This is a genomic window from Streptomyces sp. NPDC002851 (assembly GCF_053591935.1).
In genome coordinates this window covers 1-56,083 of the sequence record NZ_JBSFUT010000032.1, presented here as the reverse complement: position 1 = coordinate 56,083, position 56,083 = coordinate 1, and the positions used below count along the sequence as shown (strand labels likewise).

Sequence of the window (56,083 nt, the reverse complement as noted above, 5' to 3'; positions counted from 1 at the left end):
GGCCCCGGGGCCGAGGCCGCTGCCCCGGCCGCGGGCGCGGGCGCCTCGCCGGAGGCACTCAGCGCGCTGCCCCTGGAGCAGCCCGGCCCACTGCCGGAGCCGCAGGCACAGGCACAGGCACAGGCACAGCAGCAAGCGCAGCAACCGGCACAGCTCGCGCAGGCACAACAGCCGCAAGAAGCCCAACAGGCACAACAGGCTCAACACGCCCAGCGGGCCCCGCAGTCGGCGCAGCCTGAGCAGGCGGCACAGTCGGCACAGCCTGAGCAGCTGCCGCAGGAAGCACAGGCGGTACACGCGGCACCGGGCGAGCTGCCCCAGCAGGAACAACAAGCACACCAGGCCCAACAAGCACAGCCGACCCAGCAGACACAGCCGACGACCCAGCAAACGCAGCAAGCCCCACAAACGCAGCAGCAGGCGCAGCCGACACAACAGGCCCAACAGGCCGAACAGCACCAACAGGCCGAACAGGCCGAACAGGCCGCGCACGCCCAGCAGTCCCAGCCCGAGCAAGCGACGCCGCCGCAGCAGAACCGGCTCGCTCAGCCCTTGCCCGACGAGGCCGGTGAGCCGCCCGCCGCCTCGGGGACCTCGACGCAGGGCAGGGCGATCAGTGTGCGCACGCTCGGGCAGGGCGTGCCGTTCGCGCAGCACATCGCGGAGCAGCAGCGGCAGCCCGGCGCCGTGGCGCCCCGGCCTGCCGGGCAGCCGCAGGGTCAGCCGCAGAACCCGACGCAGACCCAGACGGGCAGCCACGCCCCCGCGCCCGGCTCGGGTCGGCGCCGCAAGCTCGGTACCCCGGAGGCCGGACGCGGAGCCCAGGCGTCCACCCCCGCCACCGGCACTCCCGCCACCGGAACACCGGCCGCCGGAACACCGGCCACGGGCACCCCTGCGGGCGGAACCCCCGCTACCGGAACCCCGGCGGGCGGAACCCCGGCCCCCGGCACCCCCACCACCGGCACGAACGGCGCCGGGCTGCCCGCCGCAGCCTCCACACCCCCCGCAGGTCCCCTGCCCGGAGCCCTGCCGCAGCCCACGCCGCAGCAGCAGCGGGCCGAGGGGCGTTCCTATGCGATCGGCGCTCCCGACGAGGGGGCCGAGGGTCCCGAGCCGCTGGACGGGCCGAACGGTGCGGTCGAGGTGACCAACCGGCCCCAGCCGCAGCCAATGGACGACGAGCTTCCGCCGGAGCCGCTGGACAATCCGCGACGGCTCCTGGTCTGGCCCGCGCCCGATGTCTCCACGCAGCAGGCGCTCAGCGACCGTGGCTACCGGCCGGTGACCGTGAACTCCCGGGACGAGGTGGACGCCCAGATCGCGGCGTTCCCCGCGGCGCTCTTCGTGGACCCGCTGACCGGGCCGATCACCCGGACCGCGCTGCAGTCACTGCGGCAGGCGGCCGTGGCCGCCGAGGTTCCGGTGCTTGTCACGGCCGGTCTCGGCCAGGCCTCGCGCGAGGCGGCGTACGGTGCCGACCCCGCCGTACTTCTGAAGGCCCTGGCGCCACGGGACAGTGAGCAGCATCCGCCGCGGGTGCTCCTGATCGAGGAGCACGAGGAGATCGCGCTCGCGCTCACCGCCACCCTGGAGCGCCGGGGCATGCAGGTGGCGCGGGCCGGGGCGGACACGGACGCCGTGACGCTCGCGACGCAGATGCGGCCGAATCTGGTGGTGATGGACCTGATGCAGGTACGCCGCCGGAGGGCCGGAATCGTCGACTGGCTGCGTGCCAACGGGCAGCTGAACCGCACTCCGCTGGTCGTCTACACGGCGGCCGTCGACCAGTCCGACCTGCCCAAGCTGGCCTCGGGCGAGACCGTGCTGTTCCTGGCTGAGCGCTCCACCAGCTCCGAGGTACAGGCCCGGATCGTCGATCTGCTCGCGAAGATCGGCACGAATTAGCCGGAGATCGGCACCAACTGGCCGCCGGATGCGGGGCGTTGTTCCACGTGAAACATCGCCCCGCACCAGCCCCCCGTACGACCGGGAACCGGGTGGTCAGAGCTGTTCGACCTCCAGCTCCCCGTCCGCGTACTGCCTGCGCAGCACCTTCTTGTCGAACTTGCCCACGCTGGTCTTCGGCACGGCCGGGATCAAGGACCAGCGCTCCGGGAGCTGCCACTTGGCGACCGTCTCGCCGAGGAAGGCGCGGAGCGTCGCGAAGTCGACGGTGACGCCCTCCTTCAACACCACGGCGGCGAGCGGGCGTTCGCCCCACTTCTCGTCCGGGACCGCGACGACCGCGGCCTCGGCCACCTCGGGGTGGGCCATCAGGGCGTTCTCCAGCTCGACCGAGGAGATCCACTCGCCGCCGGACTTGATCACGTCCTTGGCGCGGTCGGTGAGGGTGAGGAAGCCGTCGGGGCTGATGACGCCGACGTCGCCGGTCTTCAGCCAGCCGTCCTCGCTGAACTTGTCGGCGGGCTTGAGGGGTTCGCCATCCGCGCCACCGTAGTAGGCACCCGCGATCCAGGGGCCGCGGACCTCCAGCTCACCCGCCGACTCGCCGTCCCACGGGAGGTGACCGCCGCCGGGGCCGACCAGACGGGCCTCGACGCTCGCCGGGAAGCGGCCCTGCGTCACGCGGTAGCCGAACTCCTCCTGCCCGCTCACCCCGGCCGGCGGACGGGCCACGGTGCCGAGCGGGGAGGTCTCCGTCATGCCCCAGGCGTGGCAGACGCGGATGCCCAGCTTGTCGTACGCCTCCATCAGGGACGGCGGGCAGGCGGAGCCGCCGATGGTGACCTGCTCCAGGCTGCTGATGTCCCGTGCGCTGGTGGTGACCTCGGCGAGCAGGCCCTGCCAGATGGTGGGGACCGCGGCGGCGTACGTGGGGCGCTCGGCCTCGATCATCTCGGCGAGCGGGGCGGGCTGCAGGAAGCGGTCCGGCATCAGGAGATTGACGCCGGTCATGAAGACGGCGTGCGGCAAGCCCCAGGCGTTCACATGAAATTGCGGGACGACCACGAGTCCGGTGTCGCAGTCGGTGAGGCCCATCGACTGGGCCATGTTGACCTGCATGGAGTGCAGATAGACGGAGCGGTGGGAGTAGACCACACCCTTGGGGTCGCCGGTGGTGCCGGAGGTGTAGCACATGGCGGCGGCCTGGCGTTCGTCGAGCTCCGGCCAGTCGTACGCGGTCGGCTTTCCGGCGAGGAGCTCCTCGTACTCGTGTACGTGGACACCGGCGGCAACGGCGTCGTCGAGCAGCGAGCGGTCGCCCGGGCCACTGACCACGACGTGTTCGAGCGGCTTGAGGTGCGGGAGCAGCGGGGCGAGCAGCGGCAGCAGGGAGCCGTTGACGATGACCACGCGGTCGGCGGCGTGGTTGACGATCCACACCAACTGCTCCGCGGGCAGGCGCAGGTTGAGGGTGTGCAGAACGGCACCCATGGCGGGGATCGCGAAGTACGCCTCGACGTGTTCCGCGTTGTTCCACATGAGGGTCGCTACGCGCTCGTCGCCGGTGACGCCCAGGTCCTCACGCAGTGCGTGGGCGAGCTGTGCGGTGCGCTCGCCGATCTCGGCGAAGGTGCGGCGGTGCGGCTCCTCCCCGGTCCAGGTGGTGATCCGCGAGCTGCCGTGCACGGTCGAGCCGTGGGACAGGATGCGGGTCACGGTCAGTGGTACGTCCTGCATGGTGCTCAGCACGGCGTCCTCCCGGTGGGCGCTACGGAGCAGTATGGGCTGGAGGGATTGTCGCCGCATACCACGCGGTATGTCACTAGCCGCGTCCTACGGATCCCGCATTCGTGCCGTTGACTCGGTTGCCGCGCCTGGGGGCTCTGCCCCCGGACCCCCGGGGTTCTTTCCCCTATCCCGCCCCTTCCCGTAACTGGGGCTCCGCCCCAGACCCCGTTTATCGCGCTGAACGCGCTCGTCCTCAAGCGCCGGACGGGCTGGAGGGTGGGCCCACTCGCCTCCCAAGCGCCGGACCGGCTGGAGGTGGACGCGCTCGTCCTCAAGCGCCGGACGGGCTGAGTTGTCAGCGCACCGGGCTCAGCTCCGGATCGTCCCGGAGCTTGCCCAGGGCCCTCGAGACAGCGCTCTTTACCGTGCCGATGGAGACGCCGAGGAGGTCGGCGGTTTGGGCCTCGCTCAGGTCCTCGTAGTACCTGAGGACGACCATTGCTCGCTGTCGGGGCGGCAGGCGCATGATCGCGCGCCACATCGCGTCCCTCAGGACCTGCTGCTCGGCGGGGTCGGCGACCGGGGTCGGGCCGGGTTCGGGGAGTTCGTCGCAGGCGAGTTCGTCGACCTTGCGCTTGCGCCACTGTGACGTACGCGTGTTGAGCAGGGCGCGGCGTACGTAGCCGTCGAGCGCCCGGTGGTCCTCGATCCGCTCCCAGGCGACGTACGTCTTGGCGAGTGCGGTCTGCAGCAGGTCCTCGGCGTCGCAGGGGTTGGCGGTCAGCGAGCGCGCGGTGCGCAGCAGCACGGGCTGACGGGCCCGGACGTATGAGGAGAACGACGGATAGCCGTCGGCCGAGGTCGGCCTGGCTGCGCCGGGGCGTAGGCGCCCCTGAGTAGCGGTCATGGCTCCACGCTAGAAGCGGCCACCCTCGTGGGAATCGACCCGAAGTCCTGAAGCGGGATCCCCCTCAGGGTGGAGTGCTCGGGCCTGCCCCACCTCCTGAGGGTGGAGGAATCGGGGCAGGCCCCTGAAGGGGTACCCGTCCGGCTGGACCAGGGCCTGTCCGGAGAGGCCTAGGAGATGCGGGCCACCGGGGCGTGCATCAGGTTGCGGTCGAGGGCCAGGGTGTGTCCGCCGTGCTGTTCGCGGACGTTGCCCTCGTACTGGTGGATGCGGCGGCGCGGGTGCCAGGCCGTCGGGGCCAGGGTGGGCTCGTTGTAGAGGGACGGTTCGGTGCGCCAGCGCGCGAACCACATCACCGAGGGCAGGTCCTTCACTCCCTTCTTGCGGGCCTCCTCCATGTGCCGCACCCCGGCCTCGGCGCTGCTGTAGAAGCCCGGCAGATAGCCGTGCCGGCGCACCTCGCGGTTCCAGGCGCGGATGAAGGCGAGGGTCGTGGGCCCGCAGCCCTTCTGACGCCGGTCGTACGACTCCATGTCCAGGTAGAGCGGGCTGCCCGGCCCGATGCCGTACGCCTTCGCCCGGTCGACCGCGTCCCGGCCCTCGCGGCGGCCCTCCCTCGAGGGGTGGTCGCCCATGCGGACGTCCTGCTTGTCCTCCGCCGTCACGCAGGGGGACTGCGAGCCGACGTACGTGGGCAGAACGCCCCAGCCCATCTTCTCGACCTCGCGCAGCCAGGTCCGGCTGAGGTGCGGCTGCTTCCGGCAGTGCCTGCCGCGGCCCCCGTAGTAGACGGCCACCGCGCCGTACTCGGATGCGCGCCATCTGCGCATGGTGTCGAGGGACGGGGCTTTGCAGGTGTCGAAGGCCCAGCCGTGGAAGGTCCGGACCTCGGCCTCCGGTGGCGGCCCGGCCGGGGACGGTCCGGATGGTGAGGTTCCGGCCGGTGGTGCGGCGGTCGCAGGTGCCGCCATGAGCAGCGCGAGCGTGAGCACCACGAAGGGGATGAATTCGATGAAGGGACGTTTATGAGTCAGGCCGTTCATACGGCGATCAAGGCGCATAGGCCGAGTGAACGTGTCCGCCTTCCCTGTGCCACCGGGACACGCGCACGTCCCCCCGCCATTCAGCCGTCCGATCCCAGGATCAGCCCCGAAGTGGGCACCCCGGTACCCGCCGTAACCAGCACCCGGGCGGCGTCGGCGATCTGGTTCACGGCGCTGCCGCGCAGCTGCCGCACCCCCTCCGCGATGCCGTTCATGCCGTGCAGATACGCCTCGCCGAGCTGACCGCCATGAGTGTTGAGCGGCAGGCTCCGCTCCGCCACGAAGTCCGCGCCCTCGCCCGGCTTGCAGAAGCCGAACTCCTCCAGCTGCATCAGGACGAAGGGCGTGAAGTGGTCGTAGAGGATGCCGACATCGATCTCCCCGGGGGTGAGCCCGGAGTTCCGCCACAACTGCCGTGCCACCACGCTCATCTCCGGCAGGCCGGTCAGATCGTCCCGATGGATGCCTTTCTCGTACGTACCGGTCTCGTACACGCCGCCGGTCTCGTACACGCCGCTGCTCTCGTACACGCCCCCGGTCTCGTACACGCCGTTCCGGTAGAAGTCGTTCCGGTAGTAGCTGGTCATCTGTTCCTGGGCGCGGCCCGCGCCCTGCGCGGCGGCGGTGATCACGGCCGGTGGGTGCGGCAGCTCGCGGGCGCGCTCGACGCTGGTCACGACGAACGCCTGGCCGCCGTCCGTCTCCTGGCAGCAGTCGAGCAGCCGCAGGGGTTCGGCGATCCAGCGCGAGGCGGCGTGGTCCTCGAGGGTGATCGGCCGACCGTGGAAGTACGCCGCCGGGTTGGTCGCCGCGTACCTCCGGGCCACGACCGCGACCTGCCCGAACGCCTCCGTCCCCAGGCCGTACGCGTACAGATAGCGCTGGGCCGCCATCGCCACCCAGGACGCCGGGGTGAGCAGCCCGAACGGCAGGGCCCAGCCGAGCGCGGCGCCCTCGGCGGAGGGTTCGCGGTGCTGTACGCCGGAGCCGAAGCGGCGGCCGGAGCGCTCGTTGAACGCCCGGTAGCAGACGACGACTTCGGCCGCGCCCGTGGCCACCGCGAGGGCCGCCTGGTGCACGGTCGCGCAGGCCCCGCCGCCGCCGTAATGGATCCGCGAGAAGAAGGAGAGCTCACCGATGCCGGTCGCCTGCGCGACGGTGATCTCCGGGCTGGTGTCCATCGTGAAGGTCACCATGCCGTCGACGTCGGCGGGGGAGAGGCCCGCGTCGGCGAGCGCCGCCCGCACCGCCTCGGCGGCCAGGGTGAGCTCGCTGCGCCCGGAGTCCTTGGAGAACTCGGTGGCGCCGATGCCGACGATCGCCGCCCGGCCGCCGAGCCGGTCCGCGTTCCGTACGCTCACGTGCGCTTTCCTTCCGGGAGGACTTACGGGAGTACTTACGGCATGGCTTCCAGGAGAATTACGGGATGACTTCCGGGGTGACGACGGTGACCGTGCCGGTGACGTGGGTGCCGATGCCGTTGGAACCGGTGATCCTCACCTGCGCCGTGCCGCCCTCGACGGACGTGACGGTTCCGGTCAACACCATCGTGTCCCCCGGGTAGTTGGGGGCGCCGAGCCTGATCGCCACCTTGCGGAGCACCGCGTCCGGACCGAAGTGGTCGGTGACGTACCGGCCGACGAGCCCATTGGTCGTCAGGATGTTCATGAAGATGTCGGGGGAGCCTTTCGCCTTGGCGAGCTCCGCGTCGTGGTGCACATCCTGGAAGTCGCGGGACGCGACGGCACCGGCGACGATCAGCGTGCGGGTGATCGGGATGTCGAGCGGGGGAAGCTCGTCTCCGACCTTAGGTTCTCCCGCCTTCGCCCCTCCCGCCTTCGCCTCTCCGGACCTCATGCGGCACCCTCCTTCGCCAGGAACTCGCCCAGTTCCTCCAGGACTTCGGCCCCGCAGCCCAGATACGCGTCCAGCTGCCGCCCCCACAGAAAGTGCCGGTGCACGGGATGCTCGACGTCCGCGCCCAGGCCGCCGTGCAGATGCTGTCCGGTGTGCACCACGCGCTTGCCCGCCTCGGAGGCCCACCAGGCGGCGGTGAGCGCGGCCGCCGCACGGGCGAGCCCTTCGTCCCGGCGCCAGGCGGCCTCGTACGCCGTGACCCGGATCGCCTCGGTGTCCATGTACGCGTCGGCGCAGCGCAGCAGGACCGCCTGCTTGGCGGCGAGCGGCTTGCCGAACTGCTCGCGGGTTGCGGTGTGCTCGACGGCGCGGGCCAGGGATCCGGCACAGACCCCGGCCTGGAGTCCGGCGAAGGCGGTGCGCGCGTCGGCGAGGACGGCCGCGTACGCCTCGGGCCCGCCGAGCCGCTCGCCGGGAGCGCCGTCGAGGGTGAGCCTGCCGGCCGACCAGGGCGCCGTCAGCTCCACCGGCTCGACCTCGGCGTCCGCGGTACGGACCAGCCACAGGCTCCGGTCGGCCGCGGCCACCAGGACGTGGGTGGCGTCGCGGAGCCAGGGCACCCAGGGGACGGTGCCGGTGAGGCGGCCCGCCTCCTCGGTCGGCGAGGCCCCCGCACCGGTCACCCCGTGCGTGCTCCGCGACCGTGCCGACAGTGCCCCGGTCGCCACCGCCGAGCCGTCCAGGAACCCCGGAAGCAGCCGTTCCCGCTGCTCGGCCGAGCCGTGCGCGTCGACCGCGAGCACGCCGTACACACAGCTCGCCGCGAACGGCACCTGCGCCGTGGTCCGCCCCTGCTCCTCCAGGAGCAGTACGAGGCCGAGCAGGCCGATGTCCGGTACGGCGGCCGGGAGCCCGGCGGCGCAGAGGGCCTTCCACAGCTCGGCGTCGGTACCCGTACCAGCCGCCGCGTCGGTACCCGTACCGGCCGCCGCCAGCCGGTCGGGGGTCGACAGGTCACCGAAGATCCGGGCGGCGAGCTGCTGCGCGGTGGCCTGCTCCTCGGTGGGCGTGAAGTCCATCTCAGGCCACCGCCCCGTGCGTGGCGTCCGCGCGGAACACCGGAAGCTCCAACTCCGCGTCCGCCCGCAGGAATTCAAGCCGTACCGGCATCCCGATCCGCACCTCGTCGTGCGGCACCCCGACCACATTGCTGATCATCCGTACGCCCTCCGCGAGCTCGATCAGGCCGACCGCATACGGCGGGTCGAAAGCCGAAAACGGCGGATGGTGCATGACGACGTACGAATAGACCGTGCCCTCGCCGCTCGCCTCGACGGTCTCCCACTCCGGCGAGCCGCAGCCGTTGCACCCCGGCAGCCAGGGGAAGCGCGGCCGTCCGCACGCCGTGCAGCGCTGGATGAGCAGCCGGTGCTGCGCCACTCCGTCCCAGAACCCGGCGTTGTCCCGGTTGATCACGGGGCGGGGCCGCTTCGCCTCCTTCGGCCGTTTCGGTTTGGGGGCCGCGGCGGGCGTGTACTTGAGGATCCGGAAGCGATGCGTCCCGGCGAACTCACCGCCCGCCCACACGCTCATCCGAGTCGTCACGAAGTACCCGGTGCCGAGCTTCGTGGCCTTCCGCTCCGAGACCGACTCGATCACCGCATCGAAGGTGATCTCGTCCCCCGGCCGCAGCGACCGCAGATACTCCTGCTCGCAGTCGGTGGCGACCACCGAGGTGTACCCGGCGCCGTCGAGCAGCCCGAGCAGTTCGTCGTACGCCGCCGAACGCCCCCCGTGCCCGGAGAGCCCGCCCATCGTCCACGCCTGGAGCATGGTGGGCGGAGCGATGGCGTCCGGTCCCTGGTAGGCGGGGCTTGTGTCCCCCATCGCCTCGCACCAGTGCCGGATCATCGGCTCGTTGACCGGGTCCTTGCCGCGCCCCGCCTCGGCGGCGGCCCGCCCCTCGTACGCCTTGAGACGGACGTACAACTCATCGGCCTCGCTCCTGCGCTCCACGGTCACCTCATCGGGCTCGCTCCTGCGCTCGCTCCTGCCCTCCGCGGTCACCGTCGCACCCTCCTCATGCCGAGCCGCATCGTCGCGACGATCTCCCGCTGCACCTCGCTCACCCCGCCCCCGAAGGTGTTGATCTGCGCCGCCCGGTTCATCCGCTCCAGCTCGCCGTCCGCCCCGAACGCCCCCGGTGAGCCGCCCCGCACCAACCCCGCGTCCCCGACGACCTCCTGGCAGAGGCGGTACACCTCCACGGCCGACTCGGTGCCCAGGAACTTCACGCCGCTCGCGTCGCCGGGTGCCAGCGTCCCGGCCCCCACATCGCCGACGAGGCGCCAGTTGAGCAGCCGGGTCGCCGCGAGCCGGGCGTGGATCTCGGCGAGCCGGGCCCGCACCCAGGGCGCGTCGGCGGGCCGTTCGCCGGTCACCGGGTCGGGCGTACGGGCATGGGCGAGGGCGCTCGCGTAGCACTCCTCGGCCTGCATGCCGATGGCGGCGAGGGCCACCCGCTCGTGGTTGAGCTGGTTGGTGATCAGGCCCCAGCCGCCGTTCTCGTCGCCGACGAGGTTGCCCGCGGGTACCCGTATTCCGTCGTAGTACGTGGCGGTGGTGGTGAGGCCGCCCACGGTCTCGATCGGCGTCCAGGAGAACCCCGGGGCGTCCGTGGGCACCAGGATGATGGAGATGCCCTCGTGCTTGGGCACGTCGGGGTCGGTGCGGCAGGCGAGCCAGATCCAGTCGGCGTTCTGGGCGCCCGAGGTGAAGACCTTCTGCCCGTCGATCACCCAGCTGTCGCCGTCCCGCACCGCCCGGGTGCGCAGCGCCGCGAGGTCCGTACCGGCCTCCGGCTCGCTGTAGCCGATCGCGAAGACGAGCTCGCCGCTCAGGATGCGCGGCAGGAAGTACGCCTTCTGCTCCTCGGTGCCGAACTTCATCAGGGTCGGCCCCACGGTGTTCAGGGTCACCATGGAGACCGGCGCGCCCGCCCGGTACGCCTCGTCGAAGAACACGAACTGCTCGTCGGGCCCGCGCCCTTGACCGCCGTACTCGACCGGCCAGCCGAGCCCGAGCCGCCCGTCGGCACCGATCCGGCGCAGCAGGCGGCGCTGTTCGGCCGGGTCGCGGGACCCGCCATCGCCGACCGGGGACGTGTCATCACCGTCGGGGGACGTGACATCACCGTCGGGGGACGTGGCCATCAAGTCCCGGAAATACGCGCGGAGTTCGGCGCGCAGCCGCTGCTGGCGCCCGGTCGGTGCGAGGTGCACGGCGGCGGCCTCCCAGGACCTCGTACGAATCAGGGTTTCTGACTGTCCGTCAGATAAGCCTGTCGTGTCAAGGTCCCCGCCATCGGCATGCGGAGCGAGGACGGGGCGGCTTGCCCGGGCTCCCCGGCGAGCCCGCACAAAAGCCTGCGCGGCGGCACTCGACGTGCCGCCGCGCAGGCTGTCACCCACCCCTCGGACCCGGCCCCCGTACTCTCCCGGAGGCCGCCGGGCTCACCAGAGCTCGGTGAAGTTGACCTCGTAGGACTCGTCCGACTGGTCGACGTGGGTGAAGGCCGAGCCGTTGACCTGGGCATTGTTGTTCTCGTTCGAGGCACCGGCCCCGGTGGCCACCTGCTGGTTCGTGGCCGAGTTGCCCGCGTTGTCGTCGCCCACACCACTGCCGGTGATGGTGGCCACGCTCGCGTTCGAGCCGTCGTTCGCGAAGCCGCCGTTGTCAGCCTGAGCGACGCCGCTGAAGAGCGCGGCGGCGAGCGGAAGGGCGGCGGCCGCGGCGAGGACGCGGGCGGTACGGGTGCTTGCCATGTCAGTTTCCTCCAGAACCGGCTGCTGCCGGTAAGTACGGCTGGTGCGTCTAACTACGGCTTGTACCAAGGCAGTTGGCCGACCACCTCGGCGGCTGTTCGCGACGTCGCGAGATCAGATTTGCCCACCGAATCCCCGGCGAACCAGCCCGGACGACGCGTTTCCCTCGCAAGCGTGAGGAAAATTCAATAAACCCCCAGACCTGCCTCGAATCCCCGGCGAGCACCCACAACCCGGACCCCGACCACCGGTCCCCATGCGCCGCAAGAGGCGAAGCGTTCCGGCACGTTTTCGGCCAACCCCCGGCGCACCACCGCACAGCCGCGCCACCGCACCCCATGCCCCGAATACCCCCTTCCCTTCCTCGAACGTACGTACGAAAATAGAGGCATGCCCACCTCCGACCGGCACGCCAGCACGCTGGCCCTGGCACACGCTCTGTCCGCCGCGGAGCGCGGCCTCGCCGTCATCCCGCTGTCCCGCACGAAGCTCCCGGCCCTCCGCTCACCCCACCGACCGGAAACGGAAACGGAGCCGGGGCCCGCGCCGGGTCCCGCGGCGCCCTGCCGAGGCGAGTGCGGCCGCCCCGGGCACGGCGTGTACGACGCCACGACCGACCCGGCCCGCATCCGGGAACTCTTCGCCGCCGCCCCCTGGGCCACCGGCTACGGCATCGCCTGCGGGCTGCCCCCGTACCACCTGATCGGCATCGACCTGGACACCAAGACAGGCCCCGACTCCTCGGCGACCCTGCGCGAACTCGCGCTGCGCCACCTGTTCACGATCCCGGACACGGTGGTCGTGCTCACGCCCAGCGGCGGCCGCCACCTCTGGCTCTCCGGCCCGCCGGACGTCGTCGTCCCCAACTCCGCGAGCCGCCTCGCCCCCGGCATCGACATCCGCGGCGCGGGCGGCTACTTGGTCGGCCCGGGCTCCCGCACGGAACACGGCGTCTACAGCACGGCCCCGGGCACGGCCCACCTGCCCCCGGCCCGCTGCCCGAGCGCCCTCCTCCGCATCCTCGCGCCGACGCACCCGCGAACACCCCATGGCCCCCGAACAACCGAAGCGACCCAAGCAACCCAGGCACACCAAACACCCCAAACACCCCAGGAAACTCAAGGCGAGGGCCTCATCCACTTCGTCCTGGGCTCGCAGGTGGGCCAGCGCAACACCCGCCTCTTCTGGGCCGCTTGCCGCGCGTACGAGAACGGCATCGGCGACACCCTCGCCACTCCCCTCACGGACGCCGCCATCCGTACCGGCCTCACCGAACGCGAGGCCCGCACCACGATCGCCTCAGCGGCCCGCCTGACAGGAAGCCACGGCACACCCCGGCCCCGAACCCCCGAAGCCCCCTGAGAAACGACGCCCGCCGAGACAACGACGCCCGCTGAGACAACGACGAAGCCCCCGCCCGCGATTCTCCGCGGTGGGGGGCTTGGTTCACACGGTCATTGGTTCACACGGTCAGGGGGACAGGGTGGATCTCGTCGGCCTTGTGACCAGCGCGTTCGTGGACACGTTGGACCGCTTCGGCCGAGGGAGCCTCGGAGAGGCAGTACACCTCGCCGGACTGCGGGTCCGCCCAGGCCTTCTTGAAGTGAACGCCTTCTTCGTTCTCAACGGCGAGGTCGGCCTGGTGCGACTGCTTCAGCTGGTCGGCCGTGATGCCCTTCATCCCGTGGTGGACGTCCATGAACTCCGGCATGACGTCCCGCCTCCTTCCACATGAGCGTCCGGGGCGTTCAGAACTGCCAAGACCACTTGCCAGCTCCGTCCTCTCCATCGTGCGCCCGTACGACGACGACGGCGACATGAGTCCGGCCCCTGACCAAGTCACCAGGTCAGGGGCCGTTTCACGGGGCGGTGGGTGTGGGATTTGAACCCACGGTGACTCTCGCCACGACGGTTTTCAAGAGCGTCAAGCTGACAGTACATACGCCCTGGTCAGGAGCTACTTCGCCCCCAGTGGGGAAGCTGCTGGCCCACACATGGCCCATGGGCCCCGGAAATGCCCCCCCCTGCCGTCACCCCTTGCGAGGGGTCATCTGGTCGGGTGCGGCCGCGCAGCGGAACCCGGTGTCGTCGTCGTGCATCGTGTCGTTGGCGTCGTTGGGAACGGCAGGCGCTCCCCGGAACAAGGGGCTCGTGAAGGCGCTGCCCCGAAGTTCGTACCGCCCTGGCGTGGTCGGCGTTGCGAGCCATTCCCAGACGTTGCCCACCATGTCGTAGACACCGTAGGGGCTGACACCGCTGTGATACCGAGAGACGGACGTCGTGCGCTCTACGCCGGTCTCTCGGACATTGCACTTTGCGGCGGTCTTCTGGTCTCCCCACGGGAAGGTGCAGCCGGAGGTACCGCGCGCCGCCTTCTCCCACTGTTCGGCAGTCGGCAACGACTTCCCTGCCCACGTCGCGTACGCGTTCGCGTCTCGCCATGTCACGTGCACAACGGGGTGGTCGTACAGCTCACGCGGACATCGGCCGTTCTCCCAGTGCCCGGGTACGGGGTGCCGAGTGGCCGCGCAGAACCGCGCGTAGTCGGCGTTGGTCGTCGGGAAGGTGTCGATGTGGAACTCATCCACCCACACCGGTTCGTCGTCCTCCCCTGCCAGGAAGATCCCTTCCGGGACGTGCGCCATGAGTTTGCCGTCACCGGGATGCTTCACGTACTCGCCGCTGCTCGTCTGGTCTTCGTCGGGCTCGATGACCGCTTGAGTCGGGACGTCGTCCGCCGCGAGGATGCCGACGAATCGGCCCTGAGCGTCCTGGTCGGCCTTGGCGAGCAGAGTGTCCAAGGCGGCTTGGTTCACCATGCGCAGGCTGGCTTCCTCGCCGTCTGCCTCCCACCGGGAGACGATTCGATCGGACACCCCGAGCTTCTCCGCAAACTCCATGAGGCTCATGCGTACGGCTTCACGCAGGGCCTTTACTTCACGTCCGGTCCATTTCGTAACGAGTGGCATGGGCTACCTCTGTCGTGAGTCGCCGCCCTGGTGAGAGGCGGCGGCACGCGTCTACAGGCGCTCGCCGGGAATGCCGACGTAGGCCTCACGCAGCGCTGCGAGCACGGGGTGGTCCTGCGGGAACTGCACGTCGTCAAGCGCGCTGACGGAGCGCACGCCGACTGTCGTGTTCGTGGCGAATGCGGCGGCCATGGTCGGGACGTCGGAGCGTCGCACCGGGGCAGTTACCTGCTTGGGAGCATCAAGGCCCTGAAGCAGGAGCATCGTCGTGCCGGGGAGCACGGGCGCGTCGGGCCAGATGACCGTCCCGTCCTGGTCGACGAAGCCGAGGTTCCACGTACCGCCCTCAGAGATACGACCGTCCGGCTCGACGAACACAGCGTCGTCGAATCCGGCGAGTTGGGCGTCACGGCGAAGCCGGAGCTGCGGGTGCAGCCCGATGTGCTTCACCTTCGCGTTGTCGCGGGTGAAGGTGAAGGTCTTGGCCGTGAGGGGCGGCGCCGGCATGGCGCCCGCGGGCCGAAGGGTCACCAGGATGTGAGGGTCTTTGGCTTCGCTGGGGCGCCCCATGTCGAGCGCAGGGTCGAAAACGGTGACGCGGAGGCCTGTGACTCCGGTGACGCCGTCGACCGCCTTGCGGATGTAGTTCAGTGTCCGCTCTCGGTCCAACTCGACACCGAAGACGATGCGGCAGTCCCGCACCAAGCGGTCCAGGTGGAGCGATAGGCCACGGACGGTGCCGTTCTCCACCCGCATTGATGTGAAGTGCCCGTAGTTCGTGAGGGCGAGTGCCTGGAGGTCGTCGAGGGTGACGGGTTTCCCGTTGAGTTCGGCCATGCAGCCAGTCTTACAGCCCTTCAGGCTGCGCCAACACCCTTTCCAGAGCTGAAAGTTCGGATTAGTTCGGTGCAAGGGCGGCGGGAGTACGTACTCACGGCGCGCTCGCCGGGACACGCTAAGGGCATGACGACGAACGCACCGCGAGAGACGCTAAGCGCCAGGCTCCCCCTTGATGGAGCGCACGGTCGCCTCAAGCTCCTTGACGCGCTCGGAGAGACCGGCCAGTTCGGTCGAGACGCGCGCCACCTCGGCTTGCAGGTCGATCAGGCGTTGAGCCGACTCGCGGGGCTTCGGCTCACCATCGGCAGGGTCGCGGACATAGGTACCGCTCCCTGGGAAGCCCTCCACCAGTCCTTCGTCCCCGAGCTGGGTGTAGGCCTTCTGCACGGTCATCAGGCCTACGCCGAGCTTCCCGGCATAGCCCCTGGCACCGGGGAGGCGATCCCCAGGGCCGTACGTTCCGGCGGCGATCTCCGCTCGGAAGTGTGCGGCGATTTCGCGGGCGTTGGGCTTCCTCTTCGGCTGTGAGTCCACCCCGAAAGCGTACTTGACCTAGGTCGCTCGGAACTCGGGCTCGCGAGCCCTTGACGACCCACAAGCGACCTAGGTAGCTTTCACATCAACGGCAAGCGACCTAGGTCGCTTCGCCTAGAAAGTTGCTTGACCTGCGCAAACGCCCGGAGGGCCCCGTGAAACGGGCGCTCGATGGAAGCGGTCGTTTCTTGACAACTGCATCGCGTGATCCACCACCGCAGTACTGGCTGTGACCACACCGGCCGGGGTGAGTGGAGATCCGTCGCGAGGTGCCATTACCGCTGGTGGTGGCAGTCGACACGTGCGAGGACCCCGCAGGGCTTATTGCTGCGGGAGAGCGCGGAGGGTCGACAGCCTCGCGACGTTAAAGAACGACGTGGCACACCTTCGACGCTGCGAAGACCGCCCGGGATGAAGGTCTCCCCGGGATGGAGCAGCGCCACGTCAACGAGGCCACCGCAACCTGCGTTGCTCAGACGCCCCTGACGGCCACGGCCGGGCGGGGGCGGTGAGGGGTGGCAGGAAGCCCCACCACGAAGTGCACCGCCCGAAGTTGCAGCTTCGGGCGGTGCGTACAGGCACCTGATTGGGAGGCACCTGTGATCACCAGTCTGACAGATGCAGAGCGGGCTGAGCTGGAGCGGAGGGTGGCTGAGGCGAACAAGCAGAGCGAGGACAACGCCCATGCGCGGGGCGGCCGTTGATGGCCGACACCGAGCACGAGAAGGCCAAGCCGCCGCTGCCTGTCCGCCCGCCGCGCCCGCATCCGCATGCGGCGTAGCCGGACGTCGAACTACCACCCCCGAGTGTCCCGTCACCCCGCCGCTCGACGGGTGACGGGACACGCACCATTCACCGCCATTTCACCGCGTCAGGAGGACGCTCATGTTCGGTCGTAAGGCTGCCGAGAAGCTCGACGACGCTGCCAAGGCTCTTCACAGGGTCGGCGGCAAGGCAGGCGATTCAGTCGCCAACACGGTGATCGCGCCGCTTCGCCGCCAGATCGACACGGGCTGCACCCGTTGCGCCCGTGGCAAGTGCAAGCGCCACTGACGGTCCTCGAACCCCCAGGGCCCTTCTTGCCGTAGCGGTGAGCGCTGCGGCCGGTTGCCTCCTCCGCCCGTCCGACCCCTCCGGTCGCACGGGCGGGGTTGAGGGGAGCCGGGATAGTCCTGGTCCACGTTGCAGAGGAGGCCCTGATGGGCTGGAGCAAGCCTGCGGACCGTGTGGAAGCCGCCGTCAAGTCCGTTCTGGACCGCGGCGGCAGCAAGGAAGAGGCGCTGGCGGCGGGGAAGGCAGAGGCCTCCCTGTACACCACGGCCGAACTGAAGTCGGGCACGGCGTCGCTGCGTCACGACCTGGAGTGGGGATCCCGCCGCAAGCGGTAACCCGGGCGGGACCTCAACGCCCTGCACTCATCTCGCTTTCAACGGCGTGCGCCCCCGGAGCGGCTACTCCGGGGGCGCTGTAGGGCCGTTGCCACCTGCTAGGGAGAACACGACCCATGAAGGACATCGCTGCACGTCAGACGGTCGTTACCGTCGACCTGATCGACCGCGACCCGACGGACGCGGAGCTGGACGCGATCGAGCGGGAGATGCCGGTCATCCTGGCCGGTGTCGACTTGCTGGACGCGCAGATCGTCACCCTGGACCGCGCGCCCGCGGAGCTGGATGAGCGGCGCATCCGCCGTGCCCGGCGCCGGGTGCTCGCCGCCCGCCGCAAGCTGATCAACCAGGCGATCGCGGGTGTTCGGATGGGTGGTGCGGCATGAGCGCCACCGAATCGCCTTTGAAGGCCGCGCACGCCGAAGTGAAGGCGGAGATCGCGCGGACGGACACGAAGACGGCTCTGTTGCTGGCGTTCGTCGGTGCGGTGCTCGTCGGCGCCTGGACGGTCGCCCGTGACCTGCCGATGAACCTGCCCGCCTATGTGGTGGGCGGGCTCGGTATGGCGGTGCTGGCCGCGGCGGCTGGTCTGCTGCTGCGGTCGGTGCGGCCGAACCTGCGTGGTCGGCACGGGTTCCCGCTCTGGGCCACCCTCACGGCGGAGGAGATCACCGACGCCGTATACGGCCAGGATCGGGCCGCCGACATCGCCGGACTGTCCCGGCTCGCGGTGGCCAAGTTCACCTGCCTGCGCCGCGCGGTCGACCTGACCTGTGTCGGTGGGGCGCTGCTCGTCCTTGCCGCCCTGCTCGCAGTGGGGGGCACGGCATGAACACCAAGACCGTTCTGCCCGCCGTCGCGATGACGGCGGTGTCCATGGTGCTCACCCTGGCCGTGGTCGTGATGTGGCTGGGCACGGCCGTGCCGTGGCTGGTCGCTGTGGTGGTCGGTCTCGGGATCGACGGCGGGTGGCTGGCCACCCTCGCCTACGAGCGCCGCCTGGCCGCCCAGGGCGACCACAGCCGTGTGGTAACCGGCGTGGGCTGGTGCTTCGGCCTGGTCGCGACCGGTGTCCTGGTCGCCCACGCGCTCGTCGCTGAAGAGTCTGCGGGGGCGTGGCTGGCCGTGGCCTGGCTGCCGCTTGCGGCCAAGGCGCTGTGGCTGGTGCACGCGCTGTGGGAGCGCACCGCGCTCACCCCCGTGGCGCTGGATGCGATCCAGGGCATCCAGCAGGAAGCCCGCGACCAGGCGGCCGTGGCCCGTGCCCGGCTCCGGGCTGAGGCCGCCACCGAGGCGACCCGGCTGACGGCCGTGACGGGGGCCGGGGCCCACGTCGCACGCGTTAAGGCGAAGACCGCCCGAACCCTCGCGGGGGCGTGGTCGACGCTGGAGACGGCGCGGCAGGGCGAGGGCACCGGCAGGGCGCTGACCAGCGTGACGACCCCCGTCACGCCCGGCGTCGCACCCCGTTGGGAGCTCCCGGTCTGGGGCCCCTCGGAGCCGATCCCCGCGCCGAAGACGGCGGCCGAGCCTCCATCGATCGACCCCACGCCCGCTGAGACGAATGCGCAGGAATCGACCGAGACCAAGAGGAAACGGTCTACCTCTGACCTGCCGGAATCGACTCCGGCGCAGGTGGTGCTGGAGCGGGTACAGGTACCCGATCCGGTGCCGGTCGACTTCCTGAAGCCGACCCTGCTGTTCAAGCCTGCCCCGGCGATCGAGTCGACCCCCGTCGAGCCGATCGAGCACCCCGTTGTGGCGGCGGAATCGACCCGGCCGCGCCGGGCCACCGGCCGAGTCCCGGACGTGGCCAAGCCGCCCCGGCCCAAGCGCACCTGGGAGCAACTGCTCGATGAGGCGCGGCAGGTGACGGCCGATTGGCCGGACAACAAGCTGACCGGCGAGGGCATCCGCCGCGAGGTGCACACCTCCCCGGCCAACGCCCGCGTGCTGCGCGACACCCTCAAGTCCGAGCGCGCCCAGCGGGCCGCCGATGATGCTGAGGCGGTGGCCTGATGCCCGCCGCATACAGCAAGTGCTACGACCCGATCGGCGCCCGCTACGGCATCCCCACTTACCCATGGCGCCTTGCCCCGGACGGCTACGCCACACGTCGCCAGTTACGGGCCCGTGGGCTGCGGCCGGGCGGTCAGCCCGTCGCAGCCCAGCTCATGCGGCGCTCGCGCCGCCGCAAGGCCGGATGCTCGGTGGCCTACCTCTACCGGATCGACCGCGCGAAGCCGGTACGGCCGATGACTTCGCGCAAGTGGGGTGCGCTCGCGCTGGCGATGCTCGCCCGCCAAACGTGCCCGAAGTGCCGGATCACCTACGGCTACTGCCTGCCGACCTCGCTCGGCATGTGCCTGCTGTGCCACGACAGCGCCCAGAACGCCACTTCCACCCGCACCAACGACGCGTCCCTGAGGAGGGGCTGACTATGAGCGAGACCATGACGACTCAGGCGGTCGCATACCACTGGATCATGAGCCTGCAGACCGAGGACGGCCGTCAGGCGACCACAGATGGGACGCTCCCGATCAGCGAGGGTGTGCACACCCGCGAGCAGGCGTACGCCGCCGTGTATGCCCAGGTGAAGCAGCACTTCGGACTGACGGACGTGGGCGCCACGGTTCTGTTCTTCTCGATCGACCGCGACGTGCTGGGCACCGGGGGTGGTCGGTGATGGGCAAGCCCAACACCCGTCGGCCGCCAAGAAGTCCTGGGGATGGTGCTGACCATGCCGTTCAAGGCCCCGCACTCACGCCCGGCCGCCCGCTTTCAGCACGCGGCCGGGCCCAATCTTCCCGACCCGCGAGGAGCCACCCCATGTCACGCGAACAGTCCGCCGTCGAAGCTGCCGCCGAGGCCGTGCTCGGGCACGGCGGCCCGGAATGCCGCACCGACCCGCACACCGTCCTGGACGCCATCGGCGCGGCCCTCAAAGCAGGTTCCACCCACGACGACATCGCAGCCGAGCTGCGCCGCCAGCGCGGCGAGAACTGAAGGAGACCGGCATGACCGCCACGACCAGCACCACGTTCGAACAGCTCATCCACCGCCACACGGACCTGCTCGCCACCATGCTCGACAAGGGCGACCTCGGTGAAATGACCGCCGCAGAGTTCATCGACCACGTCGACTCAGCCGTCCACCTCCTTGCCCAGAGCGGGATCTGGGCCAGCGACCGCGAGGAGATGGAGGCCGCTCACCTCTACCTGTCCAACGCCTACCAGCTCGCCGACGACGACCCGGCCAAGACCGTCCTCCTCGGCAAGGCCGACGGCTACCTGAACGGCTTCGACGAGACCGACTGGATCTGCTGACCCACACGGGCCCGGCCGCCACCTTCCACAGCACGCGGCCGGGCCCCTTCCCTCCCGAGAGAAGGACACCCCAGTGAAGCATCCTGACGACGACGAACTGTTCAACCGACTCGAAGCAGAGATGGCCGCCGACTCCCAGCCCGACTCGGGCGGCGAGGTAGTCGACCTCGACAAGGCCCGATCCGCCCGCACCGGGTCGGCCGACTCGACACCACGCGAGTCGGCCGACCTGGACGATGACGAGTCGGCCGACTCCGCCAGGCCGACTCCGGTCGACCCGCCGACCCTCACGGGCACCGGAGTGACGGTGGAGAAGCGCCGCCCGATCCTGCCGTCCTGGCTCACCAACCAGCGCGACTTCGTCGCGACGACCTCGCTGGCGGTGAACCGGGGCTGGTACGCGACTCGGTTCCACGGTCTGCGGATCATCACGGGCGTCTATGCGCTGCGGCTCGCCTCGCACGCGCCGCGAGGCACGGCCCGGTTCCTGAAGTCCACGAACGCGTGGGTGTGGGACAAGGAGGCTGCTCCGCTGCGGGCCGCGGCGGTCCGCGATGAGGACGCCGGGGAGTACATGGTGCTCTCCCGCCAGCGGGACCGTCGGGTGAGGCTGCGCGCTCTGGTCGCCACGATCGCGACCGTGTTCGGCCTGTCCCTGGCCCTTGCCCTGTATGTGCTGGCCCCGATGTGGCTGACGCTGCTCGGCTCGCTGACCGTCCTCGTGCTCGGGTATGCGGGTCAGCACGAGGATCACCCGGTCATCGGCCCGGCCGTCCGCCTCAGCGAGGTACCGAAGCTGACGGGCCTGGTCGTGCTGCGGGCGCTGGACAACATCGGCAACGCGAAGCTGACCGCCGCCATCAAGAAGGGCGGCGACATGAACGGCATGCGCTTCACCTCCGAGATCACCCGCGACGGGCCCGGATACCGCGCTGACCTGGACCTTCCCTGGGGTGTCACTCCGGAGGACATCATGGAGGCCCGTAAGCCGCTCGCCTCCGGTCTGCGGCGCAAGGTCGGCTGTGTGTGGCCGTCGGCCGATGCCTCGGAGCACGAGGGCCGCCTGATCCTGTGGGTGGGCGACAAGCCCATGAACGAGACCACCAAGCCCGCCTGGCCGCTACTGAAGTCCGGGCAGGTGGACCTGTTCAAGCCGGTCGTGTTCGGCAACGACCAGCGCATGCGGGACGTGTCCGTCACGCTCATGTTCGCCTCGGTCGTGGTCGGCTCCATCCCACGCATGGGCAAGACGTTCCTGATGCGGCTGCTCCTGCTCATCGCCGCACTCGACCCGCGCGCCGAGATCCACGCCTTCGACTTCAAGGGCACCGGCGACTTCGGCGCCCTGGAGCCGGTCTGCCACCGCTACCGGGCCGGTGAAGAGGACGAGGACATCCTCTACGTCCTCGAATCGCTGCGGGAACTAAAGACGGAGCTACGCAGGCGGGCGAAGGTCATCAAGACCTTGCCGCGCTCGCGCTGCCCGGAGTCGAAGGTGACCCCGGAGCTGGCGAACGACAAGAGCCTCCGCCTGCACCCGATCGTCGTCGGGCTGGACGAGTGCCAGAAGGGCTTCGAGCACGACAAGTACGGGGCGGAGATCGAGGAGATCTGCACCGACATCGCCAAGCGCGGTCCGGCCCTGGGCATCATCGGCATGTTCGCCACCCAGCGCCCGGACGCCAAGTCGCTGCCCCCGGGCATCTCCGCCAACGCCGTGCTGCGGTTCTGCCTGAAGGTCATGGGCCACACCGCCAACGACATGGTCCTCAGCACCGGCGCCTACAAGGCCGGATACCGGGCCACCATGTTCTCCCGCTCCGACCTCGGCATCTGCTGGATGGCCGGTGAGGGAGACGACCCGCGCATCGTCGCCAGCGCGTTCGTGGACGCCGTCGGCGCCGAGCAGGTCGTGGCCCGCGCCCGCACCATGCGCGAGGCCTACGGCAACGTCACCGGCCACGCCCTGGGCGAAGCACCCGCCGCGTCGGCCGGTCTCGACCTGCTCGCCGATGTCCGCTCGGTCGTCACGGTCGACGAGGACAAGGTCTGGTGCGAGCGGATCGCTCAGCGCCTGGCCGACCTGCGGCCCGAGGTCTACGGCGAGTGGAAGGGCGAGAACGTCACCAGCGCCCTCAAGCCCCACGGCGTCAAGACCACCCAGGTGTGGGGCACCACCGACGACGGCGAGGGCGCCAACCGGCGCGGAATCCACCGCGCCCACCTCCTCAAAGCGATTGCGGAGCGTGACGAAAAGCGGGCCGCTGGCTGACGAACACGGCTGCTAGACCTAGCACCCCCCGCTGCTAGGTCTAGCAGCCCCGCTAGCGCCTCATCTTGCCGTTGATCAGCGAACTAGCGTCTAGCGGCCCACCTGCGAAAACCCCAGATCCCGCCCCGAGAGGCACTCTCATGACCCTCCCCGTCCTTGCTAGCACCTGCCTACTCGCCGTCACAGTCTGTTACATCGTGGTGTGTGCGGTCAGCCCGTTCGGGAACTGCCGCAAGTGTCACGGCGTCGGCCGTAAAGCCCGCATCACCCGCCGCGGCAGGCTCAAGGTCGGCAAGGTGTGCCGCCGCTGCCGCGGCGAGGGACGCCGCATACGCGTCGGCTGGTGGCTGTTCAACCGCACCCGCCGCCTCCACCACGAGGGCACCCGCTGATGCCCCGCCTGCGGCCCCTGCTCTTCCTCATCGCGCTCGGAGTCGCCATCGGCTCCTGCCACCGCGACCCCGCCCCCGCGCCGCACGACCGCCTCCACCACCCCAACTCACGTCAGGAGACGCCGTCATGGCGCTGACCAACAAGGACCCGCACAACGCCCGCGAGATGGCCCGCGTGCTCTACCTCTCCGCCAAGGCGCTGCGCCGCCAGTCCCGCGGCAAGCCCATCGAGGCCGTTGAGAACGAGATCGACCGCATACGCGAGAAGGCCCAGGCCCGCGAGGACGCCCGCGCCCGCAACCGCCGCCGCTGACACGGCCACCGGCCCCGAAAGGAGAACCACTGATGAGTCTCACGCTCTCGCTCGTGCTGATCCTCGGCATCGCCGCCGTGGTCCTGATCAGGTTCCGGGCCGTCGGCATCGGCGCCGCCGTGCTCCTCGTGCTGTTCGGCTTCTACCTCGCCGACACCGACGCCCGCACCACCATCAACGACCTCGTTGCGGGCGCCCTCAGCGTCATCCGCAGCATCGACAGCTAGGAGGGATCCGGTCGTGAACGAACCCCTCATCGCCCGGCACTGGCTCGCCCTCGCAGCGCCCAAAGCAGGCCCCGCCCTGGCCACCTCCACCGTGCTCATCCTCGGGCGGATCTGGAACGCCAACGGCGCCGAACACAGCGTCGGCGACGCCGTGCTGATGGGCACCCTCGCCGCCAGCTGCGCCGCGGCCGGGCTGGTGTGCGCCAGCCGACTCGGCAACACCACCGCCACCGTCACCGCCTTCACCGCATCCGCCGCCCTCGCCCTCGCCGGCGTCGCCGGATACGCCGACGGCCTCTCCCTGCCGCTGCTGCTGTGGGCCATCGCCACCGGCATCGGCTACGGCCTCGCCGCCCGCCTCTGGCGCCACGAGCGCAAGGAACAGACTGTCCACGACCGGCACGTGGCCGTACGCCGCGAGGAACAAGCCCACGTCGAACGCGTCGAAGCCATCCGCGCCGGGGCCCAGATCGAGACCGCCCGCGCCGGGGCCGCCTACGCCGAACAACTCGCCACCGCCCTGCTCACCCGCGCCACTCTGCCCGGCTACGACCCCCAGGCCCTCGCCGACGCGGGCCTGCCCCAACTCCCCGTCATGCACACCGACAAGGAGCACTGAGACATGTTCGAGATCCGCGTCATCTGCGAACCCAAGGACGCCGTCCGCATCGGCAACGCCCTGAAGGGCGCGTTCCGTACCGGCCTGGTGCGCAGTTACCCGTCCCGCACCCCGGGCCAGCAGCGCCTGTACGTCCGCGCCGACCACCTCCCCGCCCCGGCCGCCTGGCCCACGCCCGAGGAGGCCTACGCGAAGGCGCCGAGCATCGCCAGCGAAATCGGCTGGGTCGCCAAGACCGCCGCCGACAAGCCCCTGAGCGGCACGCTGGGGCGCGACTTCTGGCTCCGTAAGGCGGCTGTCCTCGACCGCATCGCCCTTGACGATGCAGAGGCCGGGATCCACGGGGACGCGACCGAGGTCGCTGCCAAAGCGGCCGAACGGCTGCTGGCGATGGACCGCGACGACGAGATCTGGGGCGGCGGATACATCAGCGAAGGCCCGAACCTACCCGTCCACGCCGCCGCTGAGGCCAACCCGCGCGCCTACGTCCGCCAGGAATACGCCCAGTGGGCCAAGTACCACTAACGACGCCAAGGGCGGCCCCCTCTCGCCAAAGAACCGGGGCCGCCCTTGCTCGCCAGCATCCGTCCAAGGAACTGGAGACATCCAGCATGACCCAACCTGCCGACATCCGGCGAGAGCACAGCCGCAGTGACGGCCTGAACGAGCACCAGCGCACCGCCCTGGACCTCGCCGCATCCGGCTTCCCGGTCCTGCCGCTGCGGGCCGGGAAAGTGCCGTTCGGCAACTGCCGGGCCTGCGCCAAGAACGCGTGCGGCGGCCGACCGAACATGAAGCAGGCCGGGCCCTGTCACTGCCCGGCTCCCTGCCACGCCTGGGCCGCCGCCACCACGGACCCGGACATCATCAACTCGGGTATGTGGAGGCGTGCGTGGATGCAGGCCACTGCGGTCGCCTACCACCCCGGTGGAGCCAGGCTCACCGTCGTGGACCTGGACAACGCCGACGCGGTCACCTGGGCCCATGAGCACCTGCCCTCGACACGGACGGTGGCCACCACGCGCGGGCAGCACTGGATCTACCGGGGCACCATGCGCTCCGTGAACGCCATGCGCCCTGGCGTGGACATCAAGTCCCGTATGTCCTATGCGCGTTGGCTCGGGCCCGGCACCGGCACCATCACGGCATTGCCTGCGGTCGTCCGCGCGCTGGCCGTGAAGAAGCCCACGGTCTGGCCTGCACCGCACGCCATCACCGCGCCTGCATTGGCCGGGGGCGGGCAGTGCCCTCACCGCACGCCCGCCTACCTGGAGCGTGGCATCGCCATGGCGGAGCAGCGCATCACCGAGGCTCCCAGCGCGATCCACAACACCGTCTACAGCACATTCTTGGCTGTGCTGTCCGCTCACGGCCGGTGCGGCTGTCTCACGGACGCTCACGTCACGCGGCTGTTCACCGCCGCGCAGGCCAAGGGCGAATCGCCTCGGCACTGCACCGACGCGTGGACCAACGCCCGCACCCGGTTGGGACTGTAGCCATGTCCGACGACGACAAGACTCCGGCCCGCGAAGTCATCGCCGACTACGCAGGGCAGCACTTCCGATACTTCCGTACCGCCGACGGCACCGTGTACGCGCAGAAGAACGGCCACCCCATCGCCCGGCCGATCCGCTCCCAGGGCACTGCGGGCAGCCACCGGCAGGAACTCATGGTCGGCCTGTTCAACGACGGGCACGGCGCATTCAACGGGACCGCCCTCAAGGAGGCGTTGGACTTGATCGAAGCACTCGCGATGAGCGAGGACGTACAGCCCGTCCACATCCGCGTCGCGCCCGGATTCGACGGCGCCACCTGGCTCGACCTCGGCCGCAACGACGGCCAGTCGGTCCGCATCCATCCCACCGGATGGGACATCGCCGTCCCCGACCCGCAGGAGGTGCGCTGGCGGCGCACCCAGCTCACCGGCGAACTCCCCCTGCCCGCCAAGGACACCAACGGCAAGGGCATCGACCTCCTGCTCAGGCTCTGCAACTTCGCCAACGCCGAGACCGAATGCCTGGCCGTCGCCTGGCTCATCGGCTGCCTCGCGCCGTCCGTGCCCGTCCCCGCCCCCTTCCTCACCGGCCCCCAGGGCGCGGGCAAGTCCACCGGAGGACGCATGCTCGTGCGGATCATCGAGGGCATGAGCGGCGACCTGCGCCGCGCCCCGAAGGACGAGGAGAACCTGATCGCGGCCGTGGCGGCCGGATGGGTCACCGCCCTGGACAACCTCTCTCACCTGGCCCCGGACCTCTCCGACGCCATGTGCTGCATCGTCACCGGGGCCGAGACCGTCAAACGCGCTCTGTACACCGACGGCGACGTGGTCCGGGCCCGCTACCGCCGCCCCCTGCTCATGACCGGCATCGACGTGGGCGTCATCCGGCCCGACCTTGCCGAACGGCTCCTGCCGCTCCGCCTGGAGCGTCCCCGTACCCGGCGTACCGAGGCCGAACTGTGGGCCGAGTACGAGGAGGTCCTGCCCGTCGTTCTCGGCTCGCTCCTCGATCTGACCGTCAAGGTCCGCGCGGCGGAGGCCGACATCCCCACGGATCTCCGCATGGCCGACTTCGCCCACCTGTGCGCACAGCTCGATGCGGCCACGGGGTTCGGCGCGCTCGGCGCGTACCGGAGAAGCCTGGACGACCTCAATGACGACGTCATCGAGGGCGACCTGCTCGCGCAGACCGTCCTGAAGCACGCCGCCGACCTCGAAGCGGGCGCCGAGCAGCGGATGACCTCCGCCGAATGGCTCCACTGCCTCACCCGCCTCTACAGCGGCGAGGACTGCCGTCCCCTGCCCAAGGGCTGGCCCACCACAGGCAAGGTCCTCTCCGACCGTCTCAAGCGGCTTCAGCCGACGCTTGCCGCTCGTGGCGTCCTCATCGACTGGGGCCGCACCAGCGCGGCCCGCTACATCGAGATGAGCCGACCGTCGGCACCGCCCCCACAGGAGCAGGAGCAAGTGTTCTGACCTGCGGCATCACCGCCGTCCTGGACAAGCAAGAAGAGCACCCGGCGCCCGACGTGCTCTTCTTGCTGTTCGGCGGCTTGCCGCCGCTCGATGGTCGCGCCGCGAATGCGGCTCCTTCTTCACGTCTTAAGCCGCACCGCACCACAACAGACACCCCTCTCTTGTCCGAAGAGAAGAACGCTGCGTCACCGCGTCACCCGAGGGCGGGAAACGGCCCGTGACCTGCCGCAACAGCGGTGACGCAGGCGGGCGCTGGCTGCGTCACCCCGCGTCACCCGCGTCACCGATGACAGAGACCTCCGTCATCGGTGACACAGTCTCGCCCTCTCTGCGTCACTCAAAACCACAGGTCAGAGGCGTAACTGACGCAGGTGACGCGGTGACGCAGAATTCCGCACCTCGGACACACGCGGGCTCCCGAGAGGCCCCGAAACCGACAGCGATGTGACTCCAACTTCCCCGCCACTCCCGACGCTTCCCCGAGGAGCCACGGAATGTCTCGCCAACCCATGCTCAAGCTCCCCGAAGTCCTCGAAGAGATCGGCATGAGCCGCGCCGCGTTCTACCGGATGCGTGCGCGCGGTCACGCTCCACGTCTACGAAAGCTCCCCAACGGCCAAGTCCGGGTCAGTAGGGCGGACTTGGACGCCTGGTGGGAGCGCTGCGAGCAACGCGCCGCCTGAACCCAACCACCTCAACGGGGCCCGCGCTCAGCGCGGGCCCCTCGTTGTTCTGTCTGGAGAGACATGCTCACGTACGACGTCGACTTCTGGTCCATCCGCAAGCGCGCTGGCCGACCGAAGCCCTGGGAACTGCGTTGGCGAGTCGGCGAGCGTTCCCACTCCCGGAGCTTCAAGCTCAAGACGCAGGCGGAGGGGCGTCAGTCGCAGTTGATGGCCGCTCTGCGCGGGCACCAGCAATTCGACGAGGAAACGGGCCTTCCCGTGTCCGAGCTCAGAGATCGCACGTCCCCTTCCTGGTACGAGCACGCCACCGAGTACGTACTCATGAAGTGGCCGCGAGCCGCTGCCAAGCACCGGGCGAGCATCGCGGAATCGCTCGCCGTCGTGACCCCTGCGCTGGTCACCAGCAAGCGGGGCGCACCCGGTGCGGCAGTGCTGCGTGCAGCCCTGTATCAGTGGGCATTCCGGGCTGTCCGCGACCCCGAAGGGGCCTGGGTGTCGCGCCACACCGTAGAGGAGCCGCCCGCCGACATCCGCGCCGCCCTGGAGTGGATTGCGACCCGCTCCATAAAGGTCAAGGACTTGGAAGACCCTGCGCTTCTACGTCCCGCCCTAGAGGCTCTGTCGCTCCGTCTGGATGGGCGCAAAGCCGCCGAGAACACGACCAGGCGCAAGCGCATGGTGCTGAGCAACGTGCTCCGCTACACGGTCGAGGAGAAAGGGCTCCTCACCGCGAATCCGCTGCCCCGCGTGGACTGGACGCCACCCGAGAGCGACGACGAGATTGATTTCCGGTATGTACCGGGCCCGAGCAAAGCGCGCGCCTTGCTCGGAGCCGTCCGCGACTCCGGACCGCGCGGCAAGCACCTGCACGCGTTCTTCGGGTGCCTCTACTATGCCGCCATGCGGCCCGGCGAGATCGTCGCACTCAAGGAATCGGACTGCACCTTGCCGCCTAACTCATCGGACTCCGTCAAGGAGTGGGGTGAGCTACTGCTTGGGGAGAGCCGCCCAGAAGTCGGCGGCGGTTGGACGGACGAGGGCACGTCGTATGAGCAGCGCGGACTCAAGCGCCGTAAGCGCGGCGCGACGCGTACCGTGCCCATCCCGCCCGTTCTCGTTCATCTGCTACGAGAGCACATCGCCCGCTACGGCACGGCCGACGATGGCCGTCTGTTCCGGGCCGCGCGGGGTGGACGCGTGCCATCCACGGAGTACTGCGACATCTGGGAGAGCGCGCGAAAGGCCGTGCTCACCCCCCGCGAGGTCAAATCGGCGCTCGCAGCAGTTCCGTACTCCCTGCGGCACGCGGGCGTTTCGCTCTGGATCAAGTCGGGCGTAGACCCTGCGGAGGTCGCCGCCCGAGCCGGTCACAGCATCGCCGTGCTGTACCGCTTCTACGCGAAGATCCTGAAGGGCGGCCAGCAGCACTCCAACAACCTCATCGCCCGTGCGCTCGACGAGGAAGATCAGCCCTGACTCTGGCCCACAGATGGCCCATACGTACTGGTCAGGACTGGGATACGGGCGAGAAAGGGTGAGACAGCCCGAACGCGAAAGGGGTGCTCCGGTGACCGGGGCACCCCTTCTGACCAGCACCTAAGCTGACCTGCATGCGGTGGGTGTGGGATTTGAACCCACGGTGACTCGCGCCACGACGGTTTTCAAGACCGTTCCCTTAGGCCGCTCGGGCAACCCACCCTTGCCCCACCCACCTGCGGCGGAGCGGCCTACAGCCTACCGGCCGTGGGGCGGTTCGTGGGCCGGTGGGCGGGGGAGTGGCGTCAAGTGGGCTTTCAGTCCTCGCCCTTGCTGCCGAGGACCACGTCGACCGTGCGCTCCTCGCCGCCGCGCTTGAAGGTGAGCTTCACCGTGTCGCCCGGCTTGTACGTCCAGATCTCGCTGATCAGGGTGGGGCCGCTGTCGATGGGGCGGTCGTTCAGCTTTGTGATCAGGTCGCCGGGCTTCAGGCCCGCCTCGTCCGCGGGGCCGCCCTTGGTGACCGCGTTCGCGGAGTCCTCGGAGATCCGGGCGCCGTCACCGGCGCCCTGCTGGATCTGGACCGAGGCGCCGATCATCGGGTAGACCGCCTTGCCGTTCTTGATCAGCTGCTCGGCGACGTTCTTCGCCTGGTTGATCGGGATCGCGAAGCCGAGGCCGATCGAACCGCCCTGGCCGCCGCCGCCCAGGCCGTCGCTCTCCGCGGGCTTGATGGCGGAGTTGATGCCGATCACCGCGCCGCGGGCGTCCAGGAGCGGGCCGCCGGAGTTGCCCGGGTTGATCGAGGCGTCGGTCTGCAGGGCGCTCATGTACGAGCTGCCGCTGCCGGTGGCGTCGCTGGAGGCGACCGGGCGGTTCTTGGCGCTGACGATGCCCGTGGTGACCGTGTTGGAGAGGCCGAACGGGGCGCCGATGGCGATGGTCGAGTCGCCGACCGCCACCTTCTCGGAGTCGCCGAGCGCCAGCGGCTTGAGGCCCGAGGCGTCCTTCAGCTTCAGGACGGCCACGTCGTAGCCCTGCGCCCGGCCGAGCACCTGGGCCTCGTACTTCTTGCCGTTCGAGAACGTCGCCGAGATCCTGCCGCCGTCCGCCGCCGACTCCACCACGTGGTTGTTGGTGAGGATGTGGCCCTGCTTGTCGTAGACGAAGCCGGTGCCGGTGCCGCCCTCGCCCTGCCCGGTCACGCCGCCGCCCTGCGCGTCGATGGTGACGACGCTCGGCAGCGCCTTCGCGGAGATGGCCGCGACCGTGCCCGGATCGCGCTTGAGGTCCGCCGGGGTGTCGGAGGCCGTGATCGTCGTCGAGTCCGTCACGTTGTCGTTGCGCTCCGCGGCCCAGTAGCCGAGGCCGCCGCCGACGCCACCGGCGAGCAGGGCCGCGGCCACCACCGCGGCGACCAGGCCGCCCTTGCCGCGGCCCTTGCCCGCGCCCGGCTCCGGCGGGTGGTACGAGGCGCCCCAGGTCGAGTGCGGAGCGTTGGGATCCGCGTACGCCGGAACGGAGGGGGGTGTGGGCCGCGGCGGCCAGCCGGCCGCGGCACCCTCACCACCGGCACCAGCACCGGCACCAGCACCGGCACCAGCACCGGCACCCGCACGGGCACCGGCACCGGCCCCCGCAGCGGACGCCTCCGGCCCGGACGGCACCGGCGGCAACGGCGCCGTGGCGTGCTCCGCTCCACCTGCAGCCGCGCCACCTGCAGGCGCTCCACCCGCAGCCGCGCCACCCGAAACAGCGCCGCCCCCCACAGCAGCGCCCCCCGCAGCCGCTCCGCCCTCCCCCGCGCCACCGGACGTCGGGGCACCGGACGGCGCATCGGGAGCGGATGCCGGAGGCACGGGAGGTGTGGGCGGGACGGGGGGTGCCTCGTTGCCCTGGCCCTCGTTCTCGGTGCTCACAGCTCTCTCTCCTCGGTCGGGTCGGTTCCACGGCTCGGCTGTGTATAAGTGTGGGATCAGCTTTTCCCACCGGACGTCAGGTGACCGTAAGCCGCACCTGTGTGTCCAGCCTCCGGTGCGGCCCGTGCCCGGCCGTGCCCCGGCCGCCTCCCGGCGCCGGGCCAGGCCGCCCTGGCGTACGACGACGTACGACGGCGCACGAAGCCGTACAGAAACCGTACGAAACGACGTACGAATGCCATCCTTGACGCCGTACGAAGCCACCGCATCCCCAGAGCCCGCCGCATCGGAGGATCGGCACAGTGACACCATGACGCGGTGACTTCCGCACCACAGACCCCGGCCGTGGGCCCGGGTCAGCAGACCCCTCAGGTCGTCGCCCACCGAGGCGCCTCGGACGACGCCCCCGAACACACCCTGGCCGCGTACCGGAAGGCCATCGAGGACGGCGCCGACGCGCTGGAGTGCGATGTCCGCCTCACCGCGGACGGCCATCTCGTCTGTGTGCACGACCGGCGCGTCAACCGTACGTCGAACGGCAAGGGCGCCGTCTCCGCCCTCGAGCTCGCCGACCTCGCCGCCCTCGACTTCGGCTCCTGGAAGCTGCGCTCCGACGCCGAGACCTCCACGGACTCCCCCGACTGGACCGAGGCCCCGGGGCACGCGGACACCTCCGTGCTGACCCTGGAGCGGCTCCTCGAACTCGTCACCGACGCGGGCCGTCCCGTCGAGCTCGCCATCGAGACCAAGCACCCCACCCGCTGGGCGGGCCAGGTGGAGGAGCGGCTGCTGCTCCTGCTCAAGCGTTTCGGCCTGGACGCTCCGCCCGCCGACGGTCCGTCCCCCGTGCGGATCATGAGCTTCTCGGCGCGTTCGCTGCACCGCGTGCACGCCGCCGCGCCCACGCTGCCCACCGTCTATCTGATGCAGTTCGTCTCGCCGCGGTACCGCGACGGACGGCTGCCGCAGGGCGTGCGTATCGCGGGGCCCGGCATCCGCATCGTCCGCAACCACCCGGCGTTCATCGAGAGGCTCCAGAAGGCGGGAAACCAGGTGCACGTCTGGACCGTGAACGAGCCCGAGGACGTCGAGCTCTGCACCAGCCTCGGCATCGACGCGATCATCACCAACCGCCCCCGCGCGGTCCTCGGCCAGCTCGGCCGGATGTGAGCCGGGGGTTCCCACGGCGGCCAGCGCGCCGCACTCCGCCCCTTCCGCCCCATCCGTCCCTCACGCAGAGTGCACCGGCGCGTTCGATCCGTATTCGATCGTGACAAGTGCGTCACCACACATGGATCGGCCGGTTTCCGGTCCAGTCCATTGGGGCATCCAACCCGTGGCGTGGGGCAAAGGAGGTCTCGGGGGTGGCGTTGGTGGTGGCACAGGAGGTGCCCGCGTCGTCGAGCATGGCCGTTCCCCATGGCCCTGCGGGCGTGGGGAAAGCAAGACGCGAAATGCGCGATCAACTCCGCATCAGCGGAGTGTCGGATGCGGTCATAGACGACGCCGTCCTGATCCTTTCCGAATTGCTCAGTAACGCCTGCCGACACGGCAGGCCGCTGAGCAACGGAGCGGTGAGTAATGGAGCGGCGAGCAACGGAGCAGTGGGCGGCAGCGGCGACGGCGACGTGCGCGCGGCCTGGCGGGTCGACGCGGCGGGACGCCTGACCGTCGAGGTGACGGACGGCGGCGGGCCCACCCGGCCGACCCCGGCGACCCCCTCGGTCACAGCACGCGGCGGCCGCGGCCTCAACATCGTCACGGCCCTCGCACAGGACTGGGGCGTACGCGACAGCGCCACCGGCGAAGTCACGGTGTGGGTGCTCATTCAGGACGGGCACCGCCGCGATGATTTCGCTACGCGCGTCGCTGCACCCGCGGCACCCGTCGCCGCGGAGCTCGAATTCGCCGATCCCTTCGAGGATCTGGGCTGACCGGTCGCGCCGGTACGGTTTGCGCGCACTGCCTGTACGTACGAACGGCTAGGCTCGCGCCCGTACGTACAGAGCCGTAACCGGGAGACACCCACGATGGCGAAGAAGCGCCCGCAGACCAAGGGCCGGCCCCAGGGCAAGAAGGCACAGCTCACCGACGGAGAGATCCCGGTCGTCGGCGCCCGCGAACCCTGCCCCTGCGGCTCCGGCCGGCGCTACAAGGCCTGCCACGGCCGGGAGGCCGCGCACGCCGTGACCGAGCTGGTGCAGCGCCCCTTCGAGGGCCTGCCCGGCGAGTGCGACTGGGTGGCGCTGCGCGAGCTGGTGCCCGCCGCCACCGTAGAGCTGCCGCTCAAGGACGGCCTGCCGGAAGGCGTTCCGTCGGTCACGCTCGCGACCGTGCTTCCGATGGCCTGGCCGGGCCTGCGCCGCGAGGACGGCTCGGTCTTCATCGGCCTCCAGAACGACATGGCCTCCGGCGACCTCAGCCGCGACCTGGCCGACACCCTCCAGCTCGCCCTCACCACCGCGCCGGGGCAGCCGGTCAACGGCCGCCGGGCGCCCGCCGACGGGCCGCGCCTTCAGGACCTGCTCGACCCGGACGGTACTTTCGAGCCGGTCGTGCACAGTGGCTTCGAGTTCTGGGTCCCCGAGGCCGAGCAGGGCAACGCCTCGCCGGAGGTCGCCGCCTCCCTCGAGCGGGCCAACGCCGCCGCGATCCCGACCGTGAAGCTCGCGGGCGTCGACGCCGCGTACTGGTGCGAGACCCCGGAGAAGAACCACCTGCGTTGGGTCATGCCGCACCCCGAGGAGCAGCTGCTCGACGCCCTGGCCCGGCTGCATGCCGCGGGCACCTCGGGGCTCGGTGAGGGCACCCGGCTCGTCGGCTCGTTCCGGGCGCACGGCCTGCTCGTGCCGGTGTGGGACCTGCCGAGCGGGATGACGGCGGCGGACGTGGAGAAGCCGGCCGCCGAGTTCGCCGAGCGCCTCGCGGCCGCGCTCGCGACCGACGCCCCGCTCAGCGCCGAGGAGCGGCGCGCCCGCGGCGGCCTCACCAACCGCCAGGTCACCCTCAACTGACCGGACGGAACGAGCGGATAAAACGGAAGAACGGTGCACAATCGGACGTAAGCCTCAGGCCGGGCATGTATGACTCGTGTCACAACTACCGGTAGTTGCAGGTAAATCCATGTCCGAATAGGCGAGATCGAATTTGCGAACTGCCGATCTCTTGTTACCGTTCAGGTAGCCCGGTCGCTGGTGCATCCCCCGTCGCCAGCGACCGGGCGCTGCTATGTCCGGGTTCCGTCGGCGACAAGCGTGCGCCCGGGTCCGCGCTCAACTCCCGTTCTGCGGCGTCGAGTTGCTGCCCGAGCGGAGCAGCAGCGGCCGCTCGGTCGGTGCCTCGGACGCCCCGCCCGGCCGCCCGCCGTCGCCCTCCGCCTTCGGCGGCTGAGCCGAGAACTCCGCCACCGCCGTGTACTCCTGCGGCTCGCCCTGCGACGGCTCCCTCGGCGTCTCACAGGCGTCCGGTTCGTCGCCCGCGGCAACCACGCAGTGCATCTGCACCGTGCGGCCGCCGGGGCCCATGACGGTCAGCACGGCGCGCAGTTCACGCCCGGTGGCATTGCGGTAGTAGGTGCGCGCCCAGGTGTCGCCGGCCTGGGTCAGAATGCAGGTCTGCGCCTCGACCCCTTCGGGGGAGGCGAGTTCGGGCCCGCAGTGCGCGGCCGCGGTCAGACCGATGCCGGTCAGAAGGCCCTTGGCGGGCGCGGGCTCTTCGCTCGCATCACTGCCGCCGCGACCGTCGCGGCCCTTGTCGTCCGCGGTCCCGGCCGGTTCGTCCTGCGCGTCCGCGGCGTCCCCGGCGTTCCGCCCGTCTTCTCGTACGCCCGGCGCTTCCTGTCGTACGTCGAGGATCTGGCGCAGTTCGTGTGCGGCGCCGTCGCCCAGCGTGCCCGCGGACGCTCCGGCCAGCGGCACGAGGACACCGAGCAGCACAGCCGCCGTGAGTACCGCCGGACGAACTCGCTGCAAGGAACCCACCTGCTCAACTACCAAGGGATGAAAGGGGAAAAACGTGCTCCCCGTGATCCCGAAAGATAGCGGTGTGGGGGGTCGAGCCGGGACGGCGCGCGCCCGGTTCGCCTAGAACTCGGGCGCGCTCACACCCGTATGAGTGAGGGTGTCCACCAGGACGTCCACCACGGCCTCGACGTCCGGCACCCACGGGGTGCCCGAGCCGGGCAGCGGCGGGCGCTCCCAGCGCACCTCGCCCTGGCCGGTCTCGCCGGGCGGCAGCACGACATAGCCGCCGCTGCCGTGGAACCGCAGCGCGCCGGGCACCCGGTCCTTGGCGTAGAGGAGTTCGCCGAGCCGGGCCATGGAGTAGGGGGCGACGAGCAGATACCAGCGGTCGGGGCTCGCGACCACGGGGCCGAGCCGGATGCCCGCCCGGTCCAGGTCGGCGAGGGCGCGGGCGGCCCAGACCGCGGGGAGGCTGACGGCGCTCGGGCCCGGGCCGCCGGTGGCGAGCACGATGGGGGCGCCGGGCCGGTTGGTCCACCACCAGCGCACCATGCGCTCGTCGGTGGTGGCGGCGAGGAGGCCGGGGTCGAAGGGGTGCCCGCCGGGCACCGCGCAGTCGGCGTCGGGGCAGGCACAGCCGGGGGAGCCGGAGCGACTGAGGCCCACGCCGGGGAGTACCGGCCAGCCCCATCGGGCCGCGAAGGTCAGGGCGGCGGCGGCCGGTTCGGGCCTACCGCGGGACCGCCCACCAAAGCGCTTCGACAGGAGCCTGCGTCGCCTTCCGAGGATCTCGCGCATGAGCGCTCGTTCCTTTCCGTTGAACGCCGAGGGCCACATCACACCATGCGTGCGTCAGTTCACCGTGCGTACAAGTCGGCGCATCACACTCCCCGCCCGAGGCAAGGGGATCCCCCACGAGTCGAGCGTGGCTGTGCTCCATTAAAGCCTGGCGGAGGGTGGCGCGCGCATGGCGCTTCTGTGCCAGTTGCGTATGCCTTGTGCGTGTGCTGCTGCTCGCTGTGCGCTGGCGTCGTATCCGGGCCAAGGACTCGCCGTTTCCGCCCCGGGGTGCGGGAGCGGCCGTCGGCGGTTAAGACGCCGGGCTCCGGTGTTGGGTTCCGGGACGGCCCAACTGCCCCCGCCCTCCACCGAATACGTACCCATCACGGCCGCTCCGCGACCGTCATGACGCCGTGTTGAACAATCCCAGTCGACCGCAATACCCGGTTACTTCTGGTTGTTTTTGGCCAAGTTATTTCCGCCCCGATCCGGCCTGTCGATCATCGATGCATCGCCCTCTCATCAACCACTACGCCCCACTGGCCCCACGGACACCAGGAATCCCAGCAGGACAATGCTGGACATCCCCTCACCAGGGCGTGTAGATGTGGAGACATTGCTGGCGACGCAGAATGACAGGGGGTTTGCGATGCTATTGAGCAATTTGCACGGTCCGGAAAGCCGGACACCATGAACGCCCCGCACCTCCCGAAAGTGGCCGGAATCGATTCAACGGTTCCGTCCCCTGTGCAGTCCGCTCCCCCGGCCGCCACACCGGCCACCCACGCCCCTCCCGCCGCGGGCTCCCATGCTCCGAGCGCCCAGTTGCAGGATCGACTCGCCGGCTGGGTCTCCGACCTCACCACGCTGCACGAGCACACCGAGTCCCTGGCCCGCACCGGGAACCTCGACGCCGCTCTGCACGAACTCCTGCGCGCCGGTGCCGAACTGGTGGGCGCCCGCCGCGGTCTGGTGGTGTTCGAACCCGCCGACGGCCGCGGCCCGGACACCACCATCGGCCTTGGTCTCGCGCACGCCGAGCTCGGGCACATCGAGACGGTGCCGCGCAGCGCCACTTCGTACGGCCGGATCCTGGAGGGCCTGCCCGAGGGCCAGTCCGGGGTCGCAACCCCCGATCTGCTCGCCGAGGACGGTCTCGACCCGCGCCACCGCGAGGTCGCCGCCCGGCTCGGCTACGCCGCCAGCTACGCCATGCCCCTGCAGACCCCCGACGCGGGCCGGCTCGGCGCCGTGGTCTGGCTCTACGACGAGCCGGCCGAACCCGTGGAGCGCCAGCTCCATCTCATCGGCCTCTATCTGCGGTACGCCGCCGAGCACCTGGCTCAGCTCCTCGAACTGGAGCGGTCCCGCACCGAGTTGGCCACCATCACCGAGGAGCTCCTGCCGAGCCGTCTGCCCCGGGTCGCCCGGGTGCAGCTCGCCGCCCGGCACCGCACCGGGCCGCGCGGCGGCGGCGACTGGTACGACGCGCTGCCGCTGCCCGAGGGCGCGCTCGGCCTCGTGGTCGGCTCCGTCACCGGGTCCGGGCCCAGCGCGGTCGCGGCGATGGGACGCCTTCGGGCCTCGCTGCGGGCGTACGCCGTGATGGAGGGCGAGGATCCGGTCGCGGTCCTGTCCGACCTGGAACTGCTGCTCCGGCTCACCGAACCGGCGCGCTCGGCGACCGCCCTGTTCGCGTACTGCGAGCCGCACCGCCGCAAGATCTCCCTGGCCGGGGCCGGGCACGCGCCGCCGCTGATCGTCGGGGAGCGGCGCACCGAGTTCGTGGAGACCTCGCTCTCCGCACCGCTCGGGATGCTCGCCTGCTGGGAGGCGCCCAGCGTGGACCTGTCGCCGGAGCCCGGCGAAACGGTGCTGCTGTATACGGACGGACTGCTTCACCGCACCGGCGACGCGATGGACCGGGCCTTCGCACGGCTGCACGCGGCCGCCGCGAGCGTGCCCAAATCGATCCGTGACGACCCCGGCGCCATCGCCGACCACGTCCTGCGCACCGTCCTGCCGGACGAGCTCGACAAGGCGGACGGGCGGGAGGATGTGGTCCTGCTCGCGGCGAGGTTCGAGTGACCCCCGTAGTGGCACCCGTAGTGCCGCCCGTAATGACGCCGACCGTGGCACCGCCGGTGACACCGGCCGCTGTCCGCGGCTCCGGGGCCGCCCTCCGTACGGACTTACGATGGAGGGCGGTCCATTGTCGTTACCGAGGAGGCAGACCGTGGCCGACGCGCTCAACCCTGAGACCCCAGCGACCCTGGAGTCCTCGGAGGAGTCCGAAGAGCAGCCCATCAAGCAGCGCAAGAACGGCCTGTACCCGGGCGTCTCCGACGAGCTCGCCGCGAACATGAGGTCCGGCTGGGCCGACACCGAGCTGACCGGCCTCGAGCCGGTCGCCCAGGCCGAGCACACCGCGCGCCGCCGCGCCGCACTCTCCGCCCGCTTCCCCGGCGAGCGCCTCGTGATCCCCGCGGGCAACCTGAAGACCCGCTCGAACGACACCGAGTACCGCTTCCGCGCCTCGACCGAGTACGCGTACCTCACCGGCGACCAGACGGAGGACGGCGTACTCGTTCTGGAGCCCAAGGACGACGCCCACGAGGCGACCCTCTACCTGCTGCCCCGCTCCAACCGTGAGAACGGCGAGTTCTGGCTGGACGGCCAGGGCGAGCTCTGGGTGGGCCGCCGCAACTCGCTCACCGAGGCCGCGACGCTCTACGGCATCCCCACGTCCGACGTGCGCGAGCTGCCCGAGCACCTCGCCTCGGCCACCGGCCCGGTCCGCGTGGTCCGCGGCCACGACGCCGGTATCGAGAAGGCCCTGACCGACAAGGTCACCGCCGAGCGCGACGAGGAGCTGCGGGTCTTCCTCTCCGAGGCCCGCCTGGTCAAGGACGCGTTCGAGATCGCCGAGCTGGAGAAGGCGTGCGCGTCCACGGCGCGCGGCTTCGAGGACGTCGTGAAGATCCTGGACAAGGCCGAGGCCACCAGCGAGCGGTACATCGAGGGCACCTTCTTCCTGCGCGCCCGGGTCGAGGGCAACGACGTGGGCTACGGCTCGATCTGCGCCGCCGGTCCGCACGCCTGCACGCTGCACTGGGTGCGCAACGACGGAGCGGTCCGCTCCGGCGAGCTGCTCCTGCTCGACGCGGGCGTGGAGACGAACGAGCTCTACACCGCGGACGTGACCCGCACGCTGCCGATCAACGGCCGCTTCACCGAGCTCCAGAGGAAAATCTACGACGCCGTCTACGAGGCCCAGGAGGCCGGGATCGCGGCGGTCAAGCCGGGCGCCAAGTTCCGCGACTTCCACGACGCCGCGCAGCGCGTGCTCGCCACCAAGCTGGTCGAGTGGGGCCTGGTCGAGGGCCCGGTGGAGCGGGTACTCGACCTCGGCCTGCAGCGCCGCTGGACCCTGCACGGCACGGGTCACATGCTCGGCATGGACGTGCACGACTGCGCCGTGGCCCGCACCGAGGCGTACGTCGCGGGCACGCTCGAACCGGGCATGTGCCTGACCGTCGAGCCGGGCCTGTACTTCCAGGCGGACGACCTGACGGTGCCGGAGGAGTACCGCGGCATCGGCGTCCGGATCGAGGACGACATCCTCGTCACCGAGGACGGCAACCGGAACCTCTCGGACCGGCTGCCGCGCCGGTCGGACGAGGTCGAGGCGTGGATGGCGTCGCTCGACAACTGAAGTGCCACGTGTGTTCAGAGGCCGGGTCCCCGTGTGGGGCCCGGCCTCTTTTGCGTACGGGGGAGCGTTCAGGCCGTCGCCAGCGGGGCGCCGTCACGCCACTTGAGGAGCTTGTCGAAGCTGACGACCGCGCCCGCATGGCCGGGCCGGTTGTCGAACGAGGCGTGGTCGGCGATCTCCCGGATCAGGCCGAGGCCCCGGCCGTGCTCGGCGTCGAGGTCCACCTCGACGGTGGGGCGCGGGGCGGGGCGGGTGTGCTCGGCAAGCGGGAACCCGGGGCCGGAATCGGTCACTTCGATCCAGCACTTCTCGCCGTCCAGATAGGCCGTGACGCGGTACGCGTCGCCCGGTTCCGGCCGTTCGCCGGCGCGGCCGCCGTGGGCCACCGCGTTCGAGCACGCCTCGCTGAGCGCGACCGAGAGGTCGTACGAAATGTCCGGATCAACCCCCGCGGTCTCCATCGTGCCGAGCAGCAGGCGTCTGGCGAGCGGCACGCTCGCGGCCTCGCGGCGCAGATGGAGAGACCACCAGATGCTCATGCTCCAGCCTCCCGGCCCCGGCTCGACATACCGTTACGTATTGCCCCGACCGGCCGTGCGTAAGCGCCGAGTTGACGTGATATCGCCCATACGGCGGATGCGGGGACGCAGGGGTGCGAGGTATCGCGTGCGGGGGCGCGTATAGGGGATGTTCCGGACCTTGCGGACCTGCCGTATGGGGCGGGTAAGGCCAGTGCGATGATGACTCGGTCATGGCTGTCCCCCACCCGCGCGAGACGCGCGCCGGAGCCGGACTCCGGCTGCTGAGGGCCGTGGTGTTCGCCGCGGTCTGCGTCGCGCTGTCCGCGGGCGGCCACGCGATCGCCTCCTGTGCCAGCGTTCCGCTGTGGTCGCTCGGCGTCGGCTTCCTCGCGGTCTTCGCGGTGGCGGCGCCGCTCGCCGGGCGGGCGCGGACGCTGCCGGGCATCGCCGCCGGGCTCGCCGTGGGGCAGCTCGGCCTGCACGCGCTGTTCGGGATCGGGCAGCACTGTCTGGCCGGGGCGTGGACCGGCTCCGGGGCCACGGCCCGGAGCGCCGCGGACGCCTACCTGGTCGAGCGGGCCGCGCGTCTGATGTGCGGCGGTGCGGCGGGGATGAGCCCCGCCGACGCGCGCCGCGTCCTCACCACGGCGGGGCTCGACCCGGCTGCCGGAGCGGCTTCCGGTGCGGGGCACCAGCACGGAGGCCACGCGGCCGCCGACGCCGCCGGGTCCCTCGCCGGTACGCACGTCGACGCGCTGCTTCCCGATGTCCCCATGCTGCTCGGCCATCTGCTCGCCGCCGCCGTCACCGGCTGGCTGCTACGCCGCGGCGATCTGGCGCTGCTGCGCCTGATGGAGCTCTCGGTGTACGGGGTCGAGGAGGGGGCGCTCGTCCGCTCGCTGCGCGCCGCCCTCGCACTCGTACGCTCCCTGCGTACCGGTCTGCCCGGGGCGCCCGCGGGGCAGGTCCCACCGGCCCTCACCACGCTGTGGTCCGTGCCCGAGCCGCGTACGACCGTCCTCGAGGACAGCGTGATCCGGCGCGGTCCGCCGCGCCACGGGTTCCACCTCGCCGCCTGACGCGGCCACCTCCCACGCTCGCTGAACGTCCGGGGTGCCGCGCCACGCGCGCGTGCCGTCCGCCCCCATTCGTTCACCTGCCGAAAGAGGAGTGTTTCTGACATGAGGACCCGTCACACGTCCCATCGTTCTACCCGAGGATCGTTCAACAATCGCCGTCTCGGCCGGGTCACCGCCGGTGCCGTCGGCGCCGCCGCGGTGCTGTTCGCCGCGGGCCCCGCGTTCGCCCACGTCACCGTGCAGCCCGTGGGGGAGGCCCCCAAGGGCGGCTTCGCCACGGTCAACTTCAAGGTGCCGAACGAGCGCGACAACGCCTCGACCACCAAGCTCGAGGTCAACTTCCCGACCGACCACCCGCTCGCCTCCGTGATGCCGCAGCCGGTCCCGGGCTGGGACGTGAAGACCACGGTGTCCAAGCTGGACAAGCCGATCGAGATGCACGGCGAGAAGATCGACAAGGCCATCACCAAGGTCACCTGGACCGCCGACGACAAGGGCATCGCGCCGGGAACCTTCCAGCAGTTCCCGGTCTCGATCGGCCAGTTGCCCAAGGACGCCGATCAATTGGTCTTCAAGGCCCTCCAGACCTACTCCAACGACGAGGTCGTGCGCTGGATCGAGGAGCCGCAGCCGGGCGGCGAGGAGCCCGAGTCCCCCGCCCCGGTCCTCGAACTCGGCGCCGCGAGCGACGGCCACGGCGGCGGCGCCGACCAGGCCGCCGACAGCAAGTCCGGCGAGTCCGCGGGAGCCGGCGACTCCGACGGCACCGAGCAGGCCGCGGCCGACAGCAGCGACGGCTTCGCCCGGGGCCTCGGCGTCGCGGGCATTCTCGTCGGTGCCGCGGGCGTCGCGTTCGGCGTCCTGGCCGGTCGCAGGCGCACCGCCGACGACTCCGACGGCGGCGCCACCAGCTAGGTCCTGCCGTCACCGGCCCGCGCCGGGCCGTCCGTGAGGCACGGGTGCGTACGCGCCCGTGTTCGCACCGTTCGTCGTAGTCGTACGCACCTGCCGTACTCGACCGCGTACGACAACCACGTACGTCACCACGTACGACACCGCGAACGGCACCCCGTACGCCTCCGTACGTCTGCATACGCACGGACCCGGCGCGCGCCGGAACCCACCACCGCACTCAGGGAAGACCATCCGTCATGCGCAAGAAGACCGCTCTGGCCGCCACCGCCCTGCTCGCCGCCGCCACGCTGACCCTGTCGGCCTGCGGCGGCTCCGGTGACGGCGCGGACAGCCCCGTCACCACGGTGTCGGCGGAGAGCCAGGAGAAGGCCGCGACCGTGCTCGACCGGCCGTTCACCAAGCCCGACCTGGTGCTCAAGGACACCAAGGGCAAGGAGTTCGACCTGCGCGAGCGGACCAAGGGCAGGCCGACGCTGATGTACTTCGGCTACACCAACTGCCCGGACGCCTGCCCGCTGACGATGAGCAACCTCGCCGTCGCCAAGAAGCGGCTCGCGAAGAAGCTCCCCAAGGAGGAGCTCGACCAGCTCCAGGTGATCCTCGTGACCACCGACCCGGAGCGGGACACTCCGGCCGAGCTCGGCAAGTGGCTCGCGTCCCAGGACCCGTCGTTCATCGGTCTGACGGGGGACTTCCCGACCATTCAGGCGGGCGCCCGGACCCTCGGCATCAGCATCGATCCGCCGAAGAAGGAGAAGGACGGCACCGTCACCTCCATGCACGGCAAGCAGGTCATCGCCTTCTCGCCGAAGAGCGACGAGGGCTACGTCGTCTACAACGGCGAGGAAGCCACCGCCGACCACTACGTCAAGGACCTGCCCAAGATCATCAAGGGAGAGAACCCGTGAACCCCCGCACCACCCTCGCCATAGCCCTTGCCGCGGCCGCGAGCCTGGCCCTGGCGGGCTGCTCCACCGGCTCCGCCGACAGCAACGGCTCCGGCGATCCGGCCAAGAAGTCCGAGCAGACCCAGCAGGCCGCCGCCAAGCCCGAGTTGACGGTCTCCGGCGGCTTCATGCCCGAACCCGCCACCGACAGGATGGGCGGCGGCTTCCTCACCGTCACCAACAAGGGCGCCGCCGACAAGCTGACCAAGATCACCAGCGATATCTCGGACGACATCCAACTCCACAAGACCGTCGGCCAGAAGATGCAGCACGTCAACGCCCTCGACGTGCCCGAGAACGGCACGCTCAAGCTCGAGCGCGGCGGCAACCACGTCATGTTCATGGATCTGAAGAAGCTGCCCAAGAAGGGCGACAAGATCGCCGTCGAGCTGCACTTCGCGAAGTCGGACCCGATCACGACCGAGTTCACGGTCGAGGACGCCACCCACAACCCGAAGATGAACCACTGAGGGATGTGAACCCATGCCGACCACCGCTTCCCGCCAACTCGTACAGATACTGCTGCTGTTCGCGGCGGTCACCGGCGCGCTCCTGGCCGGTGCCGCCCCCGCGTCCGCGCACGCCGCGCTGACCGGGAGCGATCCGAAGCAGGGAGCGGTGGTCGAGCAGGCGCCCGAGAAGGTCACGCTCCAGTTCTCCGAAGAGGTCGCGATCTCGGACGACTCGATCCGGGTGCTCGACCCGGACGGCAAGCGGGTCGACAGCGGCGAACTCCAGGACCTGTGCGGCGGCAGCGTCATCAAGTACGGCGTCCCGCTGCGCGACGGCCTGGCCGACGGGACGTACACGGTCTCGTGGAAGGCCGTTTCGGCGGACAGTCACCCGGTCTCGGGGGCGTTCAGCTTCTCCATCGGCGCGCCCTCCGAGACCTCCGTCGCGGTGCCGGACCAGGAGGTCGGCGGCGGGCTCGTCGGCGCGCTCTACGGCATCGCGCGCTATCTGTCGTACGCGGGCTTCGTGGTGCTCGTCGGCGGCGCGGCCTTCGTCCTCGGCTGCTGGCCGCGCGGCGCCGGGGCCCGGCCACTGCAACGTCTTGTGGTGTACGGCTGGCTGACGCTGACCTCGGCCACCCTGGCGCTGCTGCTGCTCCGGGCGCCGTACACCGACTCGGGGCGGCTCGCGGACGCCTTCGACCTGGGCGCGATCGGCGAGGTACTGCAGACGAAGACCGGCGCCGCCCTGGTCTCGCGGCTGCTCCTTCTCGCCGCGGCCGCGCTGTTCGTGGCGGTGCTCTTCGGTGCGTACGCGCAACGCGAGGCCGCCGGGGACGGTGCCGAGGACGCGGCGGAGAAGGCGGCGGATCAGGCCGGTGCGGAGAAGAAGGACCTCACCTACGGGCTCGCGATCGGCGGCACCGTCGTCGCCGCGGGGCTCGCCTCCACCTGGGCGCTCGCCGAGCACGCCTCGACCGGCATCCAGACGGCGATCGCGATGCCCGTAGACGTACTGCATCTGCTCGCCATGGCGGCCTGGCTCGGCGGACTCGCGGCGCTGCTCGTCGCGCTCCACCGGGCCCCCTCGCTCGGGCCGCTCGGGCCGATCGGACGCGCGGCCGTGCGCCGCTTCTCCGGCGTCGCCTTCTGGTCGGTGGCCGTCCTCGCGGTGACCGGGGTCTATCAGTCCTGGCGCCAGGTCGGTTCGTGGCACGCGCTGTTCAGTACGGCGTACGGACAGCTGCTCATGGTCAAGCTCGGCCTGGTCGCCGTACTGCTCGGGGTTGCCTGGATCTCGCGGCGGTGGACGGGGCGGCTGGCAGATGGTGTGAGTACGGAGGCCGCGGCGGCGGATTCCGTGACTACAGAAGCCGCGGCGGCGGATTCCGTGACTACAGAAGCCGCGGCGGCGGATTCCGTGACTACTGAAGAAGCGGCGCGTACCGAAGAGACCGAAGAGACCGTCATCACAGACGAAGCCGTCTCCTCTCCAGGCGAAACCGTCTCTACGGAAGAAGAGACGGAAGCCCCCGACCCCCAGCGCGCCGCCCAACTCGCCCGGCAGCGGGCCGTCCTGGCCAAGGCGCGCGAGCAGCGTGCCCGTGACGCCGACCCCGATCGCGCGGGTCTGCGGCGCTCGGTGCTGACCGAGGCGGCCGTCGCCGTCGTTCTGCTCGCCGTGACCACCGCCTTGACGGCCACCGAACCGGCACGTACTCAGGAGCGGGTGGACCGCGCGAGCGCCGCCACCGGTACCGCCGTGCCGGACCGGCCGGTCGACTTCCGGCTGCCGTTCGACACCGGCGGCCAGGACGGCAAGGGCACCGTCCGGATCCACCTGGACCCGGGCCGTACCGGCGCCAATACGCTGCACCTCTGGGCCGAGCGCCCGGACGGCAAGGCGTTCGACCTGCCCGAGATCAAGGCCGCCCTGACCTTGAAGGCCAAGGACATCGGGCCGCTCCCGGTCACCCCCGACCGGATCGCGGCGGGGCACTGGAGCGCCTCCGGCGTCCAGGTCCCGATGGCGGGCGACTGGCAGCTCAAGGTGACCGTGCGCACCTCGGACATCGACCAAGTGACCGTGACCAAGAACGTGAAGATCGGCTGACACAAGCACCATGGCTGACATCGAGATCTCCCGGCGCCGACTGCTCGGCACCGTAGGCGCAGCGGGCGCCGGTGGCCTCGCCCTCGGCGCGGTCGGCGGCGTCGCCGGGCACGCCGCGGCGCAGGACGAACCCGGCACCGCCCTGGCCTCGGTCGGTGCGACGGCCGTGCCCTTCCACGGCGACCACCAGCCGGGCATCACCACGCCCATGCAGGCCCGGGGCCATCTGATCGCCTTCGACCTTGCGCCCGGCGCCGGGCGCAAGGAGGCCGCGGCGCTGCTCCGCCGCTGGTCGGCGACAGCACAGCGGCTGATGGCAGGCCGGACCACGAGCCACGACTCGGCGGTCGCCTTGGACGCGGGCCCCTCCTCGCTCACCGTCACGGTCGGCTTCGGGCACAGCTTCTTCGGCCGTACGGGCCTGGAGAAGCAGCGCCCGACGAGCCTCGACCCGCTGCCGGACTTCTCCTCCGACCGGCTCGACGCCAAGCGCAGCAACGGCGATCTGTGGCTCCAGATCGGCGCCGACGACGCGCTCGTGGCCTTCGACGCGCTGCGCGCCCTTCAGCGCGACGCCGGTGAGACGGCCCGGGTGCGCTGGCAGATGAACGGCTTCAACCGCTCGCCGGGCGCCACCGAGCAGCCGATGACCACCCGCAATCTGATGGGCCAGGTCGACGGCAGCAACAACCCCAAGGAGTCCGAACCCGACTTCCAGGAGCGGATCTTCGTCCCCTCCGACGGCTCCGCGGCCGCCCCGGAGTGGATGGCGAACGGCTCATACGTCGTCGTACGCCGCATCAGGATGCTCCTCGACGACTGGGAGCGGCTCTCGCTGACCGACCAGGAGAAGGTCATAGGACGCCGCAAGTCCGACGGCGCCCCGCTCAGCGGCGGCCCGGACGCCACTGAGACGACCGAACCGGAACTGGACAAGACCGGTTCCGACGGCAAGCTCCTGATCCCGTCCGACGCGCACGCCCGGATCTCCCGCCCGGATCAGAACGGCGGCGCCGCGATGCTCCGCCGTCCGTACTCCTTTCACGACGGTTTCGACGCGGACGGAGTGCCGGACGCGGGCCTGCTCTTCATCTGCTGGCAGGCGGACCCGCTGCGCGGCTTCGTGCCGGTGCAGCGCAAGCTCGACCGCGGCGACGCCCTGTCCAAGTTCATCCGGCACGAGTCGAGCGGCCTCTTCGCTGTGCCGGGCGGGGCGAAGGCCGGGGAGTACGTGGGGCAGCGGCTCCTGGAGTCGTAAGCGCCGCCGTAAGCCCGTCGTACGGCCCCCGAGGGTGACCGGGGCGTGACCGTGAGCGAGTCGGAGCGCCATGAGGGTGAGCGCTGCCCGAATCCGGGCAGCCGATACCCCTGCGGCCCATTAGGGTGACGGCATGTCGGCGACGCGTTACACCTACCTCGGCCCCGAGGGCACCTTCACCGAGGCCGCCCTGCGCACCCTCCCGGAAGCGGCCACCCGCGAGCTCACCCCCATGGTGTCCGTACCGGCCGCGCTCGACGCGGTGCGGGCCGGTGAGGCCGCCGCGGCGCTCGTACCGATCGAGAACTCGGTGGAGGGCGGCGTCACCGCGACCCTCGACGAACTCGCCACCGGCGAGCCGCTGATGATCTACCGCGAGGTGCTGCTTCCGATCTCCTTCGCGCTGCTCGTCCGGCCCGGCACGAAGCTCTCCGACGTCAAGACCGTGACCGGCCACCCGGTCGCCCAGCCCCAGGTCCGCAACTGGCTCGCGGCCAACCTGCCGGACGCCCTGTGGGAGTCGGCCGCCTCCAACGCGGACGGCGCGCGCCTGGTGCAGGAGGGGCGGTACGACGCCGCCTTCGCGGGAGAGTTCGCGGCGGCCACGTACGGCCTTGAGGCGCTGGTCACCGAGATCCATGACGCGGCGAATGCCGAGACCCGGTTCGTCCTGGTCGGCCGCCCGGCCCGGCCCGCCGCCCCGACCGGCGCCGACAAGACCTCGGTGGTCATCTGGCAGGCCGAGGACCACCCGGGCGGGCTGCTCGAACTGCTCCAGGAGTTCGCTGTCCGTGGAGTCAACCTGATGCTGATCCAGTCCCGGCCGACCGGCGCGGGCATCGGCAACTACTGCTTCTGCGTGGACGCCGAGGGCCACATCTCGGACCGGCGCATGGGCGAGGCCCTGATGGGGCTCAAGCGGATCACCCCGAAGGTCCGGTTCCTCGGGTCGTATCCGCGGGCCGGGGTCTCCCCGGAGGACGTACGGGGGCTGCGGCCGGGCACCACGGACAGCGACTTCGTGACGGCCTCGGACTGGCTGACGCGGATCCAGGACGGGCGGGGCTGAGCGCTCGCCGCTCCTCGCTGCCCCTCGCCTCTCCTCGCCGCTCCTCGCTGCCCCTCGCCTCTCCTCGCCGCTCCTCGCTGCCCCTCGCCGCTCCTCGCCATCGACTATCCACAGGAGTTATCCACAGGTGGGCTTCTCGACCTGGGGACAAGTCGACATCGAAGCGCGGCACAGTCGACAAATCGGCCTCGGCGCCCAAGTCGGTCCACAGGCGGACAGGTCCGCTTTCGTCAGCCCTATTCCTTTGATCAACTCTTTGGAGCGAGCACTTTCCACTCGAAAGTGGGTGTACGGAGGGTTTCGGCAGGGAAACCATGGGGCCGCGGTTGGGATTCGGAATGATCTTTTCCGGTGTCCACAGTTCTTTCGCACAGCCTGTGGATAACTTCGCCGCAGCCCTCCTTCCTGTGGATGGAAAGCGTCAACTACCGCCCCCCGCAAGGGCGAAGCGGTCAAGATCGGACATCGCGGCTGCCACGATCAAGGGAATTGCGGCGCTTTTCTTGACGGCACCGACGGGCAGCGAAAAGGCGCTGTAATTCAGGGCAATTCCGGCGTCACTCTGCGTTATGGGATAACGGCTCGTAGGCCCGGAGCGCGCACCGGTAGCCTTGCGGTGTGATTGACCTTCGCCTGCTCCGTGAGGACCCCGACCGTGTCCGCGCCTCCCAGCGCGCCCGTGGAGAGGACGTCGCACTCGTCGACGCCCTGCTCTCCGCCGACGAGCGGCGCCGGTCGTCCGGCGTCCGCTTCGACGAGCTCCGCGCCGAGCAGAAGACGCTCGGCAAGCAGATCCCCAAGGCCCCGGCCGAGGAGAAGCAGGAGCTACTGAAGAAGGCGGGCGAACTCTCCGCCGCCGTCAAGGCGGCCGACGCCGAGCAGGACGAGGCGAAGGCCGAGACCGAGCGCCTGCTTCAGCAGCTGGGCAACCTCGTCCACCCGGCCGTCCCGGTCGGCGGCGAGGAGGACTTCGTCACCCTGGAGACGCACGGCACCATCCGTGACTTCGCGGCCGAGGGCTTCGAGCCCAAGGACCACCTGGAGCTCGGCACCACCCTCGGCGCGATCGACGTCGAGCGCGGCGCCAAGGTCTCCGGCTCGCGCTTCTACTTCCTCACCGGCATCGGCGCCCTGCTCGAACTCGCCCTGGTGAACGCCGCGATGGCGCAGGCCACGGCGGCCGGGTTCACGCCGATGCTCACCCCGGCCCTGGTCCGCCCGCAGTCGATGGCCGGCACCGGCTTCCTCGGACAGGCCGCGGACGACGTGTACCACCTGGACAAGGACGACCTGTACCTGGTCGGCACGTCCGAGGTGGCGCTCGCCGCGTACCACTCGAACGAGATCATCGAGGCCGACAAGCTGCCGCTGCGCTACGCCGGGTTCTCGCCCTGCTTCCGGCGCGAGGCCGGCTCGCACGGCAAGGACACCCGGGGCATCTTCCGGGTGCACCAGTTCGACAAGGTCGAGATGTTCTCGTACGTCGCCCCCGAGGACTCCGAGGCGGAGCACCAGCGCCTTCTGGAGTGGGAGAAGGAGTGGCTGACCTCGCTCGAGCTGCCGTTCCGGGTGATCGACGTGGCCTCCGCCGACCTCGGCTCCTCGGCGGCCCGCAAGTTCGACTGCGAGGCGTGGATCCCCACCCAGAGCAAGTACCGCGAGCTGACCTCGACCTCGGACTGCACCGAGTTCCAGTCCCGCCGCTTGGCCATCCGGATGCGCGACGAGAAGAAGGTCCGCCCGCTCGCCACGCTGAACGGCACGCTGTGCGCCGTACCGCGGACGATCGTGGCCATCCTGGAGAACCACCAGCAGGCCGACGGCTCGGTCCGGGTACCCGAGGTACTCCGTCCGTATCTCGGCGGCCGCGAACTTCTGGAGCCGATCGCCAAGTGAGTTCACTTCCCACGGGGGACGGTTCGGACGGCACCGACCGTGACGGCGCGCGCGTCGTCACGGTCGGCTCCATGAAGGCCGGTGCCGCGCAGGACGCCGTCCGGGTGCGGGAGTCCCTCTCGCCGGGCGGCGACTTCCCGTACAAGCTCATCGCGACCGACCTCGACGGCACGCTGCTGCGCGGCGACGAGACGATCTCCGGCCGCACCCGCGCCGCCCTGGAGACGGCCTGTGCGCGGGGCGCGGCACACATCGTGGTGACCGGCCGCGCGGTGCCCTGGACCCGGCACATCCTCGACGACCTGGGCTACCAGGGGCTCGCGGTGTGCGGCCAGGGCGCGCAGGTCTACCACGCGGGCGAGCACCGGCTGCTCACCTCGGTGACCCTGGACCGGCAGCTCGCGGGCCTCGCCCTCGCCAAGATCGAGGCCGAGGTCGGCCCGCTGCGCCTGGCCGCCAGCCGGGACGGGATCGACGGCGAGGTCCTGGTCGGGCCCGGCTACCGGGTGCAGGAAGGTCCGCTTCCGGTGGTCGCGTTCAGCGACCCGGCCGAGCTCTGGTCGGCGCCCCTGAACAAGGTGTACGTCCAGCACCCCAAGCTCGACGACGACGCGCTCGCGACCGTGGCGCGGCAGGTCGCCGGGGATCTGGTGGGCGTGACGATGGCCGGTGCCGGCATCGTCGAACTGCTGCCGCTCGGCCTCTCCAAGGCGACCGGGCTTTCGCTCGCGGCCCGGCGTCTCGGCGCGAAGGCCAGGGACACGATCGCCTTCGGCGATATGCCCAACGACCTGCCGATGTTCGGCTGGGCGGCGCACGGCGTCGCGATGGCCAACGCGCACGACGAACTCAAGGCCGTGGCCGACGAGGTGACGACGTCCAACGAGGACGACGGCATCGCGTTGGTCCTGGAGCGGCTGCTCGGCTGAGCCATGGGGCGGGCGGCCGGGGCACACCCGCCCCATGGCGCCCGAAAATCGGTGGCGTACCAGGCTTCCCGGACGGCACAGTGGTGCTGCCGATCGCATGGCGCGGTGCCGGAGGCGCGGCACCGGATGCGCGCCACCGACCGGGAGAGGAGCACGGCGAGGCCGGTCGGCACGCCGCCGCGCTCCCGAAAGGGCGGCCCGGGACGGCCGGCTCCGGAGCAGCCATCGCGCTCCGTCGCAGCCACCCCCCGGTGCGCCGCCCGGGGCGGCCTTTTGTGCGCGCATCGCGCGCGGCCGCCCCCTCCCCCACTCCCTGTGGCATGTGGCCTACGACCCCCACTGAGACAACTTGTAGGATGACTGGGCAACCGGGCGAATGGGAGAGAGGACGACGGCATGGCGCTACAGGCCGCGGGACGGCGGTCCCTCGTGGATACCGTCGTGGACCAGCTCCGCGCCCAGCTCACCGGCGGCGAGTGGGCGGTCGGCGACCGCATCCCCACCGAGCACGCCCTCGCCCAACAGCTCGGCGTCGGCCGGAACACCGTCCGCGAAGCCGTCCGGGTCCTGGTGCACGCGGGACTCCTGGAGTCGCGGCAGGGTCAGGGCACGTTCGTACGGTCGGCCGCGGACCCGGCGGCGGTCCTTCGTGGCATGCGGCACGCGGGCGCCCTGGACGTGACCGAGGTGCGGGTCGCCCTGGAGGCCGAGGCGGCCCGGCTCGCGGCCGCCCGCCGGGACACCCACGACCTGCTGCGGCTGCGGGCCGCGCTCGCCACGCTGCGCGAGGAGGGCGACCGGGACGCGGACGCCGACATGGCCTTCCATATGGCCGTGGTCGAGGCCACCCACAACAGCGCGTTCATCGAGGTCTACCGGTTCTTCTCGGTCCAGGTGCACGAGGTCCTGGTGAACGCGCTCGGCGACCAGGACATGCCCCCGGTCGACATCGACGGCCACGAGGCGCTGGTGGCCGCGGTCGAGGCGGGCGACCCGACGGCGGCGGACGCCGCGGTGCGGGAGCTGCTGCGGGTTCCTATCGAGGCCCTCAGGGCGCTGGCGTCACCGCCCGCCGAGGCCTGACCTCCAAATCCCCCACTGGTTAAAGCAGTTAGAGCAGTTAAAAGCACCGGAGAAAGGCGCTCTCTTTTGTCACGCCCGCATTCCGACCAGCTCCTCCTCGACGCGGAGGCCGATGTCCTGCCCTCGCCTCAAGGGCGGGCCGCACGGCGCGCGTTGCTCGCGCACCCGGTGGTGCTCCTGGTCGGGATCGTGCTCGCTTCGCTCAACATGCGGGCGGCACTCGCGAGCGTGTCACCCCTCGTCGGTGAGATCAGCGCGGCCTTCGGTCTGTCCTCGACCGCGAGCAGCCTGGTCACCTCGGTGCCGGTGCTGTTCCTCGGCGTGGGCGCGGTCGTGGCGCCCTGGCTCGCGCGGCGCTTCGGCACCGAACTCGTCCTCTTCTGCGCCCTGTTGCTGCTCGGCGCCGGGATCCTGCTGCGCGTCCTTCCTTCTGTAGCGGCGCTTTACGGCGGCGGCGTCCTTGTAGGCACGGCGATCGCACTGCTCAACGTCCTGATGCCGGGCCTGATCAAGCGGGACTTCCCGGACCGGGCCGCGTCCATGACCTCGGTCTACACCGGCGCGATGATCGCCGGTGCCACGGTCGTCGCGGCCGCTTCGGTGCCCCTGGAGAAGGCGCTCGGCGGCAGCTGGGAGGCCTCGCTCGCCTTCTGGTCGCTGCTCGCCGCGGTCGCGGCGGTCGCCTGGCTGCCGCAGGTGCTCATCGCGCGCGGACGCACGGGACACGAGGTGCGGGTGGCTGCCGCCGGGCGGCCCGCGAAGAGCATCTGGCGGTCCCCGCTCGCCTGGCAGGTGACGCTCTTCATGGGCCTGCAGTCGCTGTGGTCGTACGTCCTGATCGCCTGGATGCCGACGATCTTCACGGACCACGGGATGAGCCGGGCCGCGGCGGGCGTGGTCTTCGCCTTCAACAACCTCATCCAGGTGGCCGGTGCCTTCGTGGTCCCGTTGCTCGCCGGGCGGATGCGCAGCCAGCGCCCGCTCGTCGCCCTGGTGACGTCGCTCGTGGCCGCCGGTTATGTGGGCCTGATGGTCGCGCCGGTCTCCGGTGCCTGGCTCTGGGCGGCGGTGCTCGGCATCGGCCAAGGCGGCGCCGTCGGGCTCGCCCTGACCCTGATCGTGCTGCGCTCGGGCGACGCCGCGACGGCCGCCCGGCTCTCCGGGATGGCGCAGACGGTCGGCTATCTGCTCGCCGCCGCGGGCCCGTTGGCGGCGGGCGCCGTGCACCAGGCCACCGGGGGCTGGACGGTGCCGATCGCCCTGGTCCTGTGCGTGTGCGCGGCGGCGCTCGCGGCGGGCCTGCTCGCGGCCCGGAACCGTACGGTCTGAGCGGGCCCGCCCCTCGTACGCCCCACGACACCAGAACGACGCACTACGCGCGCGTGCCCACCGAAAAGGCGGGCACGCGCGCGTGGTGCGGGAAAACGGGGCTCACTCCTCCCCGGCGAGCGTCAGCGTGCGCAGCTTCTGGCCCGCGTACCAGGTGGCGAGAATCGTCACGGTGGCGAGCAGGACGGCGGCGACGGGCAGCCCGACGTCCGAGGTGACGAGGTCGCCGCCCGCCACCTTCTGGGCGAGCGCGAGCGACCACTGCTGCACGCTCAGCGTCTTGGCGCCGTCCACGAGGGAGCCGAACAGGGTCTCCCATACGAGCGCGTAGACGAGCCCGAAGACCACCGCGTGCCGGGTGACCGTGCCGAGCAGCAGGAAGATCGCGGCGTAGGCGATCGAGGCGACCAGGGCCGCGACCGTGTAGGCGACCGCGACCTGCTGGCCGTTGCCGTTCAGGATCATCCCGGCGATAAAGGTGGGGATCGCGGAGAACGCCATGGTCACGGCGATGGCGACGGTCAGCTTGGTGACGATGATCGTCGGCCGCTTGACGGGCTTGGCGAGCAGATAGACGACCGAGCCGTCGTCGATCTCCGGGCCGATGGCGCCGGTGCCCGCGATCACGCCGATCAGCGGCACCATCGTGGCGAGCGCGAAGCCGCCGAGCACCTGCGCGGCCACCTGATCGTCAACGCCGGTGAAGCCGCGTACGAGCGCCGAGATGACGATGAGCAGGACGGGCAGGGAGAAGAGGATCAGAGCGCGGCGGCGCCCGAGCAGGGCCCGGTAGGTGAGCCGCGCGACAGTGGGGTCATACATGGTCGAGGGCTCCCTTCAGGCCGCGACGAGGTACGAGAAGACGGACTCGAGGGATTCGTCCGACGGCGAGACCGTGAGCAGGCGGATGCCGTGCTCCTGGGCGACCTTCGGAAGGAGCGTGGTGAATCGCCCGAAGTCGACGGCCTGGATGCGCAGCGCGCCCTCCGTCAGGTCGACCTCGATGCCCGCCGTGGACGGGTCGGCGATCAGCGCCGCGGCCAGGGTCCGGTCGTCGCTGGAGCGCACCAGGTAGCGGTGCGGGCGGTCGGTCATCAGGCGGCGGATGCGCCGGAAGTCGCCGCTCGCCGCGTGCCGCCCGGCCACGATCACCTCGATGTGGGCGGCGAGTTGCTCGACCTCTTCGAGGATGTGCGAGGAGAACAGGACGGTGCGGCCGTCGGCGCCCATGCGGCGAAGCAGGTCCATCAGGTGCATGCGCTGGCGCGGGTCCATGCCGTTGAAGGGCTCGTCGAGGAGCAGCACGGCCGGGTCGTGGACGAGCGCCGAGGCCATCTTCACGCGCTGGCGCATGCCCTTGGAGTACGTCGAGATCTTGCGGTCCTGCGCGTACTCCATCTCGACCGTGGCGAGGGCCCGCCCGGCGGCCTTCTTGCCGAGGCCGTGCAACTCGGCGTTGGCGACGACGAATTCGCGGCCGGTGAGGAAGTCGTACATCGCCTCGCGCTCGGGGACGATGCCGATCTCCTTGTAGATCCGCTCGTTGCGCCAGATCGTGGTGCCGTCGAGCGTGACGGTGCCGGTGGAGGGGGCGAGGAAGCCACCCATCATGTTGATGAGGGTGGACTTTCCGGCGCCGTTGGGGCCGAGGAGTCCGGTGACGCCGGGGCCGATGGTCATGGAGATGTCGTTGACGGCGACGACATTGCCGAACCAGCGCGATGCGTTGGCGATGTGAATCGTGCTCATGGGCGCAGCCCATTCCTTTGAGGGTGGTGGTGGGCGACGGGTGGGCCAGTCACAGGCCGACCTTTCGGTAGCGGCGCATCAGGGCGGCGTAGGAACCGGCGATCAGCGCGAGGACGACGAGCAGGTAGACGACGCCCGCGCCGCCCGAAGGTCCTTCCCCGGAGGGGAAGGACGAGGTGGCGCCGAGGAAGGCGGTCTGCACCCCGTCGATGAGCGTGACGGGCGAGAACAGGCCGAGCCAGGAGGCCGCCTCGGTCGCGCCCTGCTGCCAGGCGATCGCCTGGACCGTCGACACGGCGCCGAAGGAGATCATCAGGACGGCGATCACGGCCGCGACACCGAAGCCGCGGCGCGGCGTCAGGGCGGCGAGCACCAGGCCGATCCCGGCGAACAGCAGGGAGAGGAGCACCACGGAGACCAACCCCTGTGCGAACCCCTTGGTCTGGTCCGCGAAGTCCATCTTGGCGAGCAGTGAGCCCACGTAGAGCACCAGGAGCGGGGCCGCGGTGAGTACGAAAAGGGCGGAGGCCATCGCCGCGTACTTGGCCACCACGTAGTCGGCGCGCTCGATGGGCCGCGAGAAGTACAGCGGCACCGTCTTGAAGCGCAGGTCGCGCGACACCGACTGCGGGGCCTGTGCGGCGAGGAAGAGGGCGATGACGGCCTGCGTCACGATCGCGTAGCGGGTGTATTCGATCGGCAGGTTCGTCAGTTTCGTGGACACCGCCACCGCGACGATGATCGCCGCGGGCACGCACATCACCGCGAACAGGATCATCGGCAGGACCTTGGACTTGGCGCTGCGCCCCAGGCCGTACGCGCCCCGCAGGGACTGCGAGTAGAGCGAGCGGCGGGCATACGCGCGGCCGAGCCGGGAGCCCTCGTAGCTGCGGTACCCGATGTTGTGGATCTGCGACTGGGCGCCCTGGGCACCGGTTCCGCCGGGGGTGCTGGGTGTGCTGCGCATCGTCTCAGCTGCCATCGCGGCCGCCTCCCTGCTGTGCTGTCCCCGAACCCGCCGCCGCGGCTCCGCCACGAGGACGCTCCGGCGCCTTGCGATCGCACGCACCAGACGCCGCGCGGC

58 protein-coding genes and 1 tRNA gene (1 of these 59 cut by a window edge) are annotated in these 56,083 nt (G+C 70.7%); 38 read left to right on the top strand and 21 right to left on the bottom strand.

What is annotated here, in order from left to right; genetic code table 11:
* Positions 1-1,908: the end of a PAS domain-containing protein gene (locus tag ACWD10_RS28330; RefSeq protein ID WP_451095906.1), read on the top strand. The gene continues 3,039 nt to the left of window position 1, outside the view; only the last 1,908 of its 4,947 coding nucleotides appear in the window; its start codon lies off the left edge, out of view; its stop codon occupies positions 1,906-1,908.
* A gap of 96 nt (positions 1,909-2,004) precedes the next feature.
* Here ACWD10_RS28330 and ACWD10_RS28325 read toward each other — a convergent pair whose 3' ends face one another.
* The 9 genes from ACWD10_RS28325 to ACWD10_RS28285 form a co-directional block, all read right to left on the bottom strand.
* Entirely contained in the window at positions 2,005-3,657 is a 1,653-nt protein-coding gene (locus ACWD10_RS28325) for a long-chain fatty acid--CoA ligase (protein ID WP_451095904.1), read from the bottom strand.
* Between the two features lie 334 nt (positions 3,658-3,991).
* Entirely contained in the window at positions 3,992-4,543 is a 552-nt protein-coding gene (locus tag ACWD10_RS28320; protein WP_451095903.1) for a SigE family RNA polymerase sigma factor, read from the bottom strand.
* A 170-nt stretch (positions 4,544-4,713) separates the two neighbouring features.
* Positions 4,714-5,586: a DUF1906 domain-containing protein gene (locus ACWD10_RS28315; RefSeq protein WP_451095901.1), complete on the bottom strand. Its 873-nt coding sequence runs from the start codon at positions 5,584-5,586 to the stop codon at positions 4,714-4,716.
* 80 nt (positions 5,587-5,666) lie between these two features.
* On the bottom strand, positions 5,667-6,947 hold the full coding sequence (locus ACWD10_RS28310) for a lipid-transfer protein (protein WP_451095899.1): 1,281 nt from the start codon (positions 6,945-6,947) through the stop codon (positions 5,667-5,669).
* 58 nt (positions 6,948-7,005) lie between these two features.
* Positions 7,006-7,443, bottom strand: coding sequence for a MaoC family dehydratase (locus tag ACWD10_RS28305; RefSeq protein ID WP_451095897.1), 438 nt, complete (start codon positions 7,441-7,443; stop codon positions 7,006-7,008).
* Positions 7,440-8,522, bottom strand: a complete 1,083-nt coding sequence (locus ACWD10_RS28300; RefSeq protein ID WP_451095895.1) for an acyl-CoA dehydrogenase family protein — start codon at positions 8,520-8,522, stop codon at positions 7,440-7,442. Before ACWD10_RS28300 ends, ACWD10_RS28305 begins: the two co-directional genes overlap by 4 nt.
* A gap of 1 nt (position 8,523) precedes the next feature.
* Positions 8,524-9,459, bottom strand: coding sequence for a bifunctional MaoC family dehydratase N-terminal/OB-fold nucleic acid binding domain-containing protein (locus ACWD10_RS28295; protein ID WP_451095990.1), 936 nt, complete (start codon positions 9,457-9,459; stop codon positions 8,524-8,526).
* A gap of 47 nt (positions 9,460-9,506) precedes the next feature.
* Entirely contained in the window at positions 9,507-10,724 is a 1,218-nt protein-coding gene (locus tag ACWD10_RS28290; RefSeq protein ID WP_451095893.1) for an acyl-CoA dehydrogenase family protein, read from the bottom strand.
* A 231-nt stretch (positions 10,725-10,955) separates the two neighbouring features.
* Complete coding sequence (locus tag ACWD10_RS28285) at positions 10,956-11,267, bottom strand: hypothetical protein (RefSeq protein WP_451095891.1); 312 nt, start codon at positions 11,265-11,267, stop codon at positions 10,956-10,958.
* A gap of 390 nt (positions 11,268-11,657) precedes the next feature.
* Between ACWD10_RS28285 and ACWD10_RS28280 the strand changes: the two genes are divergently transcribed.
* Positions 11,658-12,629, top strand: a complete 972-nt coding sequence (locus ACWD10_RS28280) for a bifunctional DNA primase/polymerase (protein ID WP_451095889.1) — start codon at positions 11,658-11,660, stop codon at positions 12,627-12,629.
* Between the two features lie 100 nt (positions 12,630-12,729).
* Here ACWD10_RS28280 and ACWD10_RS28275 read toward each other — a convergent pair whose 3' ends face one another.
* From ACWD10_RS28275 to ACWD10_RS28260, 4 genes are all read right to left on the bottom strand, one after another.
* Positions 12,730-12,978: an SCO4226 family nickel-binding protein gene (locus tag ACWD10_RS28275; protein ID WP_451095887.1), complete on the bottom strand. Its 249-nt coding sequence runs from the start codon at positions 12,976-12,978 to the stop codon at positions 12,730-12,732.
* Between the two features lie 319 nt (positions 12,979-13,297).
* Complete coding sequence (locus tag ACWD10_RS28270) at positions 13,298-14,236, bottom strand: SUMF1/EgtB/PvdO family nonheme iron enzyme (RefSeq protein ID WP_451095885.1); 939 nt, start codon at positions 14,234-14,236, stop codon at positions 13,298-13,300.
* 51 nt (positions 14,237-14,287) lie between these two features.
* On the bottom strand, positions 14,288-15,073 hold the full coding sequence (locus ACWD10_RS28265) for an aminotransferase class IV family protein (protein ID WP_451095883.1): 786 nt from the start codon (positions 15,071-15,073) through the stop codon (positions 14,288-14,290).
* Between the two features lie 153 nt (positions 15,074-15,226).
* On the bottom strand, positions 15,227-15,610 hold the full coding sequence (locus tag ACWD10_RS28260) for a GntR family transcriptional regulator (protein WP_451095881.1): 384 nt from the start codon (positions 15,608-15,610) through the stop codon (positions 15,227-15,229).
* Positions 15,611-16,495: 885 nt separating this feature from the next.
* On the opposite strand from ACWD10_RS28260, the gene ACWD10_RS28255 reads away from it, so the two are divergent.
* From ACWD10_RS28255 to ACWD10_RS28160, 20 genes are all read left to right on the top strand, one after another.
* Positions 16,496-16,663 (top strand): hypothetical protein, encoded by a 168-nt coding sequence (locus ACWD10_RS28255; RefSeq protein ID WP_451095879.1) that lies wholly within the window; start codon positions 16,496-16,498, stop codon positions 16,661-16,663.
* A 146-nt stretch (positions 16,664-16,809) separates the two neighbouring features.
* A complete protein-coding gene (locus ACWD10_RS28250; protein ID WP_451095877.1) occupies positions 16,810-16,998 on the top strand; it encodes a hypothetical protein in 189 nt (62 codons plus the stop codon).
* Between the two features lie 116 nt (positions 16,999-17,114).
* Positions 17,115-17,384 carry a DUF6284 family protein gene (locus ACWD10_RS28245; protein WP_451095875.1) on the top strand — a complete coding sequence of 90 codons (270 nt, stop codon included), beginning with the start codon at positions 17,115-17,117 and terminating at the stop codon, positions 17,382-17,384.
* Complete coding sequence (locus ACWD10_RS28240) at positions 17,381-17,830, top strand: Pycsar system effector family protein (protein WP_451095873.1); 450 nt, start codon at positions 17,381-17,383, stop codon at positions 17,828-17,830. The genes ACWD10_RS28245 and ACWD10_RS28240 overlap by 4 nt, the downstream gene beginning before the upstream one ends.
* The gene (locus tag ACWD10_RS28235; protein WP_451095871.1) at positions 17,827-19,017 is read left to right on the top strand and encodes a hypothetical protein; all 1,191 of its coding nucleotides are present in this window, start codon (positions 17,827-17,829) and stop codon (positions 19,015-19,017) included. The genes ACWD10_RS28240 and ACWD10_RS28235 overlap by 4 nt, the downstream gene beginning before the upstream one ends.
* Positions 19,017-19,436 carry an RRQRL motif-containing zinc-binding protein gene (locus tag ACWD10_RS28230; RefSeq protein WP_451095869.1) on the top strand — a complete coding sequence of 140 codons (420 nt, stop codon included), beginning with the start codon at positions 19,017-19,019 and terminating at the stop codon, positions 19,434-19,436. The genes ACWD10_RS28235 and ACWD10_RS28230 overlap by 1 nt, the downstream gene beginning before the upstream one ends.
* A 2-nt stretch (positions 19,437-19,438) precedes the next feature.
* Positions 19,439-19,684, top strand: a complete 246-nt coding sequence (locus ACWD10_RS28225) for a hypothetical protein (RefSeq protein ID WP_451095867.1) — start codon at positions 19,439-19,441, stop codon at positions 19,682-19,684.
* A 143-nt stretch (positions 19,685-19,827) separates the two neighbouring features.
* The gene (locus tag ACWD10_RS28220; protein ID WP_451095865.1) at positions 19,828-20,004 is read left to right on the top strand and encodes a hypothetical protein; all 177 of its coding nucleotides are present in this window, start codon (positions 19,828-19,830) and stop codon (positions 20,002-20,004) included.
* 11 nt (positions 20,005-20,015) lie between these two features.
* Positions 20,016-20,324, top strand: coding sequence for a hypothetical protein (locus tag ACWD10_RS28215; protein WP_451095863.1), 309 nt, complete (start codon positions 20,016-20,018; stop codon positions 20,322-20,324).
* 73 nt (positions 20,325-20,397) lie between these two features.
* Complete coding sequence (locus ACWD10_RS28210) at positions 20,398-22,596, top strand: cell division protein FtsK (RefSeq protein ID WP_451095861.1); 2,199 nt, start codon at positions 20,398-20,400, stop codon at positions 22,594-22,596.
* A gap of 140 nt (positions 22,597-22,736) precedes the next feature.
* Positions 22,737-22,988, top strand: coding sequence for a hypothetical protein (locus ACWD10_RS28205; protein WP_451095859.1), 252 nt, complete (start codon positions 22,737-22,739; stop codon positions 22,986-22,988).
* A complete protein-coding gene (locus tag ACWD10_RS28200) occupies positions 22,988-23,125 on the top strand; it encodes a hypothetical protein (RefSeq protein WP_451095857.1) in 138 nt (45 codons plus the stop codon). Before ACWD10_RS28205 ends, ACWD10_RS28200 begins: the two co-directional genes overlap by 1 nt.
* A complete protein-coding gene (locus tag ACWD10_RS28195) occupies positions 23,116-23,301 on the top strand; it encodes a hypothetical protein (RefSeq protein WP_451095855.1) in 186 nt (61 codons plus the stop codon). The genes ACWD10_RS28200 and ACWD10_RS28195 overlap by 10 nt, the downstream gene beginning before the upstream one ends.
* Before the next feature lie 32 nt (positions 23,302-23,333).
* Positions 23,334-23,528 (top strand): hypothetical protein, encoded by a 195-nt coding sequence (locus ACWD10_RS28190; protein WP_451095853.1) that lies wholly within the window; start codon positions 23,334-23,336, stop codon positions 23,526-23,528.
* Positions 23,529-23,541: 13 nt separating this feature from the next.
* Entirely contained in the window at positions 23,542-24,147 is a 606-nt protein-coding gene (locus ACWD10_RS28185) for a hypothetical protein (RefSeq protein ID WP_451095851.1), read from the top strand.
* A gap of 3 nt (positions 24,148-24,150) precedes the next feature.
* A complete protein-coding gene (locus tag ACWD10_RS28180; protein ID WP_451095849.1) occupies positions 24,151-24,672 on the top strand; it encodes a hypothetical protein in 522 nt (173 codons plus the stop codon).
* Between the two features lie 86 nt (positions 24,673-24,758).
* Positions 24,759-25,643, top strand: coding sequence for a bifunctional DNA primase/polymerase (locus ACWD10_RS28175; RefSeq protein ID WP_451095847.1), 885 nt, complete (start codon positions 24,759-24,761; stop codon positions 25,641-25,643).
* Between the two features lie 2 nt (positions 25,644-25,645).
* Positions 25,646-27,121: an ATP-binding protein gene (locus ACWD10_RS28170; RefSeq protein WP_451095845.1), complete on the top strand. Its 1,476-nt coding sequence runs from the start codon at positions 25,646-25,648 to the stop codon at positions 27,119-27,121.
* Positions 27,122-27,615: 494 nt separating this feature from the next.
* The gene (locus tag ACWD10_RS28165) at positions 27,616-27,804 is read left to right on the top strand and encodes a helix-turn-helix transcriptional regulator (protein WP_451095843.1); all 189 of its coding nucleotides are present in this window, start codon (positions 27,616-27,618) and stop codon (positions 27,802-27,804) included.
* A gap of 63 nt (positions 27,805-27,867) precedes the next feature.
* The gene (locus tag ACWD10_RS28160; protein WP_451095841.1) at positions 27,868-29,283 is read left to right on the top strand and encodes a tyrosine-type recombinase/integrase; all 1,416 of its coding nucleotides are present in this window, start codon (positions 27,868-27,870) and stop codon (positions 29,281-29,283) included.
* 137 nt (positions 29,284-29,420) lie between these two features.
* On the opposite strand, the gene ACWD10_RS28155 is transcribed toward ACWD10_RS28160, so the two are convergent.
* A tRNA-Ser gene (locus ACWD10_RS28155) sits at positions 29,421-29,505 on the bottom strand.
* A 95-nt stretch (positions 29,506-29,600) separates the two neighbouring features.
* Positions 29,601-31,202, bottom strand: coding sequence for a S1C family serine protease (locus ACWD10_RS28150; RefSeq protein WP_451095839.1), 1,602 nt, complete (start codon positions 31,200-31,202; stop codon positions 29,601-29,603).
* A 318-nt stretch (positions 31,203-31,520) separates the two neighbouring features.
* Here ACWD10_RS28150 and ACWD10_RS28145 point away from each other — a divergent pair, with 318 nt between their 5' ends.
* From ACWD10_RS28145 to ACWD10_RS28135, 3 genes are all read left to right on the top strand, one after another.
* Positions 31,521-32,372 (top strand): glycerophosphodiester phosphodiesterase, encoded by an 852-nt coding sequence (locus tag ACWD10_RS28145; protein ID WP_451095837.1) that lies wholly within the window; start codon positions 31,521-31,523, stop codon positions 32,370-32,372.
* A 107-nt stretch (positions 32,373-32,479) separates the two neighbouring features.
* Complete coding sequence (locus ACWD10_RS28140) at positions 32,480-33,136, top strand: ATP-binding protein (RefSeq protein ID WP_451095835.1); 657 nt, start codon at positions 32,480-32,482, stop codon at positions 33,134-33,136.
* 96 nt (positions 33,137-33,232) lie between these two features.
* Positions 33,233-34,216 carry a DUF5926 family protein gene (locus ACWD10_RS28135; protein WP_451095833.1) on the top strand — a complete coding sequence of 328 codons (984 nt, stop codon included), beginning with the start codon at positions 33,233-33,235 and terminating at the stop codon, positions 34,214-34,216.
* A 258-nt stretch (positions 34,217-34,474) separates the two neighbouring features.
* Here the strand turns inward: ACWD10_RS28135 and ACWD10_RS28130 are convergent, their stop codons facing one another.
* Positions 34,475-35,182: a hypothetical protein gene (locus ACWD10_RS28130; RefSeq protein WP_451095831.1), complete on the bottom strand. Its 708-nt coding sequence runs from the start codon at positions 35,180-35,182 to the stop codon at positions 34,475-34,477.
* A gap of 102 nt (positions 35,183-35,284) precedes the next feature.
* The gene (locus tag ACWD10_RS28125; RefSeq protein WP_451095829.1) at positions 35,285-35,962 is read right to left on the bottom strand and encodes a bifunctional DNA primase/polymerase; all 678 of its coding nucleotides are present in this window, start codon (positions 35,960-35,962) and stop codon (positions 35,285-35,287) included.
* A 672-nt stretch (positions 35,963-36,634) separates the two neighbouring features.
* On the opposite strand from ACWD10_RS28125, the gene ACWD10_RS28120 reads away from it, so the two are divergent.
* Both ACWD10_RS28120 and ACWD10_RS28115 read left to right on the top strand, forming a co-directional pair.
* Positions 36,635-38,032, top strand: coding sequence for a PP2C family protein-serine/threonine phosphatase (locus tag ACWD10_RS28120; protein ID WP_451095827.1), 1,398 nt, complete (start codon positions 36,635-36,637; stop codon positions 38,030-38,032).
* 148 nt (positions 38,033-38,180) lie between these two features.
* Positions 38,181-39,659 (top strand): aminopeptidase P family protein, encoded by a 1,479-nt coding sequence (locus ACWD10_RS28115; RefSeq protein ID WP_451095825.1) that lies wholly within the window; start codon positions 38,181-38,183, stop codon positions 39,657-39,659.
* A 68-nt stretch (positions 39,660-39,727) separates the two neighbouring features.
* On the opposite strand, the gene ACWD10_RS28110 is transcribed toward ACWD10_RS28115, so the two are convergent.
* The gene (locus ACWD10_RS28110) at positions 39,728-40,198 is read right to left on the bottom strand and encodes an ATP-binding protein (RefSeq protein WP_451095823.1); all 471 of its coding nucleotides are present in this window, start codon (positions 40,196-40,198) and stop codon (positions 39,728-39,730) included.
* 212 nt (positions 40,199-40,410) lie between these two features.
* Here ACWD10_RS28110 and ACWD10_RS28105 point away from each other — a divergent pair, with 212 nt between their 5' ends.
* The 11 genes from ACWD10_RS28105 to ACWD10_RS28055 all read left to right on the top strand — a co-directional run bounded on the left by ACWD10_RS28105 (position 40,411) and on the right by ACWD10_RS28055 (position 53,250).
* A complete protein-coding gene (locus ACWD10_RS28105) occupies positions 40,411-41,259 on the top strand; it encodes a hypothetical protein (RefSeq protein ID WP_451095821.1) in 849 nt (282 codons plus the stop codon).
* 102 nt (positions 41,260-41,361) lie between these two features.
* Positions 41,362-42,174, top strand: a complete 813-nt coding sequence (locus ACWD10_RS28100) for a YcnI family copper-binding membrane protein (protein WP_451095819.1) — start codon at positions 41,362-41,364, stop codon at positions 42,172-42,174.
* Positions 42,175-42,410: 236 nt separating this feature from the next.
* Positions 42,411-43,082, top strand: coding sequence for an SCO family protein (locus ACWD10_RS28095; protein ID WP_451095817.1), 672 nt, complete (start codon positions 42,411-42,413; stop codon positions 43,080-43,082).
* A complete protein-coding gene (locus ACWD10_RS28090) occupies positions 43,079-43,591 on the top strand; it encodes a copper chaperone PCu(A)C (protein ID WP_451095815.1) in 513 nt (170 codons plus the stop codon). Before ACWD10_RS28095 ends, ACWD10_RS28090 begins: the two co-directional genes overlap by 4 nt.
* 13 nt (positions 43,592-43,604) lie before the next feature.
* Positions 43,605-45,686, top strand: a complete 2,082-nt coding sequence (locus tag ACWD10_RS28085; protein WP_451095813.1) for a copper resistance CopC/CopD family protein — start codon at positions 43,605-43,607, stop codon at positions 45,684-45,686.
* Between the two features lie 10 nt (positions 45,687-45,696).
* A complete protein-coding gene (efeB, locus tag ACWD10_RS28080) occupies positions 45,697-46,944 on the top strand; it encodes an iron uptake transporter deferrochelatase/peroxidase subunit (RefSeq protein ID WP_451095811.1) in 1,248 nt (415 codons plus the stop codon).
* Between the two features lie 133 nt (positions 46,945-47,077).
* A complete protein-coding gene (gene pheA / locus ACWD10_RS28075; protein ID WP_451095809.1) occupies positions 47,078-48,013 on the top strand; it encodes a prephenate dehydratase in 936 nt (311 codons plus the stop codon).
* A 618-nt stretch (positions 48,014-48,631) separates the two neighbouring features.
* The gene (gene serS / locus ACWD10_RS28070) at positions 48,632-49,909 is read left to right on the top strand and encodes a serine--tRNA ligase (protein ID WP_451095807.1); all 1,278 of its coding nucleotides are present in this window, start codon (positions 48,632-48,634) and stop codon (positions 49,907-49,909) included.
* Positions 49,906-50,838 (top strand): HAD family hydrolase, encoded by a 933-nt coding sequence (locus ACWD10_RS28065; protein ID WP_451095805.1) that lies wholly within the window; start codon positions 49,906-49,908, stop codon positions 50,836-50,838. Before serS ends, ACWD10_RS28065 begins: the two co-directional genes overlap by 4 nt.
* Positions 50,839-51,234: 396 nt before the next feature.
* Positions 51,235-51,921: a FadR/GntR family transcriptional regulator gene (locus tag ACWD10_RS28060; protein ID WP_451095803.1), complete on the top strand. Its 687-nt coding sequence runs from the start codon at positions 51,235-51,237 to the stop codon at positions 51,919-51,921.
* 66 nt (positions 51,922-51,987) lie between these two features.
* Positions 51,988-53,250, top strand: a complete 1,263-nt coding sequence (locus ACWD10_RS28055) for a CynX/NimT family MFS transporter (RefSeq protein ID WP_451095801.1) — start codon at positions 51,988-51,990, stop codon at positions 53,248-53,250.
* 102 nt (positions 53,251-53,352) lie between these two features.
* On the opposite strand, the gene ACWD10_RS28050 is transcribed toward ACWD10_RS28055, so the two are convergent.
* From ACWD10_RS28050 to ACWD10_RS28040, 3 genes are read right to left on the bottom strand one after another with little or no spacing between them, the layout of a single operon-like run.
* On the bottom strand, positions 53,353-54,072 hold the full coding sequence (locus ACWD10_RS28050) for an ABC transporter permease (RefSeq protein WP_451095799.1): 720 nt from the start codon (positions 54,070-54,072) through the stop codon (positions 53,353-53,355).
* Between the two features lie 15 nt (positions 54,073-54,087).
* Positions 54,088-54,999 carry an ABC transporter ATP-binding protein gene (locus tag ACWD10_RS28045; protein ID WP_451095797.1) on the bottom strand — a complete coding sequence of 304 codons (912 nt, stop codon included), beginning with the start codon at positions 54,997-54,999 and terminating at the stop codon, positions 54,088-54,090.
* A 49-nt stretch (positions 55,000-55,048) separates the two neighbouring features.
* On the bottom strand, positions 55,049-55,966 hold the full coding sequence (locus ACWD10_RS28040; protein ID WP_451095988.1) for an ABC transporter permease: 918 nt from the start codon (positions 55,964-55,966) through the stop codon (positions 55,049-55,051).
* Positions 55,967-56,083 lie beyond the last annotated feature (117 nt).

Bases quoted from the DNA above. Each gene is read 5' to 3' on its own strand.
- ACWD10_RS28320 (WP_451095903.1), bottom strand. From the start codon at position 4,543: ATGACCGCTACTCAGGGGCGCCTACGCCCCGGCGCAGCCAGGCCGACC.
- ACWD10_RS28315 (WP_451095901.1), bottom strand. From the start codon at position 5,586: ATGAACGGCCTGACTCATAAACGTCCCTTCATCGAATTCATCCCCTTC.
- ACWD10_RS28305 (WP_451095897.1), bottom strand. From the start codon at position 7,443: ATGAGGTCCGGAGAGGCGAAGGCGGGAGGGGCGAAGGCGGGAGAACCT.
- ACWD10_RS28300 (WP_451095895.1), bottom strand. From the start codon at position 8,522: ATGGACTTCACGCCCACCGAGGAGCAGGCCACCGCGCAGCAGCTCGCC.
- ACWD10_RS28285 (WP_451095891.1), bottom strand. From the start codon at position 11,267: ATGGCAAGCACCCGTACCGCCCGCGTCCTCGCCGCGGCCGCCGCCCTT.
- ACWD10_RS28280 (WP_451095889.1), top strand. From the start codon at position 11,658: ATGCCCACCTCCGACCGGCACGCCAGCACGCTGGCCCTGGCACACGCT.
- ACWD10_RS28275 (WP_451095887.1), bottom strand. From the start codon at position 12,978: ATGCCGGAGTTCATGGACGTCCACCACGGGATGAAGGGCATCACGGCC.
- ACWD10_RS28270 (WP_451095885.1), bottom strand. From the start codon at position 14,236: ATGCCACTCGTTACGAAATGGACCGGACGTGAAGTAAAGGCCCTGCGT.
- ACWD10_RS28265 (WP_451095883.1), bottom strand. From the start codon at position 15,073: ATGGCCGAACTCAACGGGAAACCCGTCACCCTCGACGACCTCCAGGCA.
- ACWD10_RS28255 (WP_451095879.1), top strand. From the start codon at position 16,496: ATGTTCGGTCGTAAGGCTGCCGAGAAGCTCGACGACGCTGCCAAGGCT.
- ACWD10_RS28250 (WP_451095877.1), top strand. From the start codon at position 16,810: ATGGGCTGGAGCAAGCCTGCGGACCGTGTGGAAGCCGCCGTCAAGTCC.
- ACWD10_RS28245 (WP_451095875.1), top strand. From the start codon at position 17,115: ATGAAGGACATCGCTGCACGTCAGACGGTCGTTACCGTCGACCTGATC.
- ACWD10_RS28240 (WP_451095873.1), top strand. From the start codon at position 17,381: ATGAGCGCCACCGAATCGCCTTTGAAGGCCGCGCACGCCGAAGTGAAG.
- ACWD10_RS28235 (WP_451095871.1), top strand. From the start codon at position 17,827: ATGAACACCAAGACCGTTCTGCCCGCCGTCGCGATGACGGCGGTGTCC.
- ACWD10_RS28230 (WP_451095869.1), top strand. From the start codon at position 19,017: ATGCCCGCCGCATACAGCAAGTGCTACGACCCGATCGGCGCCCGCTAC.
- ACWD10_RS28225 (WP_451095867.1), top strand. From the start codon at position 19,439: ATGAGCGAGACCATGACGACTCAGGCGGTCGCATACCACTGGATCATG.
- ACWD10_RS28220 (WP_451095865.1), top strand. From the start codon at position 19,828: ATGTCACGCGAACAGTCCGCCGTCGAAGCTGCCGCCGAGGCCGTGCTC.
- ACWD10_RS28215 (WP_451095863.1), top strand. From the start codon at position 20,016: ATGACCGCCACGACCAGCACCACGTTCGAACAGCTCATCCACCGCCAC.
- ACWD10_RS28205 (WP_451095859.1), top strand. From the start codon at position 22,737: ATGACCCTCCCCGTCCTTGCTAGCACCTGCCTACTCGCCGTCACAGTC.
- ACWD10_RS28200 (WP_451095857.1), top strand. From the start codon at position 22,988: ATGCCCCGCCTGCGGCCCCTGCTCTTCCTCATCGCGCTCGGAGTCGCC.
- ACWD10_RS28195 (WP_451095855.1), top strand. From the start codon at position 23,116: ATGGCGCTGACCAACAAGGACCCGCACAACGCCCGCGAGATGGCCCGC.
- ACWD10_RS28190 (WP_451095853.1), top strand. From the start codon at position 23,334: ATGAGTCTCACGCTCTCGCTCGTGCTGATCCTCGGCATCGCCGCCGTG.
- ACWD10_RS28180 (WP_451095849.1), top strand. From the start codon at position 24,151: ATGTTCGAGATCCGCGTCATCTGCGAACCCAAGGACGCCGTCCGCATC.
- ACWD10_RS28175 (WP_451095847.1), top strand. From the start codon at position 24,759: ATGACCCAACCTGCCGACATCCGGCGAGAGCACAGCCGCAGTGACGGC.
- ACWD10_RS28170 (WP_451095845.1), top strand. From the start codon at position 25,646: ATGTCCGACGACGACAAGACTCCGGCCCGCGAAGTCATCGCCGACTAC.
- ACWD10_RS28165 (WP_451095843.1), top strand. From the start codon at position 27,616: ATGTCTCGCCAACCCATGCTCAAGCTCCCCGAAGTCCTCGAAGAGATC.
- ACWD10_RS28160 (WP_451095841.1), top strand. From the start codon at position 27,868: ATGCTCACGTACGACGTCGACTTCTGGTCCATCCGCAAGCGCGCTGGC.
- ACWD10_RS28135 (WP_451095833.1), top strand. From the start codon at position 33,233: ATGGCGAAGAAGCGCCCGCAGACCAAGGGCCGGCCCCAGGGCAAGAAG.
- ACWD10_RS28125 (WP_451095829.1), bottom strand. From the start codon at position 35,962: ATGCGCGAGATCCTCGGAAGGCGACGCAGGCTCCTGTCGAAGCGCTTT.
- ACWD10_RS28120 (WP_451095827.1), top strand. From the start codon at position 36,635: ATGAACGCCCCGCACCTCCCGAAAGTGGCCGGAATCGATTCAACGGTT.
- ACWD10_RS28110 (WP_451095823.1), bottom strand. From the start codon at position 40,198: ATGAGCATCTGGTGGTCTCTCCATCTGCGCCGCGAGGCCGCGAGCGTG.
- ACWD10_RS28105 (WP_451095821.1), top strand. From the start codon at position 40,411: ATGGCTGTCCCCCACCCGCGCGAGACGCGCGCCGGAGCCGGACTCCGG.
- ACWD10_RS28100 (WP_451095819.1), top strand. From the start codon at position 41,362: ATGAGGACCCGTCACACGTCCCATCGTTCTACCCGAGGATCGTTCAAC.
- ACWD10_RS28095 (WP_451095817.1), top strand. From the start codon at position 42,411: ATGCGCAAGAAGACCGCTCTGGCCGCCACCGCCCTGCTCGCCGCCGCC.
- ACWD10_RS28085 (WP_451095813.1), top strand. From the start codon at position 43,605: ATGCCGACCACCGCTTCCCGCCAACTCGTACAGATACTGCTGCTGTTC.
- efeB (WP_451095811.1), top strand. From the start codon at position 45,697: ATGGCTGACATCGAGATCTCCCGGCGCCGACTGCTCGGCACCGTAGGC.
- pheA (WP_451095809.1), top strand. From the start codon at position 47,078: ATGTCGGCGACGCGTTACACCTACCTCGGCCCCGAGGGCACCTTCACC.
- ACWD10_RS28060 (WP_451095803.1), top strand. From the start codon at position 51,235: ATGGCGCTACAGGCCGCGGGACGGCGGTCCCTCGTGGATACCGTCGTG.
- ACWD10_RS28050 (WP_451095799.1), bottom strand. From the start codon at position 54,072: ATGTATGACCCCACTGTCGCGCGGCTCACCTACCGGGCCCTGCTCGGG.
- ACWD10_RS28045 (WP_451095797.1), bottom strand. From the start codon at position 54,999: ATGAGCACGATTCACATCGCCAACGCATCGCGCTGGTTCGGCAATGTC.
- ACWD10_RS28040 (WP_451095988.1), bottom strand. From the start codon at position 55,966: ATGCGCAGCACACCCAGCACCCCCGGCGGAACCGGTGCCCAGGGCGCC.